52 protein-coding genes and 1 pseudogene (1 of these 53 cut by a window edge) are annotated in these 56,730 nt (G+C 53.5%); 23 read left to right on the forward strand and 30 right to left on the reverse strand.

Features of this window, described 5'->3' with window-relative positions; translation table 11 throughout:
• The 4 genes from RHH27_RS12985 to RHH27_RS13000 all read right to left on the reverse strand — a co-directional run.
• Positions 1-693, reverse strand: the 5' portion of a protein-coding gene (locus tag RHH27_RS12985) for a DUF4335 domain-containing protein (protein ID WP_302678478.1). The gene continues 447 nt to the left of window position 1, outside the view; only the first 693 of its 1,140 coding nucleotides appear in the window; the start codon lies at positions 691-693; the stop codon falls past the left edge of the window.
• A complete protein-coding gene (locus RHH27_RS12990; RefSeq protein ID WP_149821313.1) occupies positions 693-1,295 on the reverse strand; it encodes a DUF3038 domain-containing protein in 603 nt (200 codons plus the stop codon). The genes RHH27_RS12985 and RHH27_RS12990 overlap by 1 nt, the downstream gene beginning before the upstream one ends.
• A 9-nt stretch (positions 1,296-1,304) precedes the next feature.
• Positions 1,305-1,508 carry a DUF751 family protein gene (locus tag RHH27_RS12995; RefSeq protein WP_149821311.1) on the reverse strand — a complete coding sequence of 68 codons (204 nt, stop codon included), beginning with the start codon at positions 1,506-1,508 and terminating at the stop codon, positions 1,305-1,307.
• Between the two features lie 94 nt (positions 1,509-1,602).
• Entirely contained in the window at positions 1,603-2,241 is a 639-nt protein-coding gene (locus tag RHH27_RS13000; RefSeq protein WP_149821309.1) for an HD domain-containing protein, read from the reverse strand.
• Between the two features lie 21 nt (positions 2,242-2,262).
• Here RHH27_RS13000 and RHH27_RS13005 point away from each other — a divergent pair, with 21 nt between their 5' ends.
• The 3 genes from RHH27_RS13005 (at position 2,263) to RHH27_RS13015 (ending at position 5,041) form a co-directional block, all read left to right on the forward strand.
• Positions 2,263-2,775 carry an SMI1/KNR4 family protein gene (locus tag RHH27_RS13005; RefSeq protein WP_302678479.1) on the forward strand — a complete coding sequence of 171 codons (513 nt, stop codon included), beginning with the start codon at positions 2,263-2,265 and terminating at the stop codon, positions 2,773-2,775.
• Between the two features lie 133 nt (positions 2,776-2,908).
• Positions 2,909-4,255 (forward strand): AAA family ATPase, encoded by a 1,347-nt coding sequence (locus RHH27_RS13010; RefSeq protein ID WP_302678480.1) that lies wholly within the window; start codon positions 2,909-2,911, stop codon positions 4,253-4,255.
• Positions 4,256-4,258: 3 nt separating this feature from the next.
• A complete protein-coding gene (locus RHH27_RS13015; protein ID WP_302678481.1) occupies positions 4,259-5,041 on the forward strand; it encodes a hypothetical protein in 783 nt (260 codons plus the stop codon).
• Between the two features lie 193 nt (positions 5,042-5,234).
• Here the strand turns inward: RHH27_RS13015 and RHH27_RS13020 are convergent, their stop codons facing one another.
• From RHH27_RS13020 to RHH27_RS13045, 6 genes are all read right to left on the reverse strand, one after another.
• The gene (locus tag RHH27_RS13020) at positions 5,235-5,732 is read right to left on the reverse strand and encodes a chemotaxis protein CheW (protein WP_206200487.1); all 498 of its coding nucleotides are present in this window, start codon (positions 5,730-5,732) and stop codon (positions 5,235-5,237) included.
• On the reverse strand, positions 5,725-8,514 hold the full coding sequence (locus tag RHH27_RS13025) for a hybrid sensor histidine kinase/response regulator (protein ID WP_302678482.1): 2,790 nt from the start codon (positions 8,512-8,514) through the stop codon (positions 5,725-5,727). Before RHH27_RS13025 ends, RHH27_RS13020 begins: the two co-directional genes overlap by 8 nt.
• 2 nt (positions 8,515-8,516) lie before the next feature.
• On the reverse strand, positions 8,517-11,339 hold the full coding sequence (locus tag RHH27_RS13030) for a methyl-accepting chemotaxis protein (protein ID WP_302678483.1): 2,823 nt from the start codon (positions 11,337-11,339) through the stop codon (positions 8,517-8,519).
• Between the two features lie 33 nt (positions 11,340-11,372).
• On the reverse strand, positions 11,373-11,915 hold the full coding sequence (locus tag RHH27_RS13035) for a chemotaxis protein CheW (protein ID WP_302678484.1): 543 nt from the start codon (positions 11,913-11,915) through the stop codon (positions 11,373-11,375).
• Between the two features lie 2 nt (positions 11,916-11,917).
• On the reverse strand, positions 11,918-12,280 hold the full coding sequence (locus RHH27_RS13040) for a PleD family two-component system response regulator (RefSeq protein ID WP_206200491.1): 363 nt from the start codon (positions 12,278-12,280) through the stop codon (positions 11,918-11,920).
• Positions 12,281-12,346: 66 nt separating this feature from the next.
• Positions 12,347-13,582 (reverse strand): response regulator, encoded by a 1,236-nt coding sequence (locus RHH27_RS13045; protein ID WP_302678485.1) that lies wholly within the window; start codon positions 13,580-13,582, stop codon positions 12,347-12,349.
• A 268-nt stretch (positions 13,583-13,850) separates the two neighbouring features.
• Here RHH27_RS13045 and RHH27_RS13050 point away from each other — a divergent pair, with 268 nt between their 5' ends.
• The 4 genes from RHH27_RS13050 to RHH27_RS13065 are packed head-to-tail and all read left to right on the forward strand — an operon-like array spanning position 13,851 to position 16,955.
• On the forward strand, positions 13,851-14,594 hold the full coding sequence (locus RHH27_RS13050) for a hypothetical protein (RefSeq protein WP_302678486.1): 744 nt from the start codon (positions 13,851-13,853) through the stop codon (positions 14,592-14,594).
• Positions 14,595-14,623: 29 nt separating this feature from the next.
• The gene (locus RHH27_RS13055) at positions 14,624-15,409 is read left to right on the forward strand and encodes a hypothetical protein (RefSeq protein ID WP_302678487.1); all 786 of its coding nucleotides are present in this window, start codon (positions 14,624-14,626) and stop codon (positions 15,407-15,409) included.
• Positions 15,410-15,438: 29 nt separating this feature from the next.
• Entirely contained in the window at positions 15,439-16,203 is a 765-nt protein-coding gene (locus tag RHH27_RS13060; protein WP_302678488.1) for a hypothetical protein, read from the forward strand.
• Positions 16,204-16,232: 29 nt separating this feature from the next.
• Entirely contained in the window at positions 16,233-16,955 is a 723-nt protein-coding gene (locus RHH27_RS13065; RefSeq protein ID WP_302678489.1) for a hypothetical protein, read from the forward strand.
• Between the two features lie 55 nt (positions 16,956-17,010).
• Here the strand turns inward: RHH27_RS13065 and RHH27_RS13070 are convergent, their stop codons facing one another.
• Positions 17,011-18,831 carry an iron uptake porin gene (locus tag RHH27_RS13070; RefSeq protein WP_302678490.1) on the reverse strand — a complete coding sequence of 607 codons (1,821 nt, stop codon included), beginning with the start codon at positions 18,829-18,831 and terminating at the stop codon, positions 17,011-17,013.
• A 313-nt stretch (positions 18,832-19,144) separates the two neighbouring features.
• Here RHH27_RS13070 and RHH27_RS13075 point away from each other — a divergent pair, with 313 nt between their 5' ends.
• Positions 19,145-19,828: a hypothetical protein gene (locus tag RHH27_RS13075; protein WP_302678491.1), complete on the forward strand. Its 684-nt coding sequence runs from the start codon at positions 19,145-19,147 to the stop codon at positions 19,826-19,828.
• Positions 19,829-19,840: 12 nt separating this feature from the next.
• Here RHH27_RS13075 and lipA read toward each other — a convergent pair whose 3' ends face one another.
• Positions 19,841-20,728, reverse strand: a complete 888-nt coding sequence (gene lipA, locus RHH27_RS13080) for a lipoyl synthase (RefSeq protein WP_302678492.1) — start codon at positions 20,726-20,728, stop codon at positions 19,841-19,843.
• A 172-nt stretch (positions 20,729-20,900) separates the two neighbouring features.
• On the opposite strand from lipA, the gene RHH27_RS13085 reads away from it, so the two are divergent.
• The 4 genes from RHH27_RS13085 to RHH27_RS13100 all read left to right on the forward strand — a co-directional run bounded on the left by RHH27_RS13085 (position 20,901) and on the right by RHH27_RS13100 (position 25,773).
• Complete coding sequence (locus RHH27_RS13085; RefSeq protein ID WP_302678493.1) at positions 20,901-21,869, forward strand: protochlorophyllide reductase; 969 nt, start codon at positions 20,901-20,903, stop codon at positions 21,867-21,869.
• A gap of 3 nt (positions 21,870-21,872) precedes the next feature.
• Entirely contained in the window at positions 21,873-22,355 is a 483-nt protein-coding gene (locus RHH27_RS13090) for a DUF3828 domain-containing protein (RefSeq protein ID WP_302678494.1), read from the forward strand.
• A gap of 82 nt (positions 22,356-22,437) precedes the next feature.
• Positions 22,438-23,880 carry an NADP-dependent phosphogluconate dehydrogenase gene (gene gndA, locus RHH27_RS13095; protein ID WP_302678495.1) on the forward strand — a complete coding sequence of 481 codons (1,443 nt, stop codon included), beginning with the start codon at positions 22,438-22,440 and terminating at the stop codon, positions 23,878-23,880.
• A gap of 78 nt (positions 23,881-23,958) precedes the next feature.
• Entirely contained in the window at positions 23,959-25,773 is a 1,815-nt protein-coding gene (locus tag RHH27_RS13100; protein ID WP_310742748.1) for an ABC transporter ATP-binding protein, read from the forward strand.
• On the opposite strand, the gene glgB is transcribed toward RHH27_RS13100, so the two are convergent.
• The 4 genes from glgB to RHH27_RS13120 all read right to left on the reverse strand — a co-directional run bounded on the left by glgB (position 25,770) and on the right by RHH27_RS13120 (position 30,674).
• Positions 25,770-28,070 (reverse strand): 1,4-alpha-glucan branching enzyme, encoded by a 2,301-nt coding sequence (glgB, locus tag RHH27_RS13105; RefSeq protein ID WP_302676882.1) that lies wholly within the window; start codon positions 28,068-28,070, stop codon positions 25,770-25,772. The two genes, RHH27_RS13100 and glgB, sit on opposite strands and share 4 nt — an antisense overlap.
• Before the next feature lie 83 nt (positions 28,071-28,153).
• On the reverse strand, positions 28,154-29,245 hold the full coding sequence (locus tag RHH27_RS13110; protein ID WP_315862935.1) for a quinone-dependent dihydroorotate dehydrogenase: 1,092 nt from the start codon (positions 29,243-29,245) through the stop codon (positions 28,154-28,156).
• A gap of 56 nt (positions 29,246-29,301) precedes the next feature.
• Positions 29,302-29,844, reverse strand: coding sequence for a hypothetical protein (locus RHH27_RS13115; RefSeq protein WP_302678497.1), 543 nt, complete (start codon positions 29,842-29,844; stop codon positions 29,302-29,304).
• Between the two features lie 143 nt (positions 29,845-29,987).
• Positions 29,988-30,674, reverse strand: coding sequence for an energy-coupling factor ABC transporter ATP-binding protein (locus RHH27_RS13120; RefSeq protein ID WP_302679172.1), 687 nt, complete (start codon positions 30,672-30,674; stop codon positions 29,988-29,990).
• A 63-nt stretch (positions 30,675-30,737) separates the two neighbouring features.
• Here RHH27_RS13120 and RHH27_RS13125 point away from each other — a divergent pair, with 63 nt between their 5' ends.
• Complete coding sequence (locus RHH27_RS13125; RefSeq protein WP_302678498.1) at positions 30,738-32,888, forward strand: HAD-IIB family hydrolase; 2,151 nt, start codon at positions 30,738-30,740, stop codon at positions 32,886-32,888.
• Here RHH27_RS13125 and RHH27_RS13130 read toward each other — a convergent pair.
• From RHH27_RS13130 to RHH27_RS13145, 4 genes are read right to left on the reverse strand one after another with little or no spacing between them, the layout of a single operon-like run.
• Positions 32,885-33,037 (reverse strand): hypothetical protein, encoded by a 153-nt coding sequence (locus tag RHH27_RS13130; RefSeq protein ID WP_302678499.1) that lies wholly within the window; start codon positions 33,035-33,037, stop codon positions 32,885-32,887. The two genes, RHH27_RS13125 and RHH27_RS13130, sit on opposite strands and share 4 nt — an antisense overlap.
• A gap of 26 nt (positions 33,038-33,063) precedes the next feature.
• Entirely contained in the window at positions 33,064-35,130 is a 2,067-nt protein-coding gene (locus RHH27_RS13135; RefSeq protein ID WP_302678500.1) for a serine/threonine-protein kinase, read from the reverse strand.
• A 34-nt stretch (positions 35,131-35,164) separates the two neighbouring features.
• Positions 35,165-37,204: a putative PEP-binding protein gene (locus tag RHH27_RS13140; protein WP_302678501.1), complete on the reverse strand. Its 2,040-nt coding sequence runs from the start codon at positions 37,202-37,204 to the stop codon at positions 35,165-35,167.
• Between the two features lie 50 nt (positions 37,205-37,254).
• Positions 37,255-39,486 carry a bifunctional (p)ppGpp synthetase/guanosine-3',5'-bis(diphosphate) 3'-pyrophosphohydrolase gene (locus tag RHH27_RS13145; RefSeq protein ID WP_206200510.1) on the reverse strand — a complete coding sequence of 744 codons (2,232 nt, stop codon included), beginning with the start codon at positions 39,484-39,486 and terminating at the stop codon, positions 37,255-37,257.
• A gap of 215 nt (positions 39,487-39,701) precedes the next feature.
• Between RHH27_RS13145 and RHH27_RS13150 the strand changes: the two genes are divergently transcribed.
• The gene (locus tag RHH27_RS13150) at positions 39,702-40,409 is read left to right on the forward strand and encodes a hypothetical protein (RefSeq protein WP_302678502.1); all 708 of its coding nucleotides are present in this window, start codon (positions 39,702-39,704) and stop codon (positions 40,407-40,409) included.
• Here the strand turns inward: RHH27_RS13150 and purE are convergent.
• Entirely contained in the window at positions 40,384-40,905 is a 522-nt protein-coding gene (purE, locus tag RHH27_RS13155) for a 5-(carboxyamino)imidazole ribonucleotide mutase (protein WP_206200512.1), read from the reverse strand. The genes RHH27_RS13150 and purE overlap by 26 nt on opposite strands.
• A 78-nt stretch (positions 40,906-40,983) precedes the next feature.
• Here purE and queG point away from each other — a divergent pair, with 78 nt between their 5' ends.
• The 3 genes from queG to RHH27_RS13170 are packed head-to-tail and all read left to right on the forward strand — an operon-like array spanning position 40,984 to position 43,674.
• Positions 40,984-41,928, forward strand: a complete 945-nt coding sequence (queG, locus tag RHH27_RS13160) for a tRNA epoxyqueuosine(34) reductase QueG (RefSeq protein WP_206200513.1) — start codon at positions 40,984-40,986, stop codon at positions 41,926-41,928.
• A gap of 20 nt (positions 41,929-41,948) precedes the next feature.
• The gene (locus tag RHH27_RS13165; protein ID WP_225901597.1) at positions 41,949-42,848 is read left to right on the forward strand and encodes a vitamin K epoxide reductase family protein; all 900 of its coding nucleotides are present in this window, start codon (positions 41,949-41,951) and stop codon (positions 42,846-42,848) included.
• Between the two features lie 55 nt (positions 42,849-42,903).
• Positions 42,904-43,674: a winged helix-turn-helix domain-containing protein gene (locus tag RHH27_RS13170; protein ID WP_206200515.1), complete on the forward strand. Its 771-nt coding sequence runs from the start codon at positions 42,904-42,906 to the stop codon at positions 43,672-43,674.
• Here RHH27_RS13170 and RHH27_RS13175 read toward each other — a convergent pair.
• The 3 genes from RHH27_RS13175 to RHH27_RS13185 are packed head-to-tail and all read right to left on the reverse strand — an operon-like array spanning position 43,640 to position 45,056.
• Positions 43,640-43,849 (reverse strand): hypothetical protein, encoded by a 210-nt coding sequence (locus tag RHH27_RS13175; RefSeq protein ID WP_206200516.1) that lies wholly within the window; start codon positions 43,847-43,849, stop codon positions 43,640-43,642. The two genes, RHH27_RS13170 and RHH27_RS13175, sit on opposite strands and share 35 nt — an antisense overlap.
• 1 nt (position 43,850) lies before the next feature.
• On the reverse strand, positions 43,851-44,711 hold the full coding sequence (locus tag RHH27_RS13180; protein WP_206200517.1) for a shikimate dehydrogenase: 861 nt from the start codon (positions 44,709-44,711) through the stop codon (positions 43,851-43,853).
• A gap of 6 nt (positions 44,712-44,717) precedes the next feature.
• Positions 44,718-45,056 carry a P-II family nitrogen regulator gene (locus RHH27_RS13185; RefSeq protein ID WP_206200518.1) on the reverse strand — a complete coding sequence of 113 codons (339 nt, stop codon included), beginning with the start codon at positions 45,054-45,056 and terminating at the stop codon, positions 44,718-44,720.
• Positions 45,057-45,233: 177 nt separating this feature from the next.
• Here RHH27_RS13185 and rph point away from each other — a divergent pair, with 177 nt between their 5' ends.
• From rph to RHH27_RS13205, 4 genes are all read left to right on the forward strand, one after another.
• Positions 45,234-45,962: a ribonuclease PH gene (gene rph / locus RHH27_RS13190; RefSeq protein ID WP_206200519.1), complete on the forward strand. Its 729-nt coding sequence runs from the start codon at positions 45,234-45,236 to the stop codon at positions 45,960-45,962.
• Positions 45,955-46,566: a hypothetical protein gene (locus tag RHH27_RS13195; protein WP_206200520.1), complete on the forward strand. Its 612-nt coding sequence runs from the start codon at positions 45,955-45,957 to the stop codon at positions 46,564-46,566. The genes rph and RHH27_RS13195 overlap by 8 nt, the downstream gene beginning before the upstream one ends.
• Before the next feature lie 172 nt (positions 46,567-46,738).
• Complete coding sequence (locus RHH27_RS13200; protein WP_302678503.1) at positions 46,739-48,268, forward strand: YifB family Mg chelatase-like AAA ATPase; 1,530 nt, start codon at positions 46,739-46,741, stop codon at positions 48,266-48,268.
• Complete coding sequence (locus RHH27_RS13205) at positions 48,222-49,511, forward strand: ABC transporter substrate-binding protein (protein WP_302678504.1); 1,290 nt, start codon at positions 48,222-48,224, stop codon at positions 49,509-49,511. The genes RHH27_RS13200 and RHH27_RS13205 overlap by 47 nt, the downstream gene beginning before the upstream one ends.
• Here RHH27_RS13205 and hpnH read toward each other — a convergent pair.
• Positions 49,508-50,518, reverse strand: a complete 1,011-nt coding sequence (gene hpnH, locus RHH27_RS13210) for an adenosyl-hopene transferase HpnH (protein WP_206200523.1) — start codon at positions 50,516-50,518, stop codon at positions 49,508-49,510. The genes RHH27_RS13205 and hpnH overlap by 4 nt on opposite strands.
• Before the next feature lie 532 nt (positions 50,519-51,050).
• Here hpnH and RHH27_RS13215 point away from each other — a divergent pair.
• Both RHH27_RS13215 and RHH27_RS13220 read left to right on the forward strand, forming a co-directional pair.
• The gene (locus RHH27_RS13215; RefSeq protein WP_302678505.1) at positions 51,051-53,039 is read left to right on the forward strand and encodes an Rne/Rng family ribonuclease; all 1,989 of its coding nucleotides are present in this window, start codon (positions 51,051-51,053) and stop codon (positions 53,037-53,039) included.
• An 8-nt stretch (positions 53,040-53,047) separates the two neighbouring features.
• A complete protein-coding gene (locus RHH27_RS13220; protein ID WP_302678506.1) occupies positions 53,048-53,932 on the forward strand; it encodes a glutaminase in 885 nt (294 codons plus the stop codon).
• On the opposite strand, the gene RHH27_RS13225 is transcribed toward RHH27_RS13220, so the two are convergent.
• The 5 genes and pseudogenes from RHH27_RS13225 to rpmH form a co-directional block, all read right to left on the reverse strand.
• Positions 53,879-54,415 (reverse strand): R3H domain-containing nucleic acid-binding protein, encoded by a 537-nt coding sequence (locus tag RHH27_RS13225; RefSeq protein WP_302678507.1) that lies wholly within the window; start codon positions 54,413-54,415, stop codon positions 53,879-53,881. The genes RHH27_RS13220 and RHH27_RS13225 overlap by 54 nt on opposite strands.
• 8 nt (positions 54,416-54,423) lie before the next feature.
• Complete coding sequence (gene yidC / locus RHH27_RS13230) at positions 54,424-55,629, reverse strand: membrane protein insertase YidC (RefSeq protein WP_302678508.1); 1,206 nt, start codon at positions 55,627-55,629, stop codon at positions 54,424-54,426.
• 47 nt (positions 55,630-55,676) lie between these two features.
• The gene (locus tag RHH27_RS13235; RefSeq protein ID WP_225901724.1) at positions 55,677-56,072 is read right to left on the reverse strand and encodes a PH domain-containing protein; all 396 of its coding nucleotides are present in this window, start codon (positions 56,070-56,072) and stop codon (positions 55,677-55,679) included.
• Positions 56,073-56,144: 72 nt separating this feature from the next.
• A pseudogene (rnpA, locus tag RHH27_RS13240) lies at positions 56,145-56,414 on the reverse strand (ribonuclease P protein component); the annotation flags it as partial.
• The gene (gene rpmH / locus RHH27_RS13245) at positions 56,414-56,551 is read right to left on the reverse strand and encodes a 50S ribosomal protein L34 (RefSeq protein WP_099799755.1); all 138 of its coding nucleotides are present in this window, start codon (positions 56,549-56,551) and stop codon (positions 56,414-56,416) included. The gene rpmH and the pseudogene rnpA, both read right to left, overlap by 1 nt.
• Positions 56,552-56,730 lie beyond the last annotated feature (179 nt).

Below are 56,730 nucleotides of genomic sequence, written 5' to 3' on the forward strand. Positions count from 1 at the left end.
TTCTGGCGGTGAGGGCAGCGGCACAAGGGTAGATGTTTCAGGGGCAGCTGGCGGCGGGCTAGGTAGGGGAGCCAGTTGTGGGGTTTCCGCAGGTTCTGGCAATTCTGGCAAAGGGGATGGCATCGCTAGGGGAGGCAAGTTAGGTTCCTCACGGGTGGCCTCAGAGGAAGTGACGACCATTGAAGCGGGGGGGATGAGCCAACGTTGGGTAACAAGGGTGAAGGCAGCAACCACACCCACGGCCACCGCTGCACTTTTGGCCCAGATTGGGATTTGAGCAACAATTGATTGGGCGCGCTCCACCAGTTCCGGCAACGGCTCCATCACGGCAGACCAGTCATCAAGAACCGTCACCAAATCGTATAGTTCTGTCAGTTGCAGAAGAATTACCTGCCCATCGGGTAGATGGAGTTCATGTTCGAGGGGCGATCGCGATCGCAGGACAAAGCCCTCTGCGGTTACTTCTGTCGGTGTTTGGTGATGACTCAGGAAAGCCTCAATATACTCGTTGACCAGCGTTTTGAGTTGATAGAGCTGGCGATCGTTGCCCTCAAAGCAGAGTTTTTCTCCGACAGCCAGTGTAAAGTGGAGCGATCGCACCGGCGCACGGCGCAGCTTCTGACTGAAGGGCAAAAATTCAGCAGCAACATCCAATTGGCAGGTGGGTTGAGAGTAGCTGAGGGTGGTACTCATTAGACATCGGAATGGGGAAACAGGGTGGGCAATTCAGGAGCTGGTGCAGGTATTGGTTCAGGTTCCACCAACGATAGTGAGGGGGGCGCGGGAGTAGTGCGTTCTAGCAGGGTGATCCAAAGGCGACGTGCCCCTTGGGGCGTACTGTAAAAGAGCAAATCCACGAGTAAATCTAAGGCCAGTTGTGCCAATTCACGACCATCGCTGCTGTTGTCGGCCATTCGCTCTTGATACAAATTGGTGAAGCGGTCAATGTAATCCCCGAGAATGGGTTCTAAGTGGGGCGGGCGACCTTGACTCGTCTGCTGTTGCCAGCGTTCAATGGCGGTGCGGATGGTTTGCTGGTGTTGCTGCGCTAAGCGGGTGCAGATCAAGGCCAAGGCACGGGCTTCATCCACATCCAATTTGCGTCGCCCATTACGACCTCGCCGCAGGGGACTTGATTGCCGCAGTCGCCATAACCCCACGCGATCGGGCAAATAGGCCTCAAACCCCATGGCTTCTGCCAATGCTAGTACCTCTGCCGAACCCACATGAGCCAAGGCTTCGAGACTCAGCAAAATCAGGTCAATTTGTGCCTTGATGGGCAGGGAAGAGGTCATCGTGCCACCTTATGCAGCGGTTAAACCCAACATTGCGCGTAACGTCAATGCCACAAATGTGAGGAGTCCCACCATGAGGCCAATAAGGGCGATCGCGCTCAGCGGACGCTTCAAAAGAGGCACCAATGGCTCAACGACATTCCACACTACGCCCAATAGAACCGTAACAAAATACCGTTGGTAGCGCAGGACATTTTCCCAAAAGCCATCCATTGATTGATGCTCCTAACTTGGTGACGCCAGTGGGCTTGAAATTGCTTTCATGATACTACTCCTGCGGAGACTCTAGGGAAGCACCACCCTTGGCCTATACCATAGGCACATAACTAGACGGCAGCACAAAGCCCTCCCGACTCACAACGGCACGGGTCAGTTCTTGGTAGGTGTGTTGCAACTGCTCTAACAGGCCTAGAGGAATAAGATGAGCACCCTCAAAGGCAGCAATCAACTCGCGGTAGTACCAAAGAACCCCCTCTCGACCCGCCCGAAAACGTGCCCAAACATCACCACCAATGTTGCCATAGTCTCTAAGAATGCACAGTAGGTTGTGCAATTTATCACTGGCGGAGACCAGTTGAGTGTCGCGATCGGCAGTGGTGCCCTGTTGGATGTGTTTGATATAGGCTAGTTTGCGAGTTGCCCAAGGCAATTTTGCATCTCCTTCTAGGGTATTGGCCACTGAATCAGAACAGGCGCGGACAATTGCAGCAACGCGATCGCCATAACGCTCACGAATAGCCTCTAGGGTCAGCAGTCCCCCTTGATCTTCAACAGCATCATGGAGCAAGCTGGCGATCGCCACATCCTCATCGGCACCATACTCAAGGGCGATCATTGATACTGCGACTAAGTGGGAAATATAGGGCACATTTGATCCCTTGCGCGTTTGTTCACGATGCAGAACAGCGGCATACTCCAAAGCATCGAGATAACGTAGAGAGGGCATCTGCTTCACCTCAAGCATCTATTGCTATTGTGCAACAGCTCTTTTCTGAAATGTGGCGTACATGAAGGGGATGCGATTCTCTTCTGTACCAGTTTTCGGAGTTTTGAGTGTCTTTGGCAGCAATACGAACTCGATCAAGACATTGGCCGCAGTTGCCAAGACCCTGATTTCTTTAGCATTTCCTTTTGGAAGAGTCGGGTGGCTTCCCAAGTTATTTTTATCAAAGGGGCGGTGAAACCGTTGATTTATTATCCCCACTGGATTCCAATTACTTGTATGAATGGTAACATTCTGCGATACATTAACCTTGACCCCGCGCCCACAGGGACGATCGGGCAGGTGATCGAGGTTTGTAACGAAAACTGTAGCTATGAAGTTCTTGTCAATTCCTTTGAAGAGTTACTCAGTCACGATGCTCAGCAGTTGATCGCAGGTGACTATCAATTCAATCCAGAGTATGAAGAAGTCATGCTTCAAACCCCCAAAAATATACTGGAGTGGGAAATGCCAGACTGGCTGGCACGCTTGGCTTAAGGGAGAATCACCATGCACTTGTCATATTTAGATCATATTATAAAGATTTGTTAACAAATTGAATTGCTTATTGTTGTCAAGGATAATTTTGTTAGATGTGCCTCTGAGCGCGCTCCCTGCATAGCGGCTTCCCATGGGCAATGAAGCAAATACGGAACAGAAAATTATCCTACCGTTGCTCAAGCAGTGGGGCTATCAGTCTTCTGAGTATCAAGCCAAACCTCGAATTGGAAAGGGCTACCCTGATTTTTTGGTGACCTTACCGATGGCGGGCGATCGCCCCCTGAACTATCTGATCATTGAGGTGAAAACCCCAGTGCAGTCCCGGCTGACGGGTGGCCAGCAATTGAGGTACTACATGGAAGCAGCGCAGGCTGTTTTTGGGTTACTCACCAATGGCCGAGAATACCACCTTTTGTATCAAAATCCCCTTAGAGAACCACTTCAACCGGTGACATGTGCTTCAGGGATCCTCGATAAACAAACCATTCAGAAACTGACTAAAATTTTACACCGCTCTGCAGCCGCTGCTCTAGTGACTGCCTTAACCCAGCAAAGGCTCAAAGTCTATCATTATTTTGAAAAGGCACTTGCAAAGAGTTTGTCTATCTCCTCAACCGCTTCTCAGGAGTCACCCATGATCATTACTGTCTTTAATCACAAGGGGGGCGTTGGCAAAACAACGCTAACCCTCAATCTTGGTGCTGCCTTTGCCACGATGGGTAAGCGAGTTCTCTTGATTGATATTGACCCACAGTCCAACTTAACCATTGGCGTCGGCATTAACCCCCTCAAAGATGTAGAAGAGCAAGGCAAGAAGGATATTGCTGACCTATTGCTAGAGCCAAAGGTTGGCTTAGAAGATGTGGTCTATCAAAGAGCTTGGGGCAACCTACACCTTGACATTGTTCCCGCCCACATTCGCCTAGCTGACAAGGAGCCCGCACTCATCAGCACGATTGATATTGATCGGGTATTACAACGAAAACTCAAAAATCATGGCTATGACATTGTGCTGATTGATCCACCACCCGCCTTTGGTAAAGTCAATGCCATTGCTTTGATGGCATCTGATGGGGTACTCATACCGACGCAATTTGCTCCCTACCCTATACGGGCAATAGAGTACGTTCTAGCCCGCCTTGAGGCCATGAGGGATGCCATGGAAACTCCGCCTCAACCCCTTGGAATCGCTGTGAGTATGTATAATCGTACAACATCGGCAGCTAACTATGAGATGAAAGAGAAGTTGTCGAATATTCTTGAAAAAGCAGCCAATGGAAGACAGACCGTGCAAATTCTACCCGAATCAACATGGATTGCACACCGAGTTGTGATGTTGCGAGCCACAGAGTCTCAGCAACCGATATTTAGTAGAAAATTTTATGAAGAATTAAATCGATCAGATAAAGAATCGATTGATGATTTAACGACTTCATTTGAAAATTTAGCTCGCTATCTTTCTACTCAGGCATCATAGAGTATGAGTCACTCCAATCGCATCTCAAAGCACCTCGGCTTACATCAGACACATCAGGGTCAGATTCATATTGATTATCTGACAATCCCAGAGACCTACCCCAAAGACTTATTCTCTGCTTCACCACAACTGATCCGTGAAGACTTAGACAAATATAAAACCAACCTCATCCCCCTCATTATTCGTCCAGTCACTACACCAGAAGGTGAGACAGCGTATGAAGTGGTCTTCGGCAAGGAGATAGTTGAATTTGCCCGTGAATTGGGTATCCATCAATTATGGGCATCAAGAATTGAGCTTGAAGATGAAGAAGTTCTAACCTTCCAAGAAAGATGCAAATCTATCTTGCAAATAAATTCTAAAGATGATGGCTCTTATTCACAAAAATCAGAGAGAAGTAACTTAGTTGATCAAGATTCCCAATTAGCTATGAAATTATTTTCTGAGTTACAGAAGAGCTTAAATGACCAAAATAAGGTTATTGTAAATTTTCTAGAAAAAATTTTCCAAGAATTGGATGATCTGAAAAGAAAATTTAGTGAATTGCAGCAGGATATCTCTAAAGAGACAAAGACTAATCCCAATCCACAAAAACAAAAATCTGTGCGCATCAACTCCTATAAAAGCGCTAAGAATCTTGCCAAGAGTGTTCCGAGGTTAGAGCTTAAAGAAGCTGAAAAAATTATTCAAGAAATTAAACAGGGTAGAAAATTTAAGTCTATTGATGAACTGAAGGCAATCGCACTATCAGGCCGTTGGGATGAAGTTAGCATCTCATTTGGGTAGAGCTTTCTGCAATACAGCCCTTGTAGTTATTGGATAACCCGCGGAGGCATGCAGGGTCAAACTGTTCGATTGATGAAGTGATTCGCAAGTATTGTGCTGGATGATATCTCATTCTCTATTGGAATAGCTATAAAAGTCGGTTTCATACAGCGTACTCATGGCTGGTGCGCCTCCATCTAGAAATGCAGGCAGGTTATCGCGTTTTTAGGGTGTGCAGAACCTGCTCAATATCAACGATAAAGATCGGGGGTAGCTCCTGATCTTCTTGACTACTGACCATGAGGGAACTGACGTTGTGAATACTCCCCCAGTGGAGATAGTTACTGGGAATAGGATGAATGGCATCCCGTGGAATGCGCTCAATCACGGGGGGTTCTATGAGGGGCAGGCCAAGCCATTCCCCTGCTAAGCGGGGCTGGAGAATGAGCAAAAATTTTAGCTTCTGGGTTTCTGAGGTTGAGAGGGGATCATCAAAGAGACAGCGGCCAATATCAATGACTAGAATTTCGTGATTTTCATAGGTGACAAGGCCAATCCCCCGCTGGTGGGGATCGCCATGAATAGGTGGTAAAGGAATGACCCGATAGGCCTGTGCCATGGGCACGGCAAACTGCTCTTGACGCACGATAAAGGTCAGGAACTGCTCTAAAACAACGGGTTGGCTTTGGCGGCGACGGCGGCTTTTAAGCATGGCGGATCAACTGATCAAGGGTGGCCAAGAGGTCACTTTCGCGGAAGGGTTTGCTAAAGTAGGCAGCTGCCCCTAGACGTTCTGCAAGCTGGCGATGTTTTTGACCCGTGCGGGAGGTGAGCATCATGACGGGGGTGTTTTGGCACTGGGGAATGCGGCGAATTTGAGTGAGGACGCCAAAGCCATCGAGGCGGGGCATTTCAATGTCGCAGATAACAGCGTTGACGTGTAGCCCCCCTTGGAGTTTATCAATGGCTTCCTGACCATCTTTGGCCTGCTCAACCCGATAGCCGGCTTTTTCGAGGGTACTGGCGAGAAAACGCCGCACGTTTACTGAATCATCAACCACAAGGACGGTGTCTTGGCTAGGGGCAACGGGGCTAGCCACAGGGGCATGAGAACTCTCTTGTTCTGCCCAATTAAAGAGGGCAAGGGGATCGAGTAGGGGGACAATGCGGCCATTCCCTAAAATCGTGCAGCCACTAAAACCCTTGGGCAGGGCTAATTCGCCTTCGACTTGGCGAATGGTGACTTCCTGCTCGCTCCAATAGCGATCGACCCGCAGGGCAAGGGCACTATCCCCTTGACTGACAATCATCAGGGTTGGTTCGTTAATCGTCGGTGCGCCCTCCATTTCCACGGGACGATAGGGGCGCTGAAAGTGGAAAATCTGGGTGAGGTCAATTACAGGAATGAGATAGCCTTCCCAGTCAATTAGGGTTGAGCCAAGGGTTTCGATGGGCGGGTAGCGATCGCCCAGCACCATTTCCTCGATTTCTTCGGTGGGTACCGCCAAGAGCATGCCAGTGGCCTCCACCAAGAGCACCCGTACCACTGAGAGGGTGTAGGGAATTGTAATTATAAATCGCGTGCCTTGGCCGGGGGTACTGTGGATCTGGATGTCCCCACGAATTTGCCGCAGATTGGTGCGCACTACATCCATGCCAACACCGCGCCCGGAGAGGCTGGTCACCTGTGAGGCCGTTGAAAAGCCCGGCTCAAAAATCAGTTGCCAAAGGTCGCGATCGCTCGCGGTTTCCAACCAGTCGCGGGCTAAGCCCAATCGCCGTGCCGTTTGCCGAATTTTCTCTGGATTTAGGCCTCGGCCATCATCCGCCACAGTAATAACGGTTTGGTTGCCGCGATAGGCCGCCTTTAGGGTAATGGTTCCCGCTGTGGGCTTACCAAGGGCTTGGCGTTCCTCTGCGGGTTCTATTCCGTGATCAAAGGCATTGCGGACAAGGTGCAAGAGGGGATCCGCCAACACACTCAACACCGTGCGGTCAATGAGAACGTGGCTGCCCTCAATCTCTAAGTTGACATTTTTACCATGCTCGCGACTCAATTCGCGGATTAGGCGAGGATAGCGGTTGGCCAGATCCGCAAAGGGGCGCATCCGCACTTGGGTAAACCGAGCTTGAAGTTGCTTGGCGGTGCGGTTGAGATCACGGCCAGTGCGTTCGGTGTCCTCTAGGCTCAATTCCAAATCACTGGTGATTTCCTGCACTTGGACAATGGTTTCCATCACCTCTTGGGAGAGCAGATGCACATCGGTATAGCGATCGAACTCGAGAACATCGAAGCCATGCTGATTTTGGGGATTAAAGTGATGGGGGGCACTGACACGGTCATACTCTGTGCGCAGACGAAAGTTGGCACGCTCAAGGGCACGCACTTTTTGCTTGAGACCCACTAGCAGATCATGGAGGCGTTCCCGTTGTAAATCCAGACCATTACACTCAATGAGCAATTCCCCGATCAAATCACTCAGTTGATCCAACTGATGCCCCGGCACCCGCACGGTCATTTCCTTGGGTTCTTGGGGCTGGGGAGTTACTGGGGTGGTCTCAGCCTCTGGCGCAGGGGAAGGGGCTGCTGTAGGGGTGGGTGGGGGGGACAATAAATCACCTAAGGAGAAGGTCTCCACTTCAGCACTGGCAAAGTCCTCGACCCCTAATTCTTGATTGAGGTTGGCCAGCGGTAAATCAATAATGGTTTGATCCTCGTCCTCCTCTTCGTCATCGGTTTCCGGGATTTCCAAGCGCGTGGGCAGAGCGTCAAGTTGACCAGTGATCACAAGGGCTTGACAGCGTCGCCATTGCTGCACAATGTGGGCAGCCGCTGCGCTGACATCACAGTTGGGTTGCTCCAGATAGGCACTGACGGAGGCACAAAACTCAGCAAATTGAGGCAGTTCGAGCATTTGTCCGAGGCCTTCCAGTTCTTGGGCGGCGATCGCCAGCTCCTCTCTGAGGCAGGGTTGGCCGGGGGTGTCCAGAACAGTTTCCAAGCGTTGTAGGCAGGCTTCCACCTCGGTTTCAAAGAGAACCACCCGCATCTGCTGGCCATCATCGCCACTGAGGAGCGTCAAATCATCCTCCGCCGTGGGATCGCCCAAGCGTCCGTGCAACTCATTCAAAAGTGGCTCGACTTGGGTGCGCCACCAGCCCTCATTGGGGTTCACGCCTTGGCGATGGAGGGTAATAACTGCTTGCAGTTGATCCACTGCTTTGAGCAGGAGGTGTTGCACCTCGACATCGTCGCAGGGGCGCGATTTCAAGACCTTGAAGAAATCCTCAAGGCGATGCGCCAGTTCACTGAGGGACATAAAGCCCATCATCGCTGCCCCCCCTTTAATGGAGTGAGCCGCCCGCAGTACAGCATCAATCATCCCCGGCTGGTGGGAGAGTTCCAGTATCCCTGCTTCAATCGTTTGCAGGTAGTCCTGAGCCTCCTCGAGGAACTGGAGACGAATCGTTTCCTCAACGCCGGGTTCGGGCATGGTTATCCCTCAGCAGTCACCTTAAAGATGTTGACGGAGTTTTGGAGTTCTTGGGCCATGTCCACGGTGGCTTGCAGCGACTCAGAAATCTCTTTGGATGTGGCCGACATCCCCTCTGAGACCTTGGCAAAATCGCGCATCAACGTGTTCACCGTATTGGCGGTGCGGGCTTGGGAGACAGTAGCTTGGGAAATGGACTGCACCAACTCGTCAATGTGCTGCGACACCTGCACAATTTCTTGGAGATTCTGCTTGGTTACCTCCACAAGGCGGGTGCCTTCAACCACCTGAGCGGTACCTGTTTCCATGGCACTCACCACCTCATGGGTTTCCTGCTGAATTGTTTCTACGATGTGCTCAATTTCGCGAGTTGCCGCTGCCGATCGCGCCGCCAGTTCACCCACCTCTTCGGCAACCACAGCAAAGCCGCGGCCTTCTTCACCGGCACGAGCCGCCTCAATACTGGCATTGATGGCCAAGAGGTTGGTTTGTAGGGCAATTTGGTTAATCAGCGAAATCACCTTGGAAATCTGTTGCGAGGATTCGCCCAAGCGTTTCACCTTTTTGGCGGTTTCGGCCACGGTTTCCCGCAGGTAGAGAATGCTATCAACGGTGGCATCCATCGTTTCACCACTGATGACCGCTCGCTCTGAGGCTTTGCGCGCCACTGCTGCCGCCTCGTTAGCACTGTTGGCCACGGATTCAATCGAGCTGGCCATGGCTTCAACGGCATCTAGCATCCGATTTACTTTCTTGGCTTGCCGCAGCGATTCTTCCGCCAGCTCAGTCATGGCTGTCTCATCCGCCAAGAGGGCGGTGTTCACTTTTTCCGTGGTCGCTTTCACTTGCACCACCACATCCCGCAGACTCTCAATGAGGGAGTTGAAGATGTCGGCAACGGTACCAATTTCATCGGCGGTGATGTCGGCCCGTACCGTCAGATCCCCTTGGGAGGCGGCCTCGACTTCGGTGAGCAGGTTAATCAACTGCATTTGAATGCGTTCCGTACGCTGCTGTTGCTCCTGGGCAAGGCGTTCGGCCTCTTTTTGGGCAGCGGTGGTCTGCTCCAGAAATTTGCTGCGCTCAAGCACCAGTCCGGCTTGGTTGGCCAACTGGAGGAAAGCATCAATTTCGGGCTGCTGCCACTGACGCGGCTCACTGCACTGGTGGGCAATTAAAAGCGCCGCCAATTTTTTCTCCACCAACACGGGAACGACTAAGTTGGCCCGCACCTTCAACGGAGCAAGTTGTTTGAGGTGGCACTCCGTCAGACCCGCATTGAGAATGTCTGCCGTGGCTTGCACGCGCCCTTTGGTGTAGGCATCAACCCAATTTTGACGGAAGCAGGGATCGTCAATCACCTGTTCGAGGGCTTGGGGCCAGCCGACGGCTACAGACTCGGCAACGACTTTGCCGACATAGTTCTCATCAAATTCATAGAAGATCACGCGATCGCACCCCAAAAGATGGCGCCCCTCATTGACCAGATTATCGAGAATTTGCTGGCGATCGCTCTGCTGGGTTAAATGGAAAATACTATCGCGCAATTGTTGTGCCCGCCGAGCCGCCTGTTGGGCTTCAGTGAGGGACTGTTCTAGCCGTTCAGCCATCTGGTTAATCGTGCGGTTGAGGGTTGCCAGTTCATCATCCCCCTCCACAGGCAGACGGGTTTGGAGATCCCCTTCACCAATTTTCGTCACCGCCTTGGTGGCTCGCAGCAGGGGTTGAATCTCGCGATCGCTGGCATAGATGGCAATTGCTGCCACCACAATGGCCGTGACCCCCACCCCTAACAGGAGGGTCCAAGTGAGGTTTCGCAGCGGTCTGAGCGCATAATCGCGATCCGTATCTAGGACAACCGCGGTAAACGGGTGGTTAGCACGGGCGTAGCTAGCAAACTGAAACTTGCCATCAGAGCGGCGTTGTTCAACCAGCGTGCCCACTGCGAGGTTGGTTTCCCACTGTTGACTGAGTTGGGGAAAGACTTCCGCCAAGGGTCGGCGCTGCAACTCTGGGATAGAGGCAGCCACGATTTTTCCCTGCGACCCTATCAGGTAAAAATTTTCATATTGGTTATGCTGATAGTTGTGCAAGGCCTCTTTAAGGCTACTTTTGGGTACCCGCAACCGCAGCACTGCCGTGATTTGCTGGTTTTGGGGATTGATCAGGGGCAAAGCCAAAAACAGCCCGAAAGGACGGCTAGGGGCAGGCAGCGACAGCGTAGGCTCAAGCGTTAAAACCAAGCCCCGAGTTTGGATTGCCAGCTTAAAGTACTCGTGATTTTGGAGAATGTTATTGGCTAGCTGGTTGCCCGCTGCAGATTGGGCAATGACGGTGCCCCGGCCATCGTTGGCAATGATAGCGGCACTGTCGTAGAAGGTATAGGTGTCAACAAACTCATTCAAAACTCCTTCCAGCTTACGGCGATCGCGCTGCTGAAGTTCTGCAGTATAGTGCCTGTTTAAGAACAAACTGATAAGCCGTGCATCCCCTTGCCGCTCTTGCAGATACTCGTTAAGCTCCCTTGCGGCATCCCCTACCTCCTGTTGTTCGAGTGAGATAACCTGCTCTATGAACTGTTGCCGTACCAGTTGATTGGCCACGAAGCCCACCCCCACCATGGGCAGTGTAGCCAAGACAACAGCATGGGTAATGAATTTTGGACGAAGACCCCAACCCCTGCGCCGTGGCGAAGGAGGTGGCAAGGGTTGTTCAGGGGATTTGCCGTTGGTGGTTGCTTTTTTCTCCTCTAGGGGAGGGAGTTGGTAGTTCAATACCGACGGTGGTAGAGGGGGAATATCAAGGGAGGGTTTGGCAGTGGTCATTGTTGGCACATCCTAACAGCATTAACAGCAGGGCTATCCGACATCAACAGCAAGAACACTTGAGCAAGACCTTTCGGCGATCGCTGCCCCATCAAGGATAAAGAACAACTCCTCTCCTAAGCGACAACAGCCTTTGAGGTAGGGAACCAGCGCCGCACTCACTGTACCCACAGGCGATTGAATGGCTCCCTCGGCAAGACGGATGATCCCCCGTACCTCCTTGAGCGCCAATCCTAGGTATCCCTTGGGGGTGTGCAGCAGCGCGATCGTCAACACCGAAATATCCGCATCCAGTGGCTCCAAGTTGAGCAAGTGGGCTAAATCCAGCACCCAAACAATGCGGTTACGAAAGTTCAGCAGTCCCATCACCACTGCGGCCATATTAGGAATCACCGTGAGCTGTTGCGGTGGGATCACCAACACCTGCTGAATCTCAGTCATCGGCAGCAATGCCGTTAATTGGTCGTGGATAACCAAACGCAAATAGGGCGCCCCTTGGGGGCGATCGCGTAGCGTACTCTTTGGGGAATCGCCCCGCCCTTCACCATGATTCAACCAAGGTGCTGCCCCAAGCATCGCTACACCACCACCGACTTCAGTGCCCGCAGGAGATCCTCACGGCTGAAGGGCTTCGTGACATAGGCATCTGCCCCCTGCTTCATTGCCCAAAGGCGGTCTAGCTCTTGGTTTTTCGACGTGCAGACAACAATGGGGAGCTTTTCTGTTTCCGGATTTTTCTTGAGACTGCGGCAAAGTTCAAATCCGCTCATCCCTGGCATCACCACATCCGTCACCACCACATCGGGCTTGTACTGCGTGACTTTTTCTAGAGCCTCCTTGGCATCGGTGGCTGCAATGACGGTATAGCCCGATTCCTGAAGAAGCGAGGTAATCAGTGCCATTTCCGAGGGGGTATCTTCCACCACTAAAACCGTCGTCATGTCATCTCCCAAATGTCAATTCAAATAATCGATTACTGTCAATATACTGCCCACAGGTTGCCTGTACTACGTCAAGTACTGAAACACCATTTTTAAGAGTTCCGCTTGGGTAAAGGGCTTGGTCATATAGTCCGTCGCTCCCACGAGGCGGGCTTTAGCGCGGTCAACGAGACCCGTGTTACCCGTGACCATAATGATCGGCACTGACTTAAAGCGTTCATGGTTGCGAATGACTTTACAAAACTTATAACCATCAATGTTGGGCATCCCCACGTCCAGCAGGATCAGATCTGGATTGAGGCGCATCACCTCCATCAGGGCTTTTACAGAATCATTGAGGGCAATGACTTCAAAGGCATCATCCGCCAAAAACCGCTTAATTTCATTGAGCATGGTCGGACTATCGTCAATGCAGATGATCCGATAGGTACGGTTTGGCACTTTTGAGGTAAAAAAGCCACTGCCCAAATCGCCACTCTCCTCTGTAACGGTAGGCGTGGTTTCCTGCCACAAACTGGCATCAAAACTGGGCAGCAAATCAAAGGGATGTTGCGGCTCACGAACGACTACGGCTCCTTTATCAATCAAGGGTAAGAGGCTACGCACCAAGGCAATTTCATTTTGGTTCATGAGCACGGCCAAGTGGCGGAAGCTAAACCCCCGCAACATCGACCCCAAGCGTTGCTGCTGCTCTGGGGTTAAATTGAGTTGCGCACCACTAAAGAAGTAGGGGCGCTGAAAAGGCGAGACAATTTTGTGGCCAAGGCTGAGCCACTGCTGAATTCGGGATTTGCACTGCTGAATCAGTCGGGTGGCGTCAAAGCGGCTGACAATTGGCACTTCAACATAGGGCACAAGTTGATGGTGACCGCTCTTGAGATATAAAAACGACTCTAGGACTTCAACGATTAGCCCCTCGACTAGATGGCTAAAGTGCTCTGGGGTAATGATGTCTTGAGTAAGCAACCAGCGCAGACTCTCATATTCATAGATCGGGGTGGGGGTGTTGGCCTGTTCCCATTGCTGTCGGACTTGGACACGTAACTCGCGATCCAAGGCGGAGACGTCCCAGCTCAGTTGCCGCAAATGGCGCTCAAAGCGATCGCCCGGTTCAATCGTGTGGGTAGCATAGACAATACTTCCCTGATCAAAGTAGAGAAACCACTGCTGCCCTTGAACGCTCACCCTGAAGCAACCTGTGCCTCCTGAAGTGCTGAGTTGCTGGAGTAATCGTTCCGGCTGAAGCGTTTCTGTAAACTGTGGTGTTCCCCCGCCACTAAAACCGCGATCTGATGTCATCATATTTAGCCTCCGAGCTGCTACCCCCACCGAAGTTTCGTCCTACTCCGGCAGCAACCAGCGATATTTGACAATAAAACCAATTGAGATGTTTTCCTCTCCTTAAAGTGAGAGATGTGCTTCAGAATACTGGTGTGTTGATTATACTAAGCGGTATCGGCGAAAAAATGAAAGAAAACTTCAGAAAAGTTAATGACCTTCACAAAGGATAGTAGACTACACCCCTTTTCTAAAAAATGACGATGCCTCTGCTTTTTTGCGACTGTTACCAATGACCTCTGCACTCGAAGAAAAACTACGGACAGCGTTCTCGCCAGAACAGGCGCACCTACTGGCGGAAGTAATTCGCGAGGCCTATGACGACTTGGTGAAGGCCAAAGACTTTAACGAACTAAAGGCGATTGTCGCGGATCTGGCGCAAGCCCAGAAGCGCACGGAAGAACGGGTGGATCAACTGACTGTCACTGTTGCAGAACTGGCTCAAGCCCAGAAGCGGACGGAAGAACGGGTGGATCAACTGACTCTCACTGTTGCAGAACTGGCACAAGCCCAGAAGCGCACTGAAGAACGAGTGGATCAACTGGCGGCAGCCCAAGAGCGCACCGAGAGAGCAGTGAAACAACTCGCACGCCAAGTGGGCGGCCTTAGTGAAGCCTTGGGTGGGTCGCTGGAAGACCTTGCCCTTGAGGTGGTGCCCGAGATTCTGGAATATCGCTGGGGCATGGAAATTGAGTTCTGTGACCGCGACACCCTCCCCCTGCGCAATGGGGAGTATGAATTTGATTTAGTGATTCGGGGTCAGGTGGCAGGGCGACCAATCTTGGTACTCGGGGAAGTGAAAAGTAACATCACTGAATCAGAGGTGGAGCGATTTTTAAATCTTGTCGCTCAGGTGGCAGCGCCCGAGGAGGTTCGCCCCCTCTTCTTTGGGTATCGCGTTGAGCGTGCAGCTAAAGCGTTGATTCGCGATCGCAACGCGGTAATGGTCACCACCCGCGGCAAGTACTTTCCCTAGGATGGGAATATGGCTAATCAACACTAGCAATGACCTTTGCACTCGAAGAAAAACTACGGGCAGCGTTCTCGCCAGAACAGGCGCACCTACTGGCGGAAGTGATCCGTGAGGCCTATGACGACTTGGTGAAGGCCAAAGACTTCAACGAACTAAAGGCGATTGTCGCGGATCTGGCGCAAGCCCAGAAGCGCACGGAAGAACGGGTAGAAGAACTCGCGGCAGCCCAGAAACGGACGGAAGAACGGGTAGAAGAACTGGCGGCAGCTCAGAAACGAACAGAGGAACGAGTTGAAGAACTCGCGGCAGCCCAGAAGCGGACGGAAGAACGGCTCGAAGAACTGGCGGCAGCTCAGAAACGAACAGAGGAACGAGTGGATCAACTGGCGGCAGCCCAAGAGCGCACCGAGAGAGCAGTGAAACAACTCGCACGCCAAGTGGGTGGACTTAGTGAAGCCTTGGGTGGGTCGCTGGAAGACCTTGCCCTTGAGGTGGTGCCAGAGATTCTGGAATATCGCTGGGGCATGGAAATTGAGTTCTGTGACCGCGACACCCTCCCCCTGCGCAATGGGGAGTATGAATTTGATTTAGTGATTCGGGGTCAGGTGGCAGGGCGACCAATCTTGGTACTCGGGGAAGTGAAAAGTAACATCACCGAATCAGAGGTGGAGCGATTTTTGAATCTTGTCGCTCAGGTGGCAGCGCCCGAGGAGGTTCACCCCCTCTTCTTTGGCTATCGCGTTGAGCGTGCAGCCAAGGCGTTGATTCGCGATCGCGATGCAGTGATGGTCACCACCCGCGGCAAGTACTTTCCCTAGAATGGGAATATGGCTAATCAACACTGACAATGACCTCTGCACTTGAAGAAAAGCTACGGACGGCATTCTCACCAGAACAAGCGCACCTACTGGCGGAAGTGATCCGTGAGGCCTATGACGACTTGGTGAAGGCCAAAGACTTTAACGAACTAAAGGCGATTGTCGCGGATCTGGCGCAAGCCCAGAAGCGCACGGAAGAACGGCTCGAAGAACTCGCGGCAGCTCAGAAGCGGACTGAAGAACGAGTTGAAGAACTCGCGGCAGCCCAGAAGCGCACCGAAGAACGGGTGGATCAACTGACTGTTACCGTTGCCGAACTGGCACAAGCCCAGAAGCGCACCGAAGAACGAATGGATCAACTGGCCGCAGCCCAAGAGCGCACCGAGAGAGCGGTCAAACAACTCGCACGCCAAGTGGGTGGCCTTAGTGAAGCCTTGGGTGGGTCGCTGGAAGACCTCGCCCTTGAGGTGGTGCCCGAGATTCTGGAATATCGCTGGGGCATGGAAATTGAGTTCTGTGACCGCGACACCCTCCCCCTGCGCAATGGGGAGTATGAATTTGATTTAGTGATTCGGGGTCAGGTGGCAGGGCGACCAATCTTGGTACTCGGGGAAGTGAAAAGTAACATCACCGAATCAGAGGTGGAGCGATTTTTGAATCTTGTCGCTCAGGTGGCAGCGCCCGAGGAGGTTCACCCCCTCTTCTTTGGCTATCGCGTTGAGCGTGCAGCCAAGGCGTTGATTCGCGATCGCAACGCGGTAATGGTCACCACCCGCGGCAAGTACTTTCCCTAGAATGGGAATATGGCTAATCAACACTGACAATGACCTCTGCACTTGAAGAAAAGCTACGGACGGCATTCTCGCCAGAACAAGCGCACCTACTGGCGGAAGTAATTCGTGAGGCCTATGACGACTTGGTGAAGGCCAAAGACTTCAATGAACTAAAGGCGATTGTCGCAGATCTGGCGCAAGCCCAGAAGCGGACGGAAGAACGGGTGGATCAACTGACTGTCACTGTTGCAGAACTCGCTCAAGCGCAGAAGCGGACGGAAGAACGGCTCGAAGAACTGGCGGCAGCTCAGAAGCGCACCGAAGAACGAGTGGATCAACTGGCGGCAGCCCAAGAGCGCACCGAGAGAGCAGTGAAACAACTCGCACGCCAAGTGGGCGGCCTTAGTGAAGCCTTGGGTGGGTCGCTGGAAGACCTCGCCCTTGAGGTGGTGCCCGAGATTCTGGAATATCGCTGGGGCATGGAAATTGAGTTCTGTGACCGCGACACCCTCCCCCTGCGCAATGGGGAGTATGAATTTGATTTAGTGATTCGGGGTCAGGTGGCAGGGCGACCAATCTTGGTACTCGGGGAAGTAAAAAGCAACATCACCGAATCAGAGGTAGAGCGATTTTTGAATCTTGTGGCTCATGTGGAAGCGCCCGAGGAGGTTCGCCCCCTCTTTTTTGGCTATCGCGTTGAGCGTGCAGCTAAAGCGTTGATTCGCGATCGCGGTGCGGTAATGGTCACCACACGCGGTAAATACTTCCCGTAAAAAAATCCCCCTCCACAGGGGAGAGGGATCTAGGGTGAGGGCAAATTCACCCGCTCTAGAACGTGAACGTAGTCCGAATCACGCCTTGCAGAATCGGCTGACCAGAAATAACCCCACCCCCATTGGTATTGTTGGGGTTGATAATCGCTGTGAAGATAGGCGTGATGCTGATGTTGTCACTGATGGGGAATTTGTAAAAGGCCTCAATGTTGACCTGATTGGCATTGTTAATGAAAGCAAAACTAGGTGCACTGTTGATAAACGGCGCACCCGCCGCTGCCGCCAGTACTGAACCTGGCACCAACAAGTCTTTGTAGCCAATACCCGCCATAAAGTTATAGGCCATCATGCCAGCGGCAGGGAAACCAAAAATAGAAAACGGTAGGGGCGAAACATTGGGGAAGTAGCCATTGGGAATCCCTGCTACCCCTGCACGGCCAAAGATGCCCAAGCGACCCAGATTGAGCTCAAAGTTGATGCCCCCCGCTTGCGCCTCAATGCCATAGGTTTTGGAGTAGGTACCTTGAAGCTTCACCGCATAACTGTTGCGACCATTGCCAAAGGTGTTGGCATACTCCAACTCCAAGGAAGCTTGGAAGGGATCACCCGCAAACCCACCCCCCGGACTTGGAGGGGCAATGCCAGAATTAGCTCGTCCTGGCTCTGCCGCAAGATACAATGCCCGCACAGTAAAAGGACCTTCATTGGGGTTCCACTGGATAGCAACCCCTGCACCCCCTAGGTAGTTCATGGCGTAGGGCACAATGAAGGGGTTATTGAGGAAGAAGTAAGTGCCAAAGTCACTGGTAGGAGAGTTCGCCCAGCTATTGGTGTCAATGATGTCGCTCGGATAGAACCGTGTCCCTGCAGTAATGGTGATATCTTGGGTGGGCTTAAACGTATAGGCTAGGCGGTATAGCTCCACATTCGGACCAAAGTTCGACCAGTAGTACTGGCTGGGGCTAAAGTAGGGAAGCGGCCCCAGTGCATTATTAAATGTATTGCCAGCTCCGAGGGTCGAGTTTATTTGCAAACCCAGACCATAGGTGCTAATGGCATCGCGACCGCCATTGCCCGTAGACAGGGTGGTTTGCAGCAAGTCAGTGCCGGTAAAGCTGGTATTCAGGTTCAGCAGAACGGCAGAAATAACTGTCGGATTTGGACGTCCGGAGGCGAGTGAAATAAAGTTACCGCCGCCAAGAGGAATATTGTTACCTGGGTTGGCAGGATCGGGACCAGGACGCACGGAGCCCAAAATGCTATTACTACTTTGGCGACCACCGTACTGCACCGACATCACCGCCGTACCCGTAAGCTTGGTCGTTGTCGAGAACTGAGTGGCTTCAAGGGCAGCGGTGCGGGCTTCGAGGTTGTCCACACGACCGCGCAGGGTGGCGAGTTCGGCAGCGAACTCATCCATGAGTCTCTGAAGAGTGGCGAGGTCTTCTTTGGTGGCAAAGCGATCGCTAATCACATCAAGGCAGGCGTTCAATGCTGCTGCCATTTCATAACGGGTGGCGGCACGGTTGCCACGGAAGGTGCCATCAGGATAACCCGCGATACAGCCATACTTTTCAACCAAGGAGGCGAGGGCTTGGTAGGCCCAGTCGGTGGGACGCACGTCAGACAGCTGCGAGACAGAGGTCACCTGCCCCATGGATTCTTCGTTGGCCAGAAGCTGATTGACAGAGGTAATCGTGCTCGAAGCGTCTGCAATGGTGTTGGGGGCAGGCAGTGCTTCAGAAACTTGGAGATTTTGTGGTTCAGCAGCAATTAGGTTTTCGAAGTTGGCGGGTTCATTCGCGGTAGCAATGTTAGCCCCTGCGACCACACCCAGTAGGCTCAAGCTACCTGCTAACAGGTACGTCTTTTTCACGATGTTACTCCTCACTCACGAGCGTCTGGGTTCGGCAGAGCGATCAATTCATTCTGCTGTCCCCTAGTACTTAGCTTACACAATATGGCTTAAATGTGTTGCAAGCCGATTATGCAAGTTCTAATAGATCCTAAGTGCTTCCCCTTTGATTTGTCAAATACTTTGTTTTGATTTGTTGACACTGGAATTTTATTCGTCTGGCTGGCGTGGTACGAGCTGCACACAAGGAGCCTTTCTGATAGAGGGGGTGGCAACCAGAGAAGTTCTGCTTGGTCGGTACAATAGAAAGTACAGCCAAGATTTCATAGATGCAATGACCTCTGTCCTCGAAGAAAAGCTGCGGGCGGCGTTTCCTCCCGAGCAGGCGCATCTGCTTGCAGAAGTCATCCATGAAGCCTACAACGATTTGGTGAAAGCAAGAGACTTCAATGAGCTGAAGTCCATCGTAGGCGAATTAGCTCAAGCCCAAAAACGCACTGAAGAGCAAGTTGAAGAACTCGCCCAAGCTCAAAAACGCACTGAAGAACGAGTGGATCAGCTAGCTGTTGCTGTTGCAGAACTGGCTGAAGCGCAAAAGCGCACTGAACGAGCCGTCAAACAACTCGCACGCCAAGTGGGCGGTCTCAGTGAAGCTCTCGGTGGGTCCCTAGAAGACCTTGCTCTGGAAGTGGTGCCCGAAATCCTAGAACATCGCTGGGGCATGGAAATCGAATTTTGTGAGCGGGATGTCCTGCCGCTGCGCAACGGCAGTGATGAGTTTGACTTGGTTATCCGGGGTCAAGTTCATGGAGAGCCGATTCTAGTGTTGGGGGAAGTCAAAAGCAATATCACCGAATCTGAGGTGGAGCGGTTTTTGAATCTAGTGGCTCAAGTGGAAGCGACTGAGGAAATTCGCCCTCTGTTTTTTGGCTATCGCGTTGAGCGGGCAGCCAAGGCGTTGATTCGCGATCGCGGTGCGGCAATGGTCACCACAAGGGGCAAATACTTTCCTGAGTGAATGAAGTACCCATCACGCTTCTTGGGTTGGTGCAGTGTCTGCTGCATGGTAGGAGCTACGCACAAGGGGGCCCGATCGCACATGGGAAAAGCCGAGTTCGCGGGCAATCTTGCCCAAGGTGTTAAATTCTTCAGGTGTCCAATACTTGACCACAGGCAAATGACTCAACGAGGGGGGCAGGTATTGTCCCAAGGTCAGGCGATCGCACCCCACGGCTCGCAAATCTTTTAGAGTTTGAATCACCTCTGCTTCGGTTTCTCCCAAGCCCAACATCAAGCCCGACTTGGTGGGAAGGTGGGGATTCAGTTCCTTAACCGTGGCCAAGACCCGCAGTGAACTCTCATAGGTGGCACCCCGTCGCACCGGGCCTTGCAAGCGGCGTACAGTTTCGAGGTTGTGGTTGTAGCAGGCAGGCTGTGCCGCCACAATTTGGGCAATGCAGTCCCGTTGGGAGACTCGACCCCGATCCATGCGAAAGTCGGGGGTGAGGACTTCAATTTCAGTGCCGGGACAGCGTTGGCGAATCGCGTGCATGGTCGCAACAAATTGACCCGCCCCCTGATCGGGTAAGTCATCGCGAGCCACAGAGGTTAAAACCACATAGCGCAATCCCAAGGTAGCCACAGCAGCCGCAATTTTTGTCGGTTCCTCTGGATCAACGGCGGCGGGAGCGTGACCTTTCTCCACTTGGCAAAAGGCGCAGGCACGGGTACAGGTGGCACCCAAGAGTAAAAAAGTGGCGGTTTTTTGGGCATAGCATTCACCGCGATTGGGACAGCGCCCCTCTTCACAGATGGTGTGAATCCGATACTGGCGCACCAAGCGTTGCACGGTGGAGATCTCACTGGCTTTGCCAAGGGGTTTGCGCAGCCACGGCGGCAGGGGTTGGGAGATAGTCATAGAGTCGGGTTAATCCTGAAAATAGGGGAGAGGCGAGCTAGATACAAAACTTGATTAACTATCGAGTCTATTTATTAAGTAACTGTAAATGATCCCTAGGGGTGCGCCTAGGGGGCGATCGCTTCTATGGCAGGATCAATAGCGACGTTACCGCAGGTATGCCACAGAACCTATGAGTGATCAGCCACGCCCAACGGTCATTATTACGGGTGCATCCTCTGGAGTCGGATTGTATGCCACCAAAGCCTTAGCTAATCGGGGCTGGCACGTTGTTATGGCCTGCCGCAATCTTGAAAAAGCAGAGCAAGCCGCCAAAGACTTGCAGATTCCGCCGCAGGCCTACACGATTTTGCATTTGGACTTGTCCTCGTTGGCCAGTGTGCGCGGCTTTGTGGAGTCATTTCGGGCATTGAATCACCCCTTGCGTGCCCTTGTCTGCAATGCCGCTGTCTATTATCCCCTGCTCAAGGAACCGATCTACAGTGTGGATGGCTATGAAATCAGTGTGGCCACCAACCATTTGGGGCACTTTCTTTTGGCCAACCTCCTCCTCGATGATTTGAAGAAGTCTCCCGAAAGCGATAAGCGCTTGGTGATTCTCGGCACGGTGACGGCCAACCGCAAAGAACTCGGCGGCAAAATTCCCATTCCTGCTCCCCCCGATTTGGGTAACCTCGAAGGCTTTGAGAAGGGCTTCAAGAAACCCATCGCCATGATTAACGGCAAGCCCTTCAAGTCGGGCAAGGCCTATAAAGACAGCAAGCTCTGCAATATGCTCACGGTGCGGGAACTACATCGCCGCTTCCATGATTCGACGGGGATTGTCTTTAGCTCCTTGTATCCGGGCTGTGTGGCGGACACCCCCCTCTTTCGCAACCACTTTCCCCTCTTCCAGAAGCTCTTCCCCCTCTTCCAGAAAAACATCACGGGGGGCTATGTCAGTCAAGAACTAGCGGGTGAGCGCGTCGCAATGGTGGTGGCCGACCCAGAGTTTTGCCAGTCGGGGGTGCACTGGAGTTGGGGTAACCGCCAAAAAGAGGGCCGCAAAGCCTTTGTCCAAGAACTCTCGGCAGAGGGCAGTGATGAGCAAAAAGCGCGCCGCCTGTGGGAGTTGAGCGAAAAACTGGTGGGTTTGGCCTAGCCGATGCAGTGGTGGTTGCCCCTCGGCGTTAGTCTTGCCCTTGTCATCGAGACGGGGGCGATCGCCAGCTCAGCACCAGAAACAGTGGTGAGCCAATTTTATCAGTGGTGGGTGCGAAACCAAGATCAAGGCCGCCAACGGTTCTCTCAGCAGCGAGCAGCGTTTACGCCCGATCTATACCAGCAGTTGATGCAAGCCTTTCGCAAACAGCCACGGGATGGCGCTTGGCTAGACTTTGATCCCTTTTCCTTTACCCAAGTGAGTACTCAAGGGGTGAAAGTGCGCAACGTGCGGCGATCGCCCAATCATCCCCAAGTGGCGGAAGTGGATATTGAGGTTATGGTAGGTCTACGGGGGCGATCGGGAACGCCTGTGCCGATAAAAGTACTCCTGCGCCAAGGGAGCGATCGCTGGCAAATTGATAACCTGATCTACCTGAGCACGTGGGACAACCTGCGCTGTCTGCTGCGGGACATCAACCGCTAGTGAACCTTAACGTCTTCTTCCATTCCTCTGGCTGAGCTTGCCGCTATGGTGGAAGTGATCCTTGCCATTGCAGGACGGATGTATGTCACAGCAAGATTTTGGCGTCATTGGCCTCGCTGTCATGGGGGAAAACCTTGCCCTCAATGTGGAGCGAAATGGATTCTCCGTGGCGGTTTATAATCGCACCCCCGCCCGCACTGAAGCTTTCATGGCCGAACGAGCCGCCGGCCGTCGCTTCAAGGCCACCTATCGTCTTGAGGAATTTGTTGCTTCCCTGTCGCGTCCCCGCCGCATTTTGGCGATGGTCAAAGCCGGCAAACCCGTGGATGACCTGATCCAGCAACTCAAGCCACTCCTTGAACCGGGCGACATTCTCATTGATGGGGGCAACTCCCTCTACACGGATACCGAACGCCGCGTTGCTGAAATGGAGGCAGTAGGGCTGTGCTTCTTTGGCATGGGCGTCAGTGGCGGTGAAGAAGGTGCCCTCAATGGTTCGAGTCTCATGCCCGGTGGCAGTCGGGAGGCCTATCAAGCCCTCGAACCCATTCTCACCAAAATTGCAGCGCAAGTGGATGATGGCCCCTGTGTCACCTACATTGGGCCGGGGGGATCGGGGCACTTTGTCAAGATGGTGCACAACGGTATTGAGTATGGCGATATGCAACTCATTGCCGAGGCCTATGACCTGCTGAAAAACCTCCTTGGCCTCAATCACCAGCAACTTCATCAGGTTTTCAAAAGTTGGAATGAGACCCCCGAACTCAACTCATTTTTGATTGAAATTACTAGCCAGATTTTCACCTATATTGACCCAGAAACCCATTTGCCCCTTGTGGATGTGATTGTGGATGCGGCAGGTCAAAAGGGAACCGGTCGCTGGACGGTGGAAAGTGCCCTTGAAATGGGGGTGGCCATTCCAACGATTACCGCTGCCGTGAATGCCCGCATCATGTCCTCCATCAAAGCCGAACGGATGGCGGCTGCCCAAGTCCTCCCCGGCCCTGCGGCTCACTTTAGCGGCAATAGGCAAGAATTCATTGACAAAATTCGCGATGCCCTCTACTGCTCAAAGATTTGCTCCTATGCCCAAGGGATGGCGCTGATTGCCAAAGGCTCCCAAGAACTCTTTGATAATCAACTAAACCTTGGCGAGATTGCCCGCATCTGGAAAGGGGGCTGCATTATTCGCGCTGGCTTCCTGAATAAGATCAAGCAGGCCTACAGCGAAAATCCCCAACTGGCCAATCTGCTGCTGGCGCCGGAGTTTCGGCAAACCATCCTCGATAAACAGGCGGCGTGGCGGGAGGTGTTGGTGGAGGCGACCCGTGCTGGGATTGCTGTGCCCGCCTTTGGCGCGTCCTTGGAGTACTTCGATAGCTATCGGCGCGATCGCCTGCCGCAAAATCTCACCCAAGCACAGCGGGATTTCTTTGGTGCCCATACCTACGAGCGGATCGATAAACCGGGAACCTTCCATACGGAGTGGGTACCGATTCAGGAGGCAGGAAAAGCATCCATTTAAGAGGTAGGCAGTAGCGTTGGCGGCGTTGTTCCCCAAGGGGGCAATTCTTTAGCTTATCTTAAGAATTAGGCGAGTGATTTGCTTGCCCGCGATCATCCTGCACTTTGGGGAGGCCAAGAAGCCTTGCATCCGTTTTTACGACTGCTGCACCACAGCCAACGCTACCAACGCCAAGTGGGGCTTGCCTCCCTCTACTCTATCCTCAATAAAATTTTTGATCTCGCTCCCCCCGTTCTGATTGGGATTGCTGTGGATCTGGTGGTGAAGCAGCAGGATTCCCTCTTCGCCCGCTGGGGGCTGGTGACCTTTGAGCAGCAACTGTTGGCCTTGGCCGGCCTATCATTTGTGATCTGGAGCTTGGAATCCCTCTTTGAGTATGCCTATGCCCGCAGTTGGCGCAACCTAGCCCAGCAGATTCAACACGACCTGCGCCTTGAGACCTATGCCCATGTCCAAGAGATGGATTTGGCGTTTTTTGAAGAACGCAGCAGTGGGGTGTTGCTCTCGATTCTCAATGATGACATTAACCAACTCGAGCGCTTTTTGGATGGCGGTGCCAACGAGGTGTTGCAAGTCACAACCACCGTCTTAGTGATTGGTGGGATTTTCTTTTATTTGGCGCCCAATGTGGCGATCTGGGGGATGCTGCCGATGCCCTTTATTCTCTGGGGATCCGTCATCTTTCAGCGGCGACTCGCCCCTCGTTATGCCGATGTGCGGGAAAAGGCGGGACGCCTCAACGAACGCTTGGCTAACAATATCTCAGGTATTCAAACGATCAAGAGCTTTACTGCCGAGGCTTACGAATTGGAGCGCCTGCGCTGGGATAGTGAAGCCTACCAACAGAGTAATCGCCGCGCCATTCGCCTCAGTGCTGCCTATATTCCCCTGATTCGCTTTGTGATCCTCTTTGGCTTTACGGGAACGTTGGTGCTGGGTGGCTTTGCCGCTTTTCAGGGGCGCTTGGATGTGGGCGCCTACAGCACGATGGTCTATCTGATTCAACGCTTGCTCTGGCCCTTGACCCGTTTGGGGGAAACACTGGATCAGTATCAGCGAGCCATGGCCTCAACGCAGCGGGTGCTGAATTTGCTGGAAACGCCGATCGCGATTTGTACGGGCGATCGCCCCCTTGATCCGCGCCATGTCAAAGGGGAGGTGCGCTTTGAATGCGTCAGCTTTGCCTACGCGGGTCGGGCGCCGGTGCTAAAAAATGTCAGCTTGCACGTGCCTGCAGGTCAGACGATCGCCATTGTCGGCTCCACGGGATCCGGCAAAAGTACCCTTGTGAAATTGTTACTGCGGTTCTATGAGGTGCAAGAAGGGCGCATTCTCATTGATGGGGTGGATATTCGCGAGTATCGGCTGCGGGACTTGCGCCGTGCCATTGGTTGGGTGAGTCAGGATGTCTTTCTCTTCCATGGCAGCGTCTTTGAGAACATTGCCTATGGCAGCCCCCAGGCCACCCTAGCAGACGTTGTGCATGCTGCAAAATTGGCGGAAGCCCATGACTTTATCGAGCAACTGCCCCAAGGTTACGACACGGTGGTCGGCGAACGGGGGCAAAAACTCTCCGGCGGTCAGCGGCAGCGGCTGGCGATCGCCCGCGCCCTGCTCAAAGATCCACCGATTCTAGTGCTCGATGAAGCCACCTCCGCCGTGGATAACGAAACCGAAGCCGCCATCCAGCGATCGCTAGCCCACATTACCGCCCATCGCACCACCATTGCCATTGCCCACCGCCTCTCGACGATTCGCCACGCCGACTGCATTTACGTTCTAGAGCAGGGCGACATTGTTGAACAGGGGACACACGAAGCACTCTTGGCGCAGCAGGGCGTCTATTACGGCCTCTGGCAAGTCCAGGCCGGCCAGCTCCTCCCTGAAGGTTAGGGTGTGAGGTTATAGCGTGCCCGCTCAGCGGCTGTTTTCTCGCGATCCAGTTTCAAGATCAGCACTGCCAAGGGGGGCAAGCAGAGATCAAGGGAGTAGCGGCGGTTGTGGTAAGGCCACTCATCCGCCCATTTACCGCCCAAGTTACCCATGTTGCTACCGCCATACTCGCGGGCATCACTGTTAAACAATTCACTATAGAAGCCATGCTCCGGCACGCCAATGCGGTAGTGGCTGTGGGGCTGTGGTGTAAAGTTACAGACGACAACCACAAAATCTTGGTAGTCCTTATCCCAGCGGATAAAGGACACAACGCTATGGCGGTTATCGCTACAGTCAATCCACTCAAAGCCCTCCTGTTTGAAATCTTGGGTGTAGAGGGCAGGTTGTGAACGGTAGAGGCGATTGAGATCCTCAAAGAAGCGTTTGGTTTGCTGGTGGGGTTCGTATTGCAGCAGGTGCCACTCTAAATCGCTCCAGACATTCCACTCGCTCCATTGGGCAAACTCCATCCCCATGAACATTGTTTTCTTGCCGGGGTGAGTGAACATGTAGGCAAATAAACAGCGCAGATTGGCGAATTTCTGCCAGCGATCGCCCGGCATTTTGCCAATGATGTGACTCTTGCCGTGCACCACCTCATCATGGGAGAGCGCCAGCATGAAGTTCTCGCTGTGGTGATACCACATACTGAAGGTGACATTGTTTTGGTGGAACTGGCGGAACCACGGATCCATGCTGAAGTAGTCCAGAATATCGTGCATCCAACCCATATTCCACTTCAGGTTGAAGCCCAATCCCCCCATGTAGGTTGGCCAAGAGACCATCGGCCAGGCCGTTGACTCCTCCGCGATCGAGAGAATTCCCGGAAAGTAGCTAAAGATCACATGGTTGACTTGGCGCAGGAAGTTGGCCGCCTCTAAATTTTCCCGTCCGCCGTATTCATTGGGTACCCACTCACCCTCCTTGCGGGCATAGTCAAGATAGAGCATCGAGGCCACGGCATCCACGCGAATACCGTCAATGTGGTACTTGTCAAACCAAAAGAGGGCATTGGCCACCAGAAAATTGCGCACTTCGTGGCGACCATAGTTAAAGACAAGGGTGCCCCATTCCTTGTGTTCGCCCTTGCGCGGATCCGCGTGTTCGTAGAGGTGGGTGCCATCAAAGAAGGCGAGGCCGTGGCCATCCTTGGGAAAGTGCCCCGGTACCCAATCCACAATCACACCAATACCGTTTTGGTGGCACTGATCCACGAAATACATAAAGTCCTGGGGACTGCCATGGCGAGAGGTGGGGGCGTAGTAGCCAGTGACTTGATAACCCCAAGAGCCATCGAAGGGATGCTCAGCAACGGGCAAGAGTTCAATGTGGGTGTAGCCCAATTCCTTGACGTAGGGAATGAGTTTGGCCGCCAATTCGCGATAGGTGAGAAAGCGTGCCCAGGGCTTGAGTTCTGCCACCTGTACGGGTTCTTGGGGTTGGCCATCAGCACCAATAGGGGGGTCTTCCATTGAGGCGTGGAGCCACGATCCTAAATGCACCTCAAAGACGGAAATCGGCTGCGTCAGGGGGTCGGTGTGGCGCCGTTTTTCTAGCCAGTCGTTATCGCCCCATTCGTAGCTGTTGAGGTCGGTGACAATAGAGGCGGTCTTGGGACGCGGTTCTTGGTAAAAGCCGTAGGGATCTGATTTTTCGTAGATGTGGCCGTCTTGGTTCTTAATTTCGTACTTATAGTGCTCGCCCACACCCAAGCCGGGGATAAAGAGTTCCCAGATGCCATTGCCGCGCCGTGCCATTTGGTGTTTGCGGCCATCCCAGTGGTTAAAGTTGCCAATGACAGAGACATTGCGGGCATTGGGTGCCCAGACGGCAAAATACACCCCTGCAACGCCATCGACTGTGAGCAGGTGTGCCCCGAGTTTTTCATAGATGCGGTGGTGATTGCCCTCGGCAAAGAGATGAATATCAAAATCCGTCAGCTTTGAGGAGCGGAAGGCATAGGGATCGTAGATCACCCGCTCGTGGCCATTTTCATAAATTTTCAGTTGATAATTATTCAGTTCCGGCAGAGGAATGCGGCATTCAAAAAAGTGGGGGTGGTGCACTGGCGTCATCGGATATTCTTGCCGCTGCTCTGGACAGAGGACACTCACCCGTTCGGCATTGGGTAAATAGGCGCGTACCGCCCACATGGATTGGCCATTCTCACTGATCTGGTGACATCCCAAAATTTCAAAGGGATCGTGGTGCTGGTTGGAAACAATGCGGTCAATCTGTTCGGGCGAAACGGTCATATTTTTATACTTTCGTAAAATATAGAGACAATACTATAGAAAAGTTAACAGTTAGAATGCTCCCCTTGACAAGGGCACAGACGCTATTTCTCTGGCTTCTCTTGATCGGTGGCGTGGGCTAAGAGTCCTTGGAGTAGCTCTCGCAATAGGCTCGGTCCTTGGTAAATCCAACCGGTGTAGAGTTGCACCAGTGTTGCACCGGCTGCTAGTTTTTCGATCACATCCTCTGGCGTGAAAATCCCCCCCACCCCAATAATCGGCAGAGTGCCTTGGGTCTCTTTGTGGATAAAGCGAATCACGGCGGTAGCGCGATCGCGCAAAGGGGCACCACTGAGACCTCCCGCCTCGTCCGCCGGCGATCGCCCCGTCTGCGGAATCATCTGGGTTTTTAGCCCCTCCCGTGCCACTGTGGTATTGGTGGCCACAATGCCGGCGAGTTCATAGGTTTGAATCAGATCAAGAATTGCCGCAATCTGCTCCCAACTCAAATCGGGGGCAATTTTCAGAAGCAGGGGCTTGCGGGGGTGATTGGCGGTTTGTAGCGTCTCCAAAATGGGTTCTAGTTGTTCCTTGGCTTGCAGATCCCGTAACCCCGGTGTGTTGGGAGAACTCACATTAATCACGAAATAATCGCCAAGGGGATACAGGCGGCGAAAACTGGCTAAGTAATCCTCTTTTGCAGCTTCCAAAGGGGTGATTTTTGACTTGCCCAAATTGATACCGATGGGAATCGTTGGCGGGGGCGATCGCTCCAAAAGGGCGGCCATGGCCTCTGCGCCGGCATTATTAAACCCCATGCGATTAATCGCCGCGCGATCGGCTGTTAGGCGAAAGAGGCGCGGACGCGGATTTCCCGGTTGTGGCTGCCAAGTGACGGTGCCCAACTCCGCAAAGCCAAAGCCAAAGGCCGACCAGACACTGCGGGCGACACCATTCTTATCAAACCCTGCCGCCAAACCAATGGGATTGGGAAAGCGTAGTCCCCACATTTGCCGCTCTAAACGGGGATCTGAAAGGGCATAGCGTTGCTGAAGTTGCTGCCGCAGCCAAGTGCTCAGGGCACGATCCTGATTAAGCCACCCACAGAGGGAGATAAACTGCTGGTGCAGAAATTCTGGATCCGCCTGCAACCCAGAAAAAAGAAGTGGCCGCAGCAGGTGCCGATAAGGATCAATGGCCATTCAGACTGCCATTCCCCCACCTAAAGGGTTGAATGATCAACACTATGCCCCTAGTCCAGATAGCCCATGAGGACGGGTGAATCATCAATGATATTAGAAGCCACAGGCCGTTCCCCAGCGGAATAATAGGTTTCAGCAATGTGCAGGCCACTGGTGGTAATCGGACGAATGCCCATCCAATTCACTGTTTCGACAATTTCAAAGTCATCCGTTGCCACGGGGCGCACCCCCATGATGTTCAGGGTTTCAACCACGCGGAAATTGGTGGCCACGATGGGGCGAATACCGGCGGAGTTGATGCTGTCGTAGATTTGCAGGCCACTGCTGAGCACCGGACGCTCGCCGGCATCTTTGATCATGTGCACCACTTGCACGGGACTGGCTTCAATGGGACGCAAGCCGGCACTATTAAAGGTTTGCCATACCACGATGTCGCTGGCTGTGGTTGTGCCTGCGGGGGCAAGAGCCGTTTTTTCGGCAAGGGAAACCATTTGACCGCTATTTTCTTTGGCGGGCGGGGTGCTGCGACGGGCGGGACGGCTAGCTTTGGCCGTGGGTTCTTCGGGGGGTGGGGTTTGAGGCGTTTCAGTCATGGCGATCGCTCCTAATGCAATAATTCAATCCTACAGGTGAATTCGTATGCAAGCATTCTATATCTCTAGTCCTTGATCATAGCAGCCCAAGAGGAGTGCCAGCGGTTTGAGAGATCCCTTTCGGTGCAGGAATGGTTGGCTTTTCAAGCGTGCAGCAGAGGCATCATGTCGCTGGGTGCCCCTTGGCCAATCACTTTGCCACGATCCAGAACAATGGCACCGTCCGCTTGCGCCAGTTCATCGAGACGGTGGGTGACCCACAGTGCGGTGATCCCTTGGCTGTTGACCAGTTGGCGCACGTAGCCTAGGAGTTCCCGCTGGCTATCGGGGTCAAGGAGTGCCGTGGGTTCATCGAGCAATAGCACCCGACAATGGCGAGCGATCGCCCCGGCAATGGCTACCCGCTGTTTTTGGCCGCCACTGAGGGCATAGATGGGACGGCGTTCTAGCCCCTGTAAATTCACAGCTTGTAGGGCGGCACTGACGCGCTCGCGCACCTGCCAATAGTTGAGGGATTCACCATTGAGACTAAAGGCAATATCCGCACCGACACTGGGCATCACCAGTTGGTGATCGGGGTTCTGGAAGACAAAGCCAAGGGGTTGCTCCACATAGACTTCACCGCTTTGGGGCTGCAAGAGACCTCCCAAAATACGCACCAGTGTTGACTTACCACTGCCATTGCGGCCGAGGAGCATCCATAGTTGCCCCCGCGGGATTTCTAGGGACACCCGATCCAGCACTAAAACCTCTGGCGACCAGCCAAAGGAGACCTCTTTGAGATGAATTGCTGGGGGGATTGCCGCCATGGGTTTTTGGACAATGCTCATGTTTTTCGGTAGGGTGAGGATGACCCCCAATTGGGTTGTCGTGCACCAAGTCAGGGAGCGGCTATGCAAGATGGATTATACATTGTCCTCATCAGTATTCATGGTTTGATTCGGGGCGATCGCCTTGAACTAGGACGCGATGCCGATACGGGAGGACAAACGCGCTATGTGGTCGAACTGGCAAAAACCCTTGCAGCCCATCCCCGGGTGGCGCAGGTGGATTTGGTCACTCGTCTGATTCCCGATGCCAAGGTCAGCCCCGACTATGCCCAGCCCATTGAGCGAATTGGCGATCGCGCCCGCATTGTCCGCCTAGCCTGTGGTCCTCGCCGCTATTTGCGCAAGGAAGTGCTTTGGCCTTATTTAGACGTATTTGCCGATGAACTGTTGCGCCATCTTCGCCAAAGTGGCCGCATGCCCGATGTGATCCACAGTCACTATGCCGATGCTGGTTATGTGGGCTGCCGTGTTGCCGGTTGGTTGGGGGTTCCCCTTGTTCACACTGGGCATTCCCTCGGCCGGGTCAAGCGACAGCGACTCCTTGCCCAGGGTAGTAAGCCCGATGCCATTGAGGAGCAGTTTCACTTTACGACTCGCATTGAAGCCGAGGAGCAAACCCTTGCCAGTGCCGCACTCATTATTGCCAGTACCCATCAGGAGGTCGAAGAGCAGTATCGCCTCTACGATCAATACGACCCGTCGCGGATGGCCGTCATTCCGCCGGGGGTAGATACCCGCCGTTTCTATCCAGGGCCTGTCCCTGCCGATTTACCCTTTCGCAAGGAATTGCGTCGCTTTTTAGTGGAACCGGAAAAGCCCTTTATCTTTTGCCTCTCCCGGCCAGTACCGCGCAAGAACGTGGCTGCGTTGCTCAATGTCTATGGCACTGATCCCTTTTTACAGGAGCGAGCGAATCTGGTCTTAGTACTCGGCAATCGCACCGATATTAGCAAGATGGAGGCCAGCCCTCGCCAAGTGTTGACCGAACTCTTTTTGCTGGTCGATCGCTATGACCTCTATGGCAAAGTCGCCTATCCGAAAACCCACACCAGTGATGAAGTCCCCGATCTTTACCGTTTAGCCGCGCAGCAACGGGGGGTCTTTATCAATCCTGCCCTCACTGAACCCTTTGGCTTGACGCTCATTGAAGCGGCTGCCTGTGGATTACCGATTTTGGCGACAGCGGATGGCGGGCCGCAGGAGATTCTCCGCCACTGTCGCAATGGGTTGCTCTTTGATGCCCTTGATCTAGAAGCCATTCGCAGTGCCTTGCATCAAGCCTTTCAAAGTGATAGCCAGTGGCAGACTTGGGCAGACAATGGCCTGAAGGGGGTACAAGCCCACTACTCTTGGCGCAGTCATGTGGAGATGTATCTGCACGCCCTTGCTCAACTGGCGGAAAAATCAGTCTTGCCCGTGTTGAGTGTGCAACGCCAACCGGCTCAGTACCAGAGTAATAAACTGCCAACGACGCTGACACGGAACCGCCTGCTCACCCTCGAACGCCTGTTGATTAGTGATATTGACAATACCTTGATTGGCGATCGCCCTGCCCTTGAGCGACTCTTAACACTTCTGCAACGCCGTCCTGAAATGGGCTTTGGGGTGGCAACGGGGCGTCATCTCGAAATTACCCTAGAGGTCCTCCATGAATGGGGCGTGCCGATTCCCGATGTTTTAATTACGTCCGTGGGCAGTGAAATTCACTATGGCCCTCACTTGGTTCCCGACACCAGTTGGCAGCAGCACATTAGCTATCGCTGGGAACCCCAACGGGTGAGAGACACCCTCGCCGATGTGGCAGGCCTGACGCTGCAACCCCCAGAAAATCAACGCTCCCACAAAATTAGCTACAACGTGGATACCACGGTTCTCCCCAGCATTACACCGGTGTTACGTTTGCTACGGCAGCAGAAACTCCATTGTCGGCCAATTTTCTCCCACAATCAGTTCTTGGATATTTTGCCCCTGCGTGCCTCTAAAGGCGATGCCCTGCGCTATCTTGCCCTCAAGTGGGGCTATCCGCTGCAAAAACTGTTGGTGGCTGGGGACTCTGGCAATGACGAGCAAATGCTGACGGGGAATACCCTTGCTGTTGTTGTGGGCAATCACAGTCCGGAATTGGAAAAGTTGCGCGATCGCCCCCATATTTACTTTGCCCAAGGTCACTATGCCCAAGGGATTCTCGAAGCGATTGAACACTATGGCTTCTAACGAAAAGCCTGCGATAACGTCAAACTAGAAATGCCCTTGGCGCGGTAATCGGCAAGAATCTGAGCCAGTGCCTCCACTGTCGGTTGTCGCGTGGGATTGAGTTTGGGATTGCTCTGCAGTGCCAAGTTGAACTCCGTGCCATCCTGCATCAGCCAGTGACTCCCCCGCTAGCACGCTAGAGAGCTTGGGTTCCTTGAATTAGCCATTCGCCACCAACATTGACTAAAGTAAAGCGTAGCGTTTGATAAAAATCTTGACCAGAGTTCATTATGTAGTGAAGATTTGCATCAACAACGGCTCTATCTGAAGTTAAACCGACAACTTCAGTACTATAAACATCAACGTACTGCACTTTAGTCCACCAATCGATGTATGAACCATAGCCGTTGGGGTGTGCTGAGGCATCATTTTGGAAAGAGCTGGTCAATTGATGCCACGCTGCCTCGTAATTGCCGGCGTTAATCAGAGCATAGTAATTTTCAACAAAAAGGCTGGGATCAGGGAGCAGCTCCGGGTCAAGCAGGACGCGTTCGCTAGCACTTGCAGTGGGTGGGGGCGTAGAAACAGTTTCTGGGGTTGGCAACGGAGATTCAATAGGGGGCGATTGGTCAGGAGTTTCTGCGACTTCAGTAGGGGAATTGGCTAGCGAGGGAGGGCGGGGTTCTAGGCGGTTCGACAGCAAAATTACAGCCATCGCTGCAAACATACTCCCAAAGGCAATCACAAGTGAGCCGAGGATAAACCACGGTGCGAATGATGACTGAGCTGTGGGTACTGATTGAGTCCCAGAGAAGGGTTGTCCTGTAGGCGTGGTAGAGAGGGGTGGGGGTGTGACAACCGGTTCATGGACAATACTGCCTGCCTCAATCATCCGCCAATGTTGATCCTGCCGTTCAACCCGTGCTGGCCTCAGCAATTGCCCTGACTTTTCACTGGGGTGCTGGGGCAACGTTCGCCGAAATAAGTAAGCATCGAAGTCTCCCCTATGCAAGGGAACAAGCCAAGACTGTTGATTGATATCTGTGATCACTAAATAGCTGGGATGAGCAGGACACTCAGTAAAAATGGCACCCTCGCTTTGAGAACCTGAAGGACGCACCAGTGTTCCATAGTTTTGCAGCTCTAACCAATCACTCTGCAAACCACTGTTGTACTTCTCAAGCAGCCAGTTGACCGACGGCGCTAAGCGAGGTGGTGGAGACTCCTCAGTAACCAGTTTAGTAATCAGTGGTGTTTCTAGCGCCTGCATCTCTAACGTTTTTTTTGTTTCTGTCTCTGCATCCGCTACGGCAGCTTCGACTTCCTTGGCGGATTGATAGCGATCGCTGGGTGCAACGGCCAGCATCTTTACCAAAACATCGCGAAACGTTGGTGTGATTTGGACATACTTTTGCCAATTCCAAGTGTGATGGTAGTTATCAAACAATTCCTTGGGATCTTTGCCCGTGAGTAAGACAATACAGGTCACTGCTAGGGCGTACAGATCGGAACTCGGAAAAACCTGCTCACCTCTAACTTGTTCTGGTGCGGCATAATGCGCTGTATAAATTTTTGTATGCCCCTTCGCAACTTCGGTAACACGGGAAATCTCCTTGACTGCACCAAAGTCAATGAGGTAAAGGCGACGCTGCCCCGGAAATTTACTGTTCTTTGCCGATTGGCGAATGATGTTTGCTGGCTTAATGTCTCGATGAATAGCCCCTTGATCGTGGATGTACTGCAAAACAGGTAGGAGATCCTTTAAGACCTCACGAACTTCCTCTTCACTCAAATAACCGCGATAGGCAAGTTCACACTCAAGCGTATCGCCATCAATAAATTCTTGAACTAGATAAAAATAGTGTTGTTCTGCTTTGCCTGTGCTGCTGCTCACCCGCTCCTGAAAGAAGGCAAATAGGGTAGGAATTTGGGGATGTTCCCCCAACGTTTCTAGGAGTCGTGCTTCTCGCTTGAATAAATTTTCTGCTTTTTGCAAGAGGTCTGGATTTGAGGTTTCAACTTGGAGCTGTTTAATCACACATTGGCGCTTGGCGGGCGTATCCAAATCTCGCCCTAGGTAAGTAATACCAAAGCCCCCCTGTCCCAACAGCTGTTGGGCAACATAGCGCCCCCGCAAAATTAAGGGCATGCCGCAGTTGGCGCAGTACTTTTGGCTAATGGTATCCGCCGGGACATCCCCCTCTAGTTCAGGCAGGTCATTGTGGGGATGGGAACACTGGGGGCGGGTGCAGTAGATAAGCATGATTTTGCATCAAGAAGCACCACTTTATTCACGATTAAAACTGATCCAACACTTGGGTGACAACCTCAGGACTCACAGAAATGCCGTCAATCCCCAAATCAATTAACCACGGCAGCCAATGGGGATAGCGAGTGGGGGCTTCGCCACACAGATGGCATCCTAGGTGATGGGCTTTGGCCTGTTGAATCAATTGGGCGATCGCCCCCCTAACGGCAGGATGGTCTTCATTTAATTCCGGTAGTGTTGTTTCGCGATCAATGCCCAACAGCAGTTGGGTTAGATCATTGGTGCCAATCGTAATGCCAGCAACGCCAAGGTTGGCCAGATCAGACAGTAAAAATAAAATGGCCGGCACCTCCGCCATTACCCACAGTTCCACACCCGCCTTGGCTGTCAGACCATGCTGGGCAAGAGCCTTTTGACAATAGACCACCTCACTGACACTGCGGACAAAGGGAAGAATAATACGCAGCGGGCAGGCTTCTAAGCGGTGGGCGATCGCCAGCGCTGACAGTTCCAAATGAAACAGCTCTGGACAATGGCGATAGCGACTCACTCCCCGCAGCCCCCAATCCGTTGCCGGTTCAAACTGATGTCCCCCCAAGAGTTGGCGATAGTCGGCTGGCCGTAAATCCAATGTGCGATAAAAGAGGGGACGGGGGGCGATCGCCCGCATAAATTCACAGAGGTGCTGCACCCAGCGATCGCGCAACTGCTCAGCGTCCCCCTGCTCCAACCAATGACAGGGATGGCGATGATCCAAAAAGGCCAACAACATCAACTCTGAGCGCAATAGACCAATGCCATCACAGGGGAGCGATCGCAATAACCGCAGGGCACTGACTTGACTGACATTTACCATGACCGGCAACGGCAACCGCTTGACCGTCGGGAGTGAGGGCGTTTGCGGCGAGGGGGTCGCCACCACGGGCAATGGCTCTGGGGGCAGTTGATAGATAGACCCCCGATGACCATCTAGAAACAGCGTCATTCCTGAACTAATCTGCTGAGTCGCATTTACCACACCGACCACCGCTGGCCGTCCCAATTCCCGCGCCAGAATGGCACCATGACTGGTTAAGCCCCCCTGCTCACAAATCACACCAACCGCAGCACTCACGAGGGGCAACCAGTGGGGTGGAATACTTTTGCTCACCAAGATCTGCCCAGCAACAGCCGCAGGAGCACAGGGGTCTGTAACCACAAGGGCAGGGGCGATCGCCTGCCCCGGCGCAGCGGGTAGCCCTTCAGCTATGAGGGTGCGCTCCACGGCCTGCGGCAAGGGCGCCAGCGGCAGAGGTTCTGCTAAACACTGTCCCCACCAAACCTGTGTCTGACTGCGATGCCAAACCCAAAGATGGGACGCCGACCCGCGACAGGCCTGCTGCAAGTATTGTTCCTCTGCGGGCGTCAGCTCAATTCCCCTTGGGGGCAAAGGAATGCCGTGATGGGGGAGCGTCACACCGCTGGCGATCGCCGGCAACCTTGGATCACTCCCTGTCCACCAGCCTGAGGCAACAATGGTACTCAAGGGGTAAAGCAAAATCGCCACTTTGAGGTGACAAAAATCCCATCCCTGCTGCCAATAGGTATAGAGATTCTTGGCTTGGACAAGGGCAGCAAAGGCCGCTTCGATCGCCTGATGACACAGGGGTAAACTGGGATGATGTAACACGGTTCCACGGCCTAGCCCCCAAGGTAAGTCCACCGCTTCCTGCCAAAGATAGGTGGTGAGAACAAGATGACGTTCTCCCCCCTGTTGTTGCCAAAAGTGATGACAAGCAGCAAAAATTGTTTCTAACTCCCCCACATCCAAAGGGGTTAATTCATGGGTCATCCTCAGTGCCAGTGCCTTGAAATCCGCCGCATTGGGGGGCACCTCTTGCCAGCGATCGCAGGCCGCGTGCCACAGGGGAATGACGCCAGAGCGTAACTGTTGCCAGACATTGGTGGAAGTCAGCCAGACAGGATGAGGCGGTGGCAAGATTTTTTGCGCCTCTTGCAGGGCAACCAATGTTGGGGAAAGGGCTTCCGCTGGGTACTGTTGTAGGGGTTCCAGAAGGAGTGATGTCACAAATGCGTTTCCTTAATCGTCCTTGGGGGTCTGGGAGCGGACGATCCGACCTAGGGAGAACTCACTTCCGTTTGCTGACGGCGACGAATGTTGAGGACATCAGTGATTTTTCTAATTTGCGCCAAGAGATGATCCAACTGCTTTGCATTCACAATATCAATACACAAATCAATAATCGCCGTGCGTCCCGGATCTGTGTGGACATTGGCTCGTCGCACATTAATTTGATTATCAGTTAAACGGGTCAAAATATCCTTAAGAATACCAACGCGATCAATCACCTCAATTTGCACATCCACAGGGTAGGTTTGGGGACGGCGTTGATTGACTTTTGTGTTCCAACTCACGGGAATCAGGCGATCGCTCGACACCGACTCTAGGTTGCTACAGCCCTGACGATGAATTGAAATACCCCGACTCCCCAACGTCACCACGCCAATAATCGGTTCATCGGGCACAGGACAACAGCAGCCAGCAATGTGATAAACCAAACCCTCCACCCCAAGAATCGGGGAATCACTGGGTTTCGTGGCGGCGGGTACACGGTTAACAGGGGCAGATTCTGAAGGCAGTTCCGGTGGGGTTGTCTCTGGACGCGCTAAGGTAATTGCCCGCAGCCGATTCACCACCAGATTCAGCGTAATTTCGCCATAGCCCAAGGCGGCCACTAAATCATCGACACTTTGGTAGTTGCTGCGCTCTGCCACCTGTTGCATCTGCGGTGACTTCAGAAGGGCTTCTAGACCCGCTTTGCCCAGTTCCTTCTCCAGTAATTCCCGTCCCCGCTGCAGGTTTTCATCGCGGCGCGATCGCTTGTACCACTGCCGAATACGATTGCGTGCCGTTGTGGTTTTAACAAAGTTCAACCAGTCCAAACTGGGGTGGGCAGTTTTCTGGGTGATGATCTCAACTATGTCGCCATTGCGCAGTGGTGTATCCAAGGGCACCATCCGACCATTCACCCGTGCCCCAGCACAGTGATTCCCGACATCGGTGTGAATATGGTAGGCAAAGTCGAGGGGCGTCGCCCCCTGTTGCAGGGCAAGGACATCCCCTTGGGGCGTAAAGACGTAGACCTCCTTATCAAAGAGATCATCGCGAATGCTATCGAGATATTCTTGGGCATCCTTGAGGTCATTTTGCCAATCCAGCAGTTGCCGTAGCCAAGTGAATTTTTGATCGCGAGCACTCCACTGTTGCGGCAAGGAATGACCTGTTTCTTTATACTTCCAGTGAGCAGCAATCCCATACTCAGAGACATGGTGCATCGCCAATGTGCGAATTTGCACCTCCAAGGGGCGCCCCCCAAGACCAATAACCACCGTGTGCAGCGATTGATACTGGTTGGGTTTGGGCAAGCTGATGTAGTCCTTGAACCGCCCTGGCACGGAAAGGAAACAGTCATGGACGACGGCAAGGGCACGATAGCACTCATCTTTTGTGGCCACCAGAATGCGAATGCCCGCCACATCATAGATTTCATGGAATTCTTTTTGCTGCCGCATCATTTTTTGATAGATGCTATAGAGGTGTTTGGGACGGCCACTAATTTCTAAGTATCCAAAGCCCATTCCCGATAAGCGGTCATAGAGAATTTGAATCGCCTGCTGCAGTTGTGCCTCGCGATTAGCGCGTTTTTCCGCCACCAGTTCCTGAATGCGGCGGTAGGCTTCTGGCTCTAAATACTTAAAGGCTAAATCCTCTAGCTCCCACTTGATCCGCCAAATCCCCAAGCGATTGGCCAAGGGGGCAAAGACATCACGGGTTTCTTGGGCAATGGCACGGCGGCGATCTTCCGGTAGATACTCTAGGGTGCGCATATTGTGCAGGCGATCGGCCAGCTTGACAACGATGACCCGAATATCTTGCGCCATCGCCAAAAACATGCGTCGGAAACTTTCCGCTTGCCGCTCCGTCTTACTGGAGAAGTTAAACTTCGAGAGCTTAGTGACCCCCTCCACCAGTCGCCGCACCTCGGCACCAAAATTGGCTTCTAGCTCCTCTGCCGTAACAGCGGTATCCTCAATCACATCGTGGAGAAACCCCGCCGCCAAAAGAGCAGGCCCCCCGCCTAAATCTCGCAGAATACTTGCCACTGCCACAGGATGGGCAATGTAGGGTTCCCCAGACGCCCGCCGCTGTCCTTGGTGTAGGTCGTAGGCAAATTGAAACGCTCGACAGACTAAATCATCCCCATTCTCAGGCTCTGGATTTCGCAGGCACGTCGCTAACCAATCGGGTAATTCAATATCAGTCGGCAAGCTAGGTGCAAAAGCGTTCATAGCAGCAGGCGATCGGGAGAGCAGCACAGTGGATTCGAGTACGTATATTTTAGTTCAATTTCATGCCTATCGCGCGAATCCTGATCGTAAAGACGTTCCTAAACCCTCTCAAGTTTTACAGCTAGGGATTGTTCAATTTTGATCTCCTTTAACATAAAAATTAAGGACTTTAATCAGCAAGGGGGAAGCGTATCGTGGGGGTCTCACTCACACCAATGACAAGGCACTACATTCTGCGTTTACTCAATCAAGGAAGCGATATTTTTGCCCTCGCCGGTCAAAGTTTAGAGAAAGCAGCGGGCGATCGCGAAGCGTCCCTTGGGGGCGATCGCGAGAACGATATTCTAAATCGCCTAGAATCCCTTGCCCCCTCAGAATTAGCAGCTGTAGAGATGATTGTGCGCCTCCACCGCTCCCTCAGCAACGAGGGGAATGAGGGGTCTCACCGACAGATGCAATTCAAAAGCCTTGAGGAAAAACTATGGCGGATTTTAGGTATGGACTGCCCCTCTGAGAGTCCTCAAGCTGCGCCTAGGGAGCCAGTCATCCCTGTCAAAGAGCAGCCGTCTTTAACGGTGGCTCAAGCCCTCGATCACTTGAACCGCGTCAGTGAATTAGCCCAAAAATACCTTGGCAAAGTCATCGTCGCGAATTACTGGCGAGCCTGCCGCCCTTCTAGTAGTTGGTTTGCTGATTTTGTTGTTACCGATGATGGCTACATCACCTACCACGGGTCGTTAGGAACTGGGAAGACTCTTGTGAACCCAACTCAACAGCAGCAGTTGGAAACATGGTTAGTGAGTTTTGTGGATCAATGTCGCCGTATTCTCCCCCTCTTTCGACAGGATCTGCAAAAGGCAAGACTCTCGGGTTCGTCCCTAGAACCTGAATCAGAGATTACTGCTGTTGCAGATAAGCGCTAGCCCCTAGGGTTTGCAGTTTTTGATTCTTGGCGGTCACCGTCGCGGCCAACTCTTGACGATAGGCCATCACTTGCTCCAGCAGCTTTGGATCATGACTGGCCAATAGTTGGACGGCCAATAGGCCTGCATTTTGGGCATTGCCAATGGCAACCGTCGCCACGGGAATCCCAGCCGGCATCTGCACAATGGAGTAGAGGGAGTCCAGCCCCTGTAAGTGTCGGCTCGGTACGGGTACGCCAATCACGGGTAGGGGAGTTAAGGCAGCAATCATGCCGGGCAAGTGGGCAGCGCCACCGGCACCCGCAATAATGACTTTCAGACCCCGCTGATGGGCATTTTGGGCAAACTCGACCATGGCAAGGGGCGTGCGGTGAGCCGAGAGAATCGCCACTTCATGGGGAATGCCAAAGCGTTCACAGATGGCGATCGCCCCCTGCAGGGTTGGCAAATCCGAATCACTGCCCATGACAATGGCAACCAGCGGCATCTCTGACATCCCTCTTTCCTACTCCCTCAGCAAACGGTGCAACCTCATCCTACAGCCCTTTTCACAGGAGCGAGATATTATTTCTCTATGATTACTGCTGCTGCGATTAAGCAATTTGCCCATCAGTTGGGGTTCCATCGGGTGGGGATTGTGGATTTGCGCGCCTATACCCATGACCATCCTTCTGGGGTGGCTGCCCTACAACGCTGGTTAGCCCAAGGCTTCCAAGGGGAGATGGCGTGGATGGCCAACCCGCGGCGACAGGAGATTCAAGCCGTCCTGACGGGAGCGCGATCGGTGATTTCCGTTGCCCTCAATTACTATCAGCCTGATCCAGAGCCACCCCCTAAGGTGAAAATTGCCCGCTATGCGTGGGGGCGGGATTACCATCGGGTTTTGGGAAAACGCTTGCAAGCCCTAGGGCAATGGCTGCAGGCTCAGGTACCTGAAATGGACTACCGTTGGTATGTGGATACAGGCCCGGTACAGGACAAAGTGTGGGCGGAGCAGGCGGGAATTGGCTGGATTGGCAAGCACAGTAATGTGATTTCGCGGCAGTATGGCTCGTGGATTTTCTTGGGAGAGTTAATCACCACGTTGGAGTTGACGGGCGATCGCCCCCACACTAATCACTGCGGCACCTGTACCCGTTGCTTGGCCGCCTGTCCCACCGGCGCCATTGTTGAACCCTATGTGGTGGATGCCAACCGCTGCATTGCCTACCACACGATCGAAAGCCGTGCCCCGGAAATTCCCCCCGCCATTGCTGCTCATTTAGAAGGCTGGGTTGCCGGCTGTGACATTTGCCAGGAAGTGTGTCCTTGGAATCAACGCTTTGCTCAACCCACGGATGTGGCCGACTTTGCCCCGCGATCGCCCCTCTTGAAGACTTCTCTAGAGGAACTCGCCACCCTCAGCGATGCAGCATGGGATGAACTCACCCGTGGTTCTGCCCTACGGCGAATTAAACCCGCCCAATGGCGCCGCAATGCCCAAGCGGTGCTGTCTGCCAATCGGTATGATGAAAAATGATTCAATGCGGAGGCTCACCTATGGTTCGACGACGCTCCACCCCTTGGATTCATCGTTGGTCACGGTGGTTGATTGGCGGGGTTGCCCTCGCTGGCATGGTGGTGACCGCCTACCTGACGATCGCCAAGCTGACCAATCAAGAGGTCACTTGTCCCACCGATGGCTGTGACATTGTCCTCAATAGTCCTTGGGCAACCGTGTTTGGTATTCCCCTCTCCCTCATTGGCTTTGTCGCCTACACGGGGATGCTGTCGTTGGCGGCCCTGCCCCTGTTGTTGAACCAGCCGCAGCAAAAAGAACTCCGCCGCAATGCTGAAAACACCACTTGGCTTTTGCTCTTTCTGGGGGCAACGGCCATGGCCAGCTTCAGCAGTTACCTCATGTATATCTTGGTTACAGAGATTAAGGCCACTTGTCCCTATTGCATTGCCTCAGCCGTCTTTAGCTTTACATTTTTAATCTTGACGATTATTGGTCGTGAATGGAGCGATCGCGGCCAACTCTTTTTCAATGGCGTGATTACTGCTGTGATTACGCTGGTGGCCGTCTTTGGCATCTATAATGCCCGCATGGCCAACCCTGAGGGTCCTGGCATCCCCATCGTCAATACCTCAGGTGCGGCGGAAATGGCCCTCGCTCGCCATCTCACCCAAGTGGGAGCGGTTATGTATGGTGCCTATTGGTGTAGCCACTGCCACGATCAAAAGGAACTCTTTGGTAAGCAGGCAGTACGGGAACTCAACTATGTTGAATGTGACCCCAATGGTGCCAATCCCCAAGTGGAACGCTGCCGTGCCAAGGGAATTCAGGGCTATCCCACATGGGAAATCAACGATCAGCTTTACTCCGGCACGCGATCGCTCAGTGAACTCAGTCGGCTGAGTCAATACACAGGCCCGATGAACTTCAAGAACCAATAGGGGCAAGGAACCGCAGTGATAGAATGAAGCCAACCGGGCACTACGCAGGTTTTTTATGCTTTCTATTGATACAGCCGCCGAACCCGCCAAGGCTCCTTTTGCCACACCACCTGCCCTTGCCAACATCTTAGTGGTTGAAGATGAAGACCTGATTCGGGAAACCCTTGTCCTTGCTTTGCAGGAGGAAGGCTACCATACCCTTGTGGCCAGTGATGGTTATGAGGCTCTCAATCTCATTAATACCTATCTCTTGACGGATACTAATCCTGAAAAGGCAGAGGTGCATTTGATCATCCTAGATGTCATGCTGCCGGGCATCAATGGATTAGACCTATGCCGCTTAATTCGCCGTGAAGGCTGTACAGTTCCCATTCTCATGATCAGTGCCAAAGGCAGTGAAATTGATCGAGTGGTTGGCCTTGAAATTGGTGCCGATGACTACTTGGCCAAGCCCTTTGGCATGCGGGAGATGCTGGCGCGCTGTCGTGCCCTATTGCGGCGGACGCAAATTCAACAGGCTACAGTGCCAACGGTGCTGCGCTTTCGCGATCTCTGCCTCTATTCCCAAGAATGCCGCGTAACCCTGCGGGGCAAGGAGATCAATCTCTCCCCCAAAGAATATAAACTGCTTGAACTGTTTATGCGTCACCCTCGCCGCGTTTGGCCACGGGAGCAGTTACTCGATCAAGTGTGGGGGCATGACTTTATTGGCGATAGCAAAACGGTTGATGTCCACATCCGCTGGCTGCGGGAGAAAATTGAAACCGATCCCAGTCATCCCCAATACATTCTTACGGTGCGCGGTTTTGGTTATCGTTTTGGTTGAGACTCAGTAAAACAATCCCCATCAAAGCTGCCGGTAAAAGGAGCAGTAAAGTAATTAGCCCCAAATTTGGCGGCAAGGGATAGAGGGGGGCAATAAATTTAATGCCTAGGGCCATGAAGAGCGACACCAGCAAAACCGCCGATAACCACCTTAGTTCTGACAGCCAAGGTGTCATGTTATTTCTCCATCCCTAGGGCACTTTCAAGGGCAGTGGCCATGATGGCAGTGGGGGCGGGTTGGCCAATCCAGTACTCCAAGGCTGCGGCTCCCTGATGGAGAAGCATGGCAAGGCCGTCGAAGGTTTGCAGTCCCCGTGCCATCGCTAATTGCAAAAGAAGGGTGGGGCGAGGTTTGTAGATGAGGTCATAGACAATGGCGGTGGTGGGCAATCGTGCCAAGTCCTCGGCTGTGAGGGGGGTGGTGCCAGTATGGGGACTCATGCCAATGGGGGTGGTATTGACCACAAGGCTGACTTTCTCCAAACAACTGACCCGCTCTGACCATAAAAGGGGATGGAGCGTGATCTGTGGCCAACTGGCAACAAAGGCCTCTAGCCGTTCCCCTTGGCGACCACTGATATAGATCTGCCGACAGCCCAAGTCATAACAGGCAGTGACCACGGCTCGCGCGGCACCCCCATAGCCCAAGACTAAAACAGCAATCTCCGACCACGGGTAGGACTGTTGCCGCAGTGGTGCCAAGAAGCCATGCACATCGGTATTGGTACCCACCCATCCCTTTTCACTGCGATAGACGGTGTTGACTGCCCCCACCTGCTGTGCGAGGTCGCTGACATCCGCCAAATAGGGAAGGATGGTTTCTTTGTGGGGAAGGGTGACATTAAAGCCAACGACATTCAGGGCATCGAGGCCAGCGATCGCCACCCCCAACTGCTGCGGCTTCACCCAAAAGGGCACATAGACATAGTCCAGACCCAAATGCTCCAACGCGGCATTGTGCATTGCCGGTGAGAGGGTGTGGGCAATCGGGTCGCCAATCACCCCCAGAAGCTGGGTGTGGCCAGAGATCTTCGGCATCCGCTCCTAAACCGCCTCGTGATCTTTTTCGCTGGTGCGGATGCGAATGACCTGCTCAACGGGCGTCACAAAAATTTTGCCGTCGCCAATTTCCCCCGTGCGGGCAGCCTCAATAATTTTCGCCACGACCATATCCACTTGACTGTCTTCAACGACAATCTCAATTTTTAACTTTTGTAAAAATTCTACTGTGTATTCGGAGCCGCGGTAGCGCTCGGTTTGCCCCTTTTGCCGCCCAAAGCCGCGTACTTCGGAGACGGTCATGCCGACAATGCCCGCATTGACAAGGGCGATCTTGACTTCATCCAGTTTGAAGGGACGAATAATGGCTTCTACCTTTTTCAATGTCAAACTCCTTCTTTATGGCAACGGGCTAATCTTTATTTAGCATTGGCAAAAGAGTATAGCGTGTAGCAATAACTACATTATCTCCAATCCTCGGGCGATCGCCCAATGGCAAGGTCTCGCGCTGGCTCCAGAAAATAAGCTCTAATAGGGAAGGTAATTGAGAGGGAGTCAAGCATGGGGTGGCAGCGACCCGATGGCCGTCAACCACAGGAATTGCGATCGCACCAGTTTCAGCGGCATTTCACCCAATTTGCCTTAGGTTCAGTGCTCGCCCAAGCGGGGCAAACTCAAGTGTTGTGCACTGTTAGTCTCAAGGAAGGCGTACCCAAGTTTTTAGAAGGCACAGGCCAAGGCTGGCTCACCGCAGAGTACCGCATGCTACCCAGTGCAACGCGGCCACGGCAAGAGCGAGAATTTCTCAAACTCTCTGGGCGCACCCAAGAAATTCAACGCCTGATTGGTCGTAGCTTACGCTCTGCTTTGGACTTATCCTTACTGGGGGAGCGCACGCTCATTGTGGATGCGGATGTGCTCCAAGCCGATGCCGGCACGCGATCGCTGGCGATTACAGGGGGCTACATTGCCCTTGTGGATGCCCTGAGTACCTTACTTCAGGAAGGGGTACTTAGCGAATCTCCCCTATGTCATCAGGTGGCGGCAGTCTCTGTGGGGCTGATTGATGGCGACCCCTATTTGGATTTGAGCTACGCTGAGGATGTGGCAGCCAGTGTCGATTTCAATGTCGTGATGACGGCCAATGGTCAGTTCATTGAGGTTCAAGGTACAGCAGAGATCGGTTCCTTTGATCGGCCAACCCTCGATCGCCTTCTCGATGTCGCCAGCCAAGGGATTCAAGAACTCATTGAGATTCAACAGCAGGTCCTAGCGGCAAGCCATGAGTGAGCAGGCCATTTACCTCGGACACATCGTCAAGTCCAACTCCCACTGCGATTATGTGGCGCAACTGGTGGATCGCTTGGATGTGCCCCACCCCCCCGCCCCAGAAGACTATGGCTTTGGTCGCTTTGTCAAGCTCGAGGATGAGCAGCGCCACTGGGCAGTCGGGGTCATTTACAACTCTCAACTGTTGAATCCCCAGTTCCATCAGATCAGCCCGCGCCTCACCACCAATGCCGACACCTTTCTCAGTCCCGATTTGGTCAGTGAAACCCGTACACTGCTGTGGATTGCCCTCATTGGTCATTTGGTGACTACTGAGGATCGCCTCTATGGCCAGCAGGGGATGCCCACCCTTGTGGTGCCTGTGAATACGCCCGTGTGGCAATTGACCACTGCTGAGGTGTTGGCCTTTCATCGCAGTGCCCAAGGTCAAGCCCAGTTTCGCTACTATGCCCATTTGTTACGCTCAACGGGGAACTATGCCGCACCCTTGTTGGGGCAAATTCTGGAAACCATTACGCCACTGTTCAGTGGAACTGAACGGCGATCGCTCGAAATTATCAACAAAGAGTTGGCTTGGCGGCATACCTTAGGCACTTTGCGCTAAGACTGGACACAGAAATTGGGGTTTTGCAAATAAACTTCATGAAAAATCCTATGCAATGGTGACAAATTAGCGATACATCTGCTAAGGTCATTAAGTGTGTGAGGAGCGAACCAGTTAAGGGCACCGAGACGAAACACGGCCAGTCGTCGGTGCTCTTTCTGATTTTGAGGCTATGCTGGCACGGGTTTGGAGTGCTGCCGTTCTAGGAATTGACGCGATTCCCGTCGGCGTCGAAGTAGATGTTTCTAGCGGCTTGCCGGGGATTGTGGTGGTCGGTCTGCCCGATGCGGGTGTGCAAGAGGCACGGGAGCGCGTTAAGGCGGCGATTCGCAATGCCGGTTTTAGCTTCCCGATGCGGCGAATTGTTATTAATCTCACCCCCGCCGATTTACGTAAGGAAGGCCCTAGCTTTGATCTCCCCATTAGCATTGGTATCCTAGCTGCTTCAGGACAGGTTGCAACGGATTTACTCGGCGATCATCTCTTTCTCGGCGAAGTGTCCCTTGATGGCACCTTGCAACCCGTGGCCGGGGTACTGGCGATCGCCGTTGCGGCGCAAGCCCAAGGCATGACCGGTCTTGTGGTGCCCATGGCCAATGTCACTGAAGCAGCGGTGGTGCAGGGGCTAAAGGTCTATGGTTGCCACACCCTCGCCGAAGTCGCAGCCTTTTTGAATGACCCCAGCTCGCGATCGCCAGCAGCCAATTCCCTGAGTTTGCATGCCCCACCCTCTCCCCGCTTTAGTCTCGACCTTAAGGACGTGAAGGGGCAGTATCAAGCGCGGCGTGCCCTCGAAATTGCGGCTGCGGGTGGGCACAATCTCATCTTTGTCGGGCCACCGGGCAGTGGCAAAACAATGTTGGCACGGCGGTTACCCACCATCTTGCCGCCCTTGACCTTTGAGGAAGCCCTTGAAGTCACCAAAATTCACTCCGTGGCTGGACTGCTCAAAGAACGCGGCCAATTGCTCCAAGAACCCCCTTTTCGGAGTCCGCACCATTCTGCCTCTGGCCCTGCCCTTGTGGGCGGTGGCAGTTATCCGCGTCCGGGGGAAATCTCCCTTGCCCATCGGGGGGTGCTCTTTCTTGATGAATTAACGGAATTCAAGCGGGATGTGTTGGAGTTTTTGCGGCAGCCCCTTGAAGATGGCCAAGTCACCATTGCCCGCACCCGCCAATCCGTGGTGTTCCCGGCGCAATTTACCCTCGTGGCCAGCACCAATCCCTGCCCCTGTGGCTACTATGGCGATCCAGTGCAACCCTGTACCTGCTCGCCGCGCCAGCGAGAACAGTATTGGGCAAAGCTCTCTGGCCCCCTGCTGGATCGCATTGATCTGCAAGTGAGTGTCAGCCGCCTCAAGCCCGAGGAAATGACCCGCCAAACCCTAGGGGAAGATTCAGCCACGGTACGGCAGCGGGTCTTGGCGGCACGCCAACGCGCCCAACAGCGATTTGCTCAAGAACCCACTCTCCACTGCAACGCCCAAATGCAAAGCCGCCATCTGCGCCAGTGGTGTCGTTTGGATGAGACTTCGACTAATCTCTTAGAACGGGCGATCGCCCAACTGGGACTCTCGGCACGCGCCACAGACCGTATCCTAAAAGTAGCCCGTACCATTGCTGATCTGGCCGACTGTGAAACGATTGCCGCTGCCCATGTGGCCGAAGCCATTCAATACCGCACGATTGATCGTCTGCAATAGACGCGGCTGGTTCGCACTCCTACTGGGTTTCTTAGCCCTACTGCTCATCGGCTGTACAACGGCAACCCAATCCGCGAAGCCGATTGAACTGATTTTCTGGCATGGGGTCAACCCACCCCCCAACCGCGTGATCCTCCAGCGTCTTGTGGATCGCTTCAACGCCCGCCATCCCCAGATTCATGTCCAAGCTCTCTACGTTGGCCAACCCGACCAGCAGTTACCGAAAATTCTGGCCGCAGTGGTGGGCAATGCCGCCCCAGATCTGCTCTGGTATAACCCCACGATCACGGGGCAGTTTGTTGATCTGGGTGCCCTGCGTCCCCTTGATGACTGGTGGCAAGCTTCCCCCTACCGCGATCAAGTTAGTCCTGCTCTGATACCAACAATGCGCTACGGCAACCATTACTGGTCTATTCCCTTTGCCACCAACAACCTTGGAATTTTTTATCGTCCCAGTTTATTGGCTGCCGCTGGCGTGAAAACACTGCCCAGCACATGGCAGGAATTAGAACAGGTCAGCCAAACCCTAAAGGCACAGGGCATCACCCCACTACTCCTTGCCCTTGGCCAAGGGGAATTTGCCGTCTTTACTTGGTTGCCCTTCTTTTGGAGTGCGGGTGGCAGTCTCGGAGACACACCAGAAACCGCCCACATTGACACACCCCCCGCGATCGCGGCTCTTGAGTTTTGGCAACGCCTGCGACAAGAAGGCTTAGCGACACTCTCTGCTCCGGAACGTGGTTATGAACTGGATCAATTGATTCGTGGCGAGGTGGCGATGCAAATTACAGGGCCTTGGACGTTGGCGCAACTCCAACAGTCGGGGGTGGATTTTGGCGTTCTACCCATGCCCGCCCTCAAAACCGCCGCAACCGCACTGGGGGGCGAAAATCTCTTTGTCTTTCGCTCAACACCGCAACGGGAAGAGGCTGCTCTAGCCTTTTTGGACTACGTTCTCAGTGAAGAATTTCAGACGGAGTGGGCTTTGGGCACAGGGTATTTGCCCGTGAATGAACGGGTGCGTACCAACGATCGCTATCAGGCCTTTGTGGCACAGCAACCTGCGCTTCGTGTTTTTCTAGATCAGATGGCCGCTGCTCAGGCACGTCCCAACTTCCGTGGTTATACCCGCTTTTCCCAAACCCTTGGACGAGCGATCGAAAGCGTTCTCCTTGGCAAATCAACCCCGAAAACCGCAGTGGAAACCGCAGAGCAACGTTGGCAACTGATGCGCCCGCGTTAAAAGAGACTACCCGCCGCCTTGACCATATTGGCTGGGTTAAAGGCATCCATGGCAGCGGTGGCCTCATAACCACAGTGCACCATGCAGTCACGGCACTTGGGATTGCCACTTTTGTGGCCATACTTCTCCCAATCGGTATTTTCAATCAGTTCCTTCCAAGTTTTGTAATGCCCCTCATTGAGGAGATAGCAGGGTTTTTGCCAACCCAAGACGCTATAGCTGGGCATTCCCCAAGGGGTACACTCATAGTCCTTTTCACCGACCAGGAAATCAAGGAAGAGGGGATTGTGGTTAAAGTTCCATTTCTTCTGACCCGCGCGGTAAGGAGCGAGAATTTCGCGGAAGAGGGCACGGGTTTGCTCCCGTTTGAGGAAGTGCTCCTGATCCGGTGCCCACTCATAGGCATAGCCCGGCGAGATCATCATGCCATCCACCCCTAGGGAACTGACAAAGTCAAAGAACTCCTGCATTTCCTTAGGATCCACCCCTTCAAAAATTGTCGTATTGGTGGTGACACGGAAGCCCTTGGCTTTAGCCGCTTTAATCGCTTTCACCGCAATATCAAAGACCCCTTTGCGATCCACGCATTTGTCGTGCCACTCCCGCAGACCATCGAGGTGAACGCTGAAGCTAAAGTAGGGGGAGGGCTTGAATTTATGGAGATTTTCCTCTAGGAGAATACCGTTGGTGCACAGATAAACAAACTTCCGCCGTGCCACCAAGCCACTGACAATTTCATCAATTTGCGGGTGCAGCAGGGGTTCCCCACCGGGAATGGCAACAATCGGTGCACCACATTCTTCAACGGCGCGGAAGCATTCCTCTGGGGTGAGATATTTGCGCAGGACTTCAAGGGGATGCTGAATTTTACCGCAGCCCGAACAGGCGAGATTACAGCGAAAGAGAGGCTCAAGCATCAAGGTGAGGGGAAAGCGCTTTTTGCCCTGTAGGCGTTGTGAGATGATATAGGTCGCGACTTCCACTGCCTGCTTGATGTGGACTCCCATGGGCAATTCTCCTCAATGTGGCTAATTTTCTAGCCAAGACGCTTAATAGATGTTTATAGTTGTAGCAGCTTTGTGGGCGATCGCCAAAGTGTCCTATCAGGTTTGCAAAGTGGCACACTATGCTCGTGCTCAAGAGGCTAGCGGCAGCGACAGTGAAAATTTTTGCAAAATCCCCTAGCCAATCTTGACAGAGATACCTATAATCAGAGACCATTAAAGGTACTGTAGAAAAATCCCTTTTGCTTAACCTCCATAGCCTAAGAGACCAAAGGTTAAGCATAGACTTTCATCAAGGCTGGCATGGGGTGACATCTTTTCCTTCTGCAAGTCGTGCAGAGCTTTTTAGGTATCACCAGAGTTGCGTTCTGCGTTCCAATGCCAACCCACCTCTACAGGAACCCTTTTCCCAACCATCTTAAAGCCAAACTTGCACGCGTCCCTTACAGGGGCAAGAGTGGCTCAACACTGTGCTAGATGCCTTTAGCCCATTCATGCTGACGTTTATTTTGTTAAGAAATTCTAAGGATAATGAATGCCTAAGCAAATTATTATTGCCGAGGAACATCGGCTAGCGGCGGTCTTTGCCGAAGATCAAATTCAAGAATTAATCGTGGCCACGGGCACCCATCAGGTGGGGGACATCTACCTTGGGGTGGTTGAAAATGTCCTGCCGGGCATTGATGCTGCCTTTGTCAACTTGGGGGATGCCTCCCGTAATGGCTTTATCCATGTCACTGACCTTGGCCCATTGCGCCTGAAGCGAACGGCTGGGGCAATCACGGAATTGCTCGCACCGCAGCAAAAAGTGCTGGTTCAGGTCATGAAGGAACCCACGGGCACCAAGGGGCCACGGCTGACGGGAAATATTTCGTTGCCTGGGCGCTATCTCGTGCTGATGCCCTATGGTCGGGGGGTGAATCTATCGCGACGGATTACCAATGAGGCGGAACGGCATCGGCTACGTGCCTTGGGCATTTTGGTCAAACCCGCTGGCATGGGGCTACTGGTGCGTACAGAGGCTGAGGGTGTCTCCGAAGAGGCCATACTTGAGGATCTGGAACTCCTGCAACGGCAGTGGGAAACGATCCAACAGCAGGCGGCCTCCAGCCGTCCTCCCCAGCTTCTGGGGCGCGATGATGACTTTATCCAAAAAGTGTTGCGGGATGTCTATAGCAGTGATGTCAACCGCATTGTGGTGGATACTCCGGATGGGGTCAAACGGGTCAAACAGCACCTGAAAAACTGGAATGTCAATAAGCCGGTGGGGGTTCTCATTGACTATCACCAAGAACCCATTCCCATTTTGGATTACTTTCGGGTGAATGCTGCCATCCGTGAAGCCCTGAAACCCCGTGTGGATTTGCCCTCCGGTGGCTATATCATCATTCAACCAACAGAGGCACTGACGGTCATTGATGTGAACTCTGGTTCATTCACTAGTTCAGCCACCTCGCGGGAAACAGTGCTGTGGACGAACTGCGAAGCGGCTACGGAGATTGCTCGCCAACTGCGACTGCGCAATATTGCTGGCGTGATCATTGTGGATTTTATTGACATGGATTCCCGCCGCGACCAGTTGCAACTGCTGGAGCACTTTAGTAAAGCCCTGCGTGCTGATAAAGCTCGCCCCCAAATTGCTCAACTCTCAGAACTGGGGCTGGTGGAACTGACCCGCAAACGTCAAGGGCAAAATATCTATGAACTTTTTGGCCGTCCCTGTAGTGCCTGCGGTGGCTTGGGTCACTTGGTGCATTTACCCGGTGAACCAGAGGATAGCCCCGGCGAAATTGTCGAGCGATCGCCCATGCCGCGTCCACCGGAGCCACGCCGCAGTTTAGAATCCCGCACTGAACCCAATGGCTTTGCCAGTAGCAGTCTAGAGACCCAACTCATTAACCACCCTGACTATCAAGCGGTAGGGGGTATTCGCCCGCGTGCTTCCCGCAGTAGTCATCCACCAACCCCTCGCAGTCCTCGTCGTGCCTCTGAAAATGGCAATGGTCGCAAGGTGATTACCACGCCTACAGAAACGGCGCCGCCGCCAGTGGTCAAAGTGGAGAGCCGTCCGCTGCGCCCTGCCCGTCCTAGCCGCTCTGAACCAGCGGAAGTGATTACCGTAACAATGACGGATCAAGAGCAGGCGGTCTATGCGGAAATGGGAATTTCACCCCTTGTGTTGCACTCTGAGGAGGTGAAGAATCCGCGGGGAACGATTGTGATGGTGGCACGCCCCGGCCAAGACCCCCTACCCCTGCCCCAGAAAACTGCACGACCCGTTAGTGAGGGAATGCCTGAGGATATCCCAGAGACTGCTGATGAGCCGCCCGCCCCTGTGGTTAGCACGATTAATGTCGAGCCGATTCCAGCCACTGCGCTGCTCAATACCAGTGAGCCAGAAGTCACGACCGAGTCTGAATCCGGCGGGGAAGCATCCACCCCAGAGGCCTCCGTGCCCGCAGGTCGGCGGCGGCGGCGACGGGTCACCACTAGCGAGCAGCTCTCCCTCGATGCCAATACTTAGGCTCAGCAATGTTGGGGGATCTAGACCCTGCCCTCATCCAAGAGTGGCTCAAGGCTGCATCGGCAGAACTTCCTCAGGGGGAACCCCTTCAACGGCTACCGCGGGTGGGGTCTGAAGCTTTTGCCTTTGCCCTTGTTACCCCAAAGCACCAGTTTACCCTTGGGCGTTCCAATTTGCGCTTTCCCTTAATGAGCGCAATTAAGCCCTTCTTGCTGCTGTATGCCTTGACGCTGTGGCAGGAGCAGGTGTGGACGTGGGTGGGACAGCGCCCCTCAGATTACCCCTATAACTCTGTGTTGCAGTTAACCCTTGATCAGGGGTGGCCGCGCAATCCCATGATTAATAGTGGAGCGATCGCCCTTGCTAGCCAATTGGCTGATGTTGGCGGTGTTGCAGTCTTTCAGACTTGGCTCAATGAGTGTGCGGGTACGCAGTTGCAGGTGGATCAGGAGGTGTTAGCAGCCGTTTATCGCCATCCCAACTGGCAAAATCGCACCCTTGCCCACTGTTTAGTGGAGTCTGGACGCATTGCCGATGCCGGGGTTGCCCTTGAGATCTACAATCAGGTGTGCTGTTTCCAAGGAACGATTGAGGAAGTGGCGCGCTTGGGTCTCCTGTTGGCACTGCCCCATGACAAGGTGAGCGATCGCCATCGTCAGCAGGTGAATGTGCTCATGCTCACCTGTGGCCTCTACGAGGACTCCCCCCGCTATGCCCTAGAAATTGGCTTGCCCGTGAAATCGGGTGTGAGTGGTGTGATTTTGGCCATTGTGCCGCGACAGGGGGCGATCGCCTGCTACAGTCCACCCCTCGATCGCAGTGGCAACTCGATTTTGGGTCTATACCTGCTCCAGCGCATCAGCCGCCACCTCGGCCTCAGTCCCTTGGGCTAACTGCACCACCAAGCGGCGATCCGGTTCCTCTCCATAACTAAAGGTTTCAAGGCGATCGCTCTCTACCTTGATGAGACTGTGAACAACACGCCGCTCTGCTGCAGATAGGGAGCGAATTTCAACGGGTTTACCGGTGTCGAGGACTTGGGCAGCCACCTGATGGGCAATCTCCTGCAACTGGCGATAACGGGCGCGGCGATAGCCCGCCAATTCCAAGGTAAAAGCCGTTTGCTCCTCCCGCGATCGCCCCAAATTCAACGTGGCATTGAGCAGATATTGCAACGCATCGAGAGCTTGGGCATTGTTGGCCAGCAGGGATTCAATTTGCGCAGCACTCAGGGACTGGCGATCGATCTCTAGCCAGTGCCCCGGCACCACACTTGCCAAAGGGGACTCCACCACAGAAACGGTTGTCTTAAAGCCTGCTAGAGCAAGCACCTGTTCCAGCCACGCACACCCCGCAGCAATTGGATCAGCGGTCATGCCTCCCCTCAACTTGATGGATGACGCTTGGCTTTAGTGGCCTTGGCACTTTTAACCCCCTTGCCCTCAAAGGGAAGAGCGGCGCGGTTTTTCAATGCCTCAGCCCGTTCCTGCTCCTCCACGAGTTTTTGCAGGTTCTCTGGCAGCGGCTCCTGCTGAAGGATAAAGGTCTGTACCGTCTGGAAGATGTTGGCGATTAGCATATAGAGCAGCACCCCTGCCGGCAGTGGGAAAAAGAGGAACATCCCAGAGAAGATAATCGGCGTCAATTGATTCACGGTTTGCTGCTGCGGGTTATTGCTGCTGCCTTGGCCAGAGAGCAACTGGTTGACGTAGAGACTGACGCCAAAGCCAAGGATCATGATCAGGATATCCCAGTGGATCGCGCCCCAATTAAACTGGCGTGTGCCATCGGGCAGCGTGATGAAGAGTTCCCCTTGATCAATGACACCCACATGGCCAAGGGCAGAGATAAAGAGGAAACCTTTATCCGCCGCAATCCCCGGAATCGTTCCCTGAACCGTTACATCACCGGGTTGCAGGGCTTGCAGATGCCCCTCACTGTCAATGGTTGCCCGCTCTTGACCGCGAATAATTTGCCACTTGGGTTGCAGGTGACTATTGGGATAGGCGGCGGCCAGTTCACTAAAGGGTTTCCCCTCCTTGGTTTGGAATTGGAGATCCACCGTTTGACCCACTGGAATCTTGGTACCGCTGGGAACCACCGCCTGAATGGGGAAATGAATGCCCTCATCAACGTAGATATTTTGCGGCTTAGTGGCAAAGGGCTGGGCTAAGACAGTTTGATCAGGGGGAACAATTTGCAGGTTGAGCTGGTAATTCACATCAGCAAAGGGTGATCCGCGGAGCGTGGCAAAGAGAGCAAAGAGAATCGGCAACTGCAACAGCAGGGGGAAACACCCCGCCAAGGGATTACCAAACTCCTTGTACACCTCTGCCATTGCCTTTTGCTGTTCGGCAGGATTATCCTTGTATTTCTGTTGGATTTCCTGCATCCGTTTTTGCATGATCGGCTGCACAACTTTCATGCGCCGCATATTGCGAATGGATCCCGCACTGAGGGGATAGACGGCAAAGCGCACCACCAGTGTCAGCGCCACAATCGCAAGGCCATAGCTGGGCACAATCCCATAGAAAAAGTCAAGGATTGGCAGCATGACATTGTTGGAGAGGAAACCGATACCAAAATCCATGGAATCCTGCAATTAAGGGTGAACAGTTAACAGAACTATCTTAGGTCTTAAGAACCAATCGCGCCACTGACACTTTTGGCAGCGGGACTCAATTTGGCAGAAATATAGTCATAAATTTCACGGAAGCGGGGGACAGCGCGCATTTCTAAGCGGCTACCATCTTTGAGGGTGACGACCATATCACCGTAGGCGCCCCAGCCGCGAGGAACGGTGACGACTTTGGTGATTTCGCTATAAATGACATCGGAGCGATCGCGCCCCATCCAGCCGCCTATCACCGTAATCCGCCGATTGGTAATGCGGTAGCGCAGCCAGAGGGCACGGACAATGGCACCAACGGTAAGGGGCAGACAAATCACCGTTAGCCCCAACAGTAAGTTGATCACCAAGTCACCCCAATGGGGACCGCCTTCGTAGAAAACGTCTTCGGAAATTCCCGGCATCGTCAGTACCCCTGCTTTGGCCATTAACTGCGTCAATTCAGCGCGACAGTCCTCGTCACTCACTTGCAGTGCCGCCTGACGCACTACCACAATCATATCCCACCCTGCGGCTATCTGCAGTAAGAGTGAGCCGATCACCCGTCGCCATTGCCGTTTCAAACGGTTGCGATCGACGGCTCGCTTACTCACCTTTTTGCTGACCACAATGCCCAGCCGTGGTGCTGCCTTGACGGCTTGGGGCGCCAGCCAAAGAACGGCCAGTTTGCCGTGGTGGGCGGTTTTGTGTTGATAGACGCGGTCAAAATCATGGCGATTGCGCAGGCGATGTTGACGAGGGAGCACTAGACTGCAAGCCGTGCCCGTCCTTTACGCCGCCGTGCCTTAATGACGTTCTGACCTGATTTGGTGCGCATGCGCGCGCGGAACCCAGAGGTGCGTTTACGTTTGCGGACAGTACCGCCCAGTGTACGTTGCGTCATGGCTGTTGCAGTTATGATGGTTAATCAGAAAAAATACTGCCCCAAGGGGCACGCCCTAGTCAGTCGTTAGAGCGATCTACAATCGTATCACTTCCCGTGAGGCAGCGGTAGCCCTGCAAGGCTATTGCCGTCTTGGTCGTGTTGCCTATCATTGCTCACATCCTACGGACGAGGTTTGC

This window comes from Thermosynechococcus sp. PP555 (assembly GCF_031583225.1).
Lineage (GTDB): Bacteria > Cyanobacteriota > Cyanobacteriia > Thermosynechococcales > Thermosynechococcaceae > Thermosynechococcus.

Bases quoted from the DNA above. Each gene is read 5' to 3' on its own strand.
- RHH27_RS13065 (WP_302678489.1), top strand. From the start codon at position 16,233: ATGACCTCTGCACTTGAAGAAAAGCTACGGACGGCATTCTCGCCAGAA.
- RHH27_RS13000 (WP_149821309.1), bottom strand. From the start codon at position 2,241: ATGCCCTCTCTACGTTATCTCGATGCTTTGGAGTATGCCGCTGTTCTG.
- RHH27_RS13020 (WP_206200487.1), bottom strand. From the start codon at position 5,732: ATGCTTAAAAGCCGCCGTCGCCGCCAAAGCCAACCCGTTGTTTTAGAG.
- RHH27_RS13040 (WP_206200491.1), bottom strand. From the start codon at position 12,280: ATGACGACGGTTTTAGTGGTGGAAGATACCCCCTCGGAAATGGCACTG.
- RHH27_RS13010 (WP_302678480.1), top strand. From the start codon at position 2,909: ATGGGCAATGAAGCAAATACGGAACAGAAAATTATCCTACCGTTGCTC.
- RHH27_RS13235 (WP_225901724.1), bottom strand. From the start codon at position 56,072: ATGCCGGGAATTTCCGAAGACGTTTTCTACGAAGGCGGTCCCCATTGG.
- lipA (WP_302678492.1), bottom strand. From the start codon at position 20,728: ATGACTATCTCCCAACCCCTGCCGCCGTGGCTGCGCAAACCCCTTGGC.
- RHH27_RS13125 (WP_302678498.1), top strand. From the start codon at position 30,738: ATGCAAGATGGATTATACATTGTCCTCATCAGTATTCATGGTTTGATT.
- RHH27_RS13035 (WP_302678484.1), bottom strand. From the start codon at position 11,915: ATGCTTGGGGCAGCACCTTGGTTGAATCATGGTGAAGGGCGGGGCGAT.
- RHH27_RS13090 (WP_302678494.1), top strand. From the start codon at position 21,873: ATGCAGTGGTGGTTGCCCCTCGGCGTTAGTCTTGCCCTTGTCATCGAG.
- RHH27_RS12990 (WP_149821313.1), bottom strand. From the start codon at position 1,295: ATGACCTCTTCCCTGCCCATCAAGGCACAAATTGACCTGATTTTGCTG.
- RHH27_RS13220 (WP_302678506.1), top strand. From the start codon at position 53,048: ATGTTGGGGGATCTAGACCCTGCCCTCATCCAAGAGTGGCTCAAGGCT.
- RHH27_RS13150 (WP_302678502.1), top strand. From the start codon at position 39,702: ATGACAAGGCACTACATTCTGCGTTTACTCAATCAAGGAAGCGATATT.
- RHH27_RS13165 (WP_225901597.1), top strand. From the start codon at position 41,949: ATGGTTCGACGACGCTCCACCCCTTGGATTCATCGTTGGTCACGGTGG.
- RHH27_RS13115 (WP_302678497.1), bottom strand. From the start codon at position 29,844: ATGACTGAAACGCCTCAAACCCCACCCCCCGAAGAACCCACGGCCAAA.
- queG (WP_206200513.1), top strand. From the start codon at position 40,984: ATGATTACTGCTGCTGCGATTAAGCAATTTGCCCATCAGTTGGGGTTC.
- RHH27_RS13200 (WP_302678503.1), top strand. From the start codon at position 46,739: ATGCTGGCACGGGTTTGGAGTGCTGCCGTTCTAGGAATTGACGCGATT.
- RHH27_RS13215 (WP_302678505.1), top strand. From the start codon at position 51,051: ATGCCTAAGCAAATTATTATTGCCGAGGAACATCGGCTAGCGGCGGTC.
- RHH27_RS13225 (WP_302678507.1), bottom strand. From the start codon at position 54,415: ATGACCGCTGATCCAATTGCTGCGGGGTGTGCGTGGCTGGAACAGGTG.
- RHH27_RS13085 (WP_302678493.1), top strand. From the start codon at position 20,901: ATGAGTGATCAGCCACGCCCAACGGTCATTATTACGGGTGCATCCTCT.
- RHH27_RS13025 (WP_302678482.1), bottom strand. From the start codon at position 8,514: ATGCCCGAACCCGGCGTTGAGGAAACGATTCGTCTCCAGTTCCTCGAG.
- glgB (WP_302676882.1), bottom strand. From the start codon at position 28,070: ATGACCGTTTCGCCCGAACAGATTGACCGCATTGTTTCCAACCAGCAC.
- RHH27_RS13135 (WP_302678500.1), bottom strand. From the start codon at position 35,130: ATGCTTATCTACTGCACCCGCCCCCAGTGTTCCCATCCCCACAATGAC.
- RHH27_RS13180 (WP_206200517.1), bottom strand. From the start codon at position 44,711: ATGCCGAAGATCTCTGGCCACACCCAGCTTCTGGGGGTGATTGGCGAC.
- RHH27_RS13175 (WP_206200516.1), bottom strand. From the start codon at position 43,849: ATGACACCTTGGCTGTCAGAACTAAGGTGGTTATCGGCGGTTTTGCTG.
- RHH27_RS13075 (WP_302678491.1), top strand. From the start codon at position 19,145: ATGACCTCTGTCCTCGAAGAAAAGCTGCGGGCGGCGTTTCCTCCCGAG.
- RHH27_RS13015 (WP_302678481.1), top strand. From the start codon at position 4,259: ATGAGTCACTCCAATCGCATCTCAAAGCACCTCGGCTTACATCAGACA.
- RHH27_RS13030 (WP_302678483.1), bottom strand. From the start codon at position 11,339: ATGACCACTGCCAAACCCTCCCTTGATATTCCCCCTCTACCACCGTCG.
- RHH27_RS13045 (WP_302678485.1), bottom strand. From the start codon at position 13,582: ATGATGACATCAGATCGCGGTTTTAGTGGCGGGGGAACACCACAGTTT.
- RHH27_RS13170 (WP_206200515.1), top strand. From the start codon at position 42,904: ATGCTTTCTATTGATACAGCCGCCGAACCCGCCAAGGCTCCTTTTGCC.
- rph (WP_206200519.1), top strand. From the start codon at position 45,234: ATGGGGTGGCAGCGACCCGATGGCCGTCAACCACAGGAATTGCGATCG.
- RHH27_RS13050 (WP_302678486.1), top strand. From the start codon at position 13,851: ATGACCTCTGCACTCGAAGAAAAACTACGGACAGCGTTCTCGCCAGAA.
- rpmH (WP_099799755.1), bottom strand. From the start codon at position 56,551: ATGACGCAACGTACACTGGGCGGTACTGTCCGCAAACGTAAACGCACC.
- RHH27_RS13060 (WP_302678488.1), top strand. From the start codon at position 15,439: ATGACCTCTGCACTTGAAGAAAAGCTACGGACGGCATTCTCACCAGAA.
- RHH27_RS13130 (WP_302678499.1), bottom strand. From the start codon at position 33,037: ATGCAGGATGGCACGGAGTTCAACTTGGCACTGCAGAGCAATCCCAAA.
- purE (WP_206200512.1), bottom strand. From the start codon at position 40,905: ATGTCAGAGATGCCGCTGGTTGCCATTGTCATGGGCAGTGATTCGGAT.
- RHH27_RS13205 (WP_302678504.1), top strand. From the start codon at position 48,222: ATGTGGCCGAAGCCATTCAATACCGCACGATTGATCGTCTGCAATAGA.
- RHH27_RS12995 (WP_149821311.1), bottom strand. From the start codon at position 1,508: ATGGATGGCTTTTGGGAAAATGTCCTGCGCTACCAACGGTATTTTGTT.
- yidC (WP_302678508.1), bottom strand. From the start codon at position 55,629: ATGGATTTTGGTATCGGTTTCCTCTCCAACAATGTCATGCTGCCAATC.
- RHH27_RS13055 (WP_302678487.1), top strand. From the start codon at position 14,624: ATGACCTTTGCACTCGAAGAAAAACTACGGGCAGCGTTCTCGCCAGAA.
- RHH27_RS13145 (WP_206200510.1), bottom strand. From the start codon at position 39,486: ATGAACGCTTTTGCACCTAGCTTGCCGACTGATATTGAATTACCCGAT.
- gndA (WP_302678495.1), top strand. From the start codon at position 22,438: ATGTCACAGCAAGATTTTGGCGTCATTGGCCTCGCTGTCATGGGGGAA.
- hpnH (WP_206200523.1), bottom strand. From the start codon at position 50,518: ATGGGAGTCCACATCAAGCAGGCAGTGGAAGTCGCGACCTATATCATC.
- RHH27_RS13120 (WP_302679172.1), bottom strand. From the start codon at position 30,674: ATGAGCATTGTCCAAAAACCCATGGCGGCAATCCCCCCAGCAATTCAT.
- RHH27_RS13195 (WP_206200520.1), top strand. From the start codon at position 45,955: ATGAGTGAGCAGGCCATTTACCTCGGACACATCGTCAAGTCCAACTCC.